The sequence below is a fragment of the Streptomyces sp. NPDC016469 genome, assembly GCF_040632905.1.
Classification (GTDB): Bacteria; Actinomycetota; Actinomycetes; order Streptomycetales; family Streptomycetaceae; genus Streptomyces.
The window spans coordinates 57304-114974 of sequence record NZ_JBEYCQ010000025.1; the positions used below are offsets into that span (position 1 = coordinate 57304).

The window sequence follows — 57671 nt, forward strand, 5'->3', positions numbered from 1 at the left end:
CGCGACCCCGGCCCCAACTGGCTGTTCTTCGGTGAGCAGCACCGGGCCACCGACTTCTTCTACGAGGAGGAGCTGACGTCCTTCCTCGCCGACGGAACGCTCACCCGCCTGGACACCGCCTTCTCGCGCGACCAGCGCGCCAAGGTCTACGTGCAGGACCGGATGCGCGAGCACGGCGCCAAACTGTGGTCCTGGCTGCGCGACGGCGCCCACTTCTACGTGTGCGGCGACGCGGCCCGGATGGCGAAGGACGTCGACCGGGCGCTGCGCGACATCGCCGTCGCGCACGGGGGGCTCGACCCGGAGGCCGCCGCCCTGTACGTGAAGCAGCTCGCCGCCGACAAGCGGTACGTGCGGGACGTGTACTGACGGGGCGCCTCAGAGCGCCACGAGTGTCACCTCGGTCGCCTTCACGCTGGTCCACACCCGCGCCCCGTCCGCCAGGGACAGCTCGGCGGCGGCCTGCGGAGTGATCTCGGCGACCAGGTCCGGCGCCCGCTCCGACCCCACGAGCACCCGGAGCCGGCTCCCGCCCGCCGTGATCTCGCGCACCGTCCCCGGCCACACGTTGCGCGGGCTCCCGCTCGGCTTCTCCCGGTGTACGGAGACGGCCTCGGGCGCGATGACCGCGAGCGCGGGAGCCCCGGCGGGCAGCGGGTCGGCCGCGACGAGGTGACCGCCGCCCGCGGGCTCCAGGCCGTCGGCGGTGGCGGTGCCGGGCCAGGCGTTGCGGCCGAGCATCCGGGCGACCCAGGGGGAGCGCGGGTGGCGGGTCACCTCGGCGGGCGGTGCGTCCTGGAGCGTACGGCCCTCCTCCAGGACGAGGACCCGGTCGGCGAGCGCGACGGCCTCCACGGGGTCGTGCGTGACGATGAGGCAGACCCCGCCGAACCCGTCGAGGTGGCGGCGCAGCGTGTGCCGGACCCGGGACCGGGTCGTCTGGTCGAGCGCGGCGAGCGGTTCGTCCAGCAGCAGCAGGCGCGGACGGGCGGCCAGCGCGCGGGCCAGCGCGACGCGCTGAGCCTGGCCGCCGGAGACCTGGGCGGGGCGGCGCGAGGCCAGGTGCCCGACCCCGAGCCGGTCCAGCCACTCCTGCGCGGTGCGGCGGGCCTCGGCGCGCGGCACGCCCCGGGCGCGCAGCCCGTACGCGGTGTTGGCGAGGGTGCTCAGGTGCGGGAACAGCGCGCCGTCCTGCGGGACCCAGGCGACGCCCCGGCGGTGGGCGGGCAGGGCGGTGACGTCGGTGCCGCCCAGGACGAGCCGGGCGTGGGCGCGCGGGGTGAGGCCGAGCAGGGCACGCAGCAGGGTCGTCTTGCCGGCGCCGTTGGGGCCGACGACGGCGATGGTGGTCCCGGCCTCCGCGTCGAGGGTCAGCTCGTTGAAGCCGGTGACCTCGGCGTGCAGCGGCCAGCTCTCCCGTACGGCCTGCGGAGCGTCCCCCGAAGCGACCGTCGTCCCGGGCTCCTCGTCGATGACCTTCCGCGTCCGCGTCCGCTCAGGCGGCGCCCCCGTCCACCGCCCCCGCAGCGCGAGCAGCACCGCCATGGCGATGACGAGCAGCAGCAGGGACACCGAGGTCGCGGCCTCCGGGCTGTCCTGGAGCAGCAGGTAGACCTGGAGGGGCAGGGTCTGCGTGGTGCCGGGGAGGTTGCCCGCGAAGGTGATGGTCGCCCCGAACTCGCCGAGCGCCCGCGCCCAGGTCAGCGCCGCTCCGGCGGCAAGCCCGGGCGCCACCATCGGCAGGGTGACCGTGAAGAACACCCGTACCGGCGAAGCCCCCAGGGAGGCCGCGGTCTCCTCGTAACGCGGCCGCAGCCCGCCGAGCGCGCCCTCCAGGCTGATGACCAGGAACGGCATGGCGACGAAGGTCGCCGCGAGCACCGCGCCGGAGGTGTGGAACGGCAGCGTGATCCCGAACCAGTCCTCCAGCCACGGTCCCAGCAGCCCCCGGCGGCCGAAGCCGAGGAGCAGGGCGACCCCGCCGACCGTGGGCGGCAGCACCATCGGCAGCAGCACCAGTGAGCGGACGAAGACCTTGCCGGGGAAGTCGACCCGGGCCAGCAGCCAGGCCAGCGGCACCCCCAGGACGAGGGAGAGGGCCAGCGCCCAGCCGGAGACGATCAGCGACAGCGTCAGCGCCCGGGTGGTGGACTCGCTGGTGAGGTGAGTGCCCAGCTCGCCCCACGAGGTCCGGGCCAGGATGCCGGCCAGCGGCAGCAGCAGGAACGCGACGGCCAGGAGCGCGGGGAGGGCCAGCACGATCGGCGCGCGGCCGCGGGGTCGGTTCATCGGCGTTCCTTGCTCGGGCTACGGCTGCTGGAAGCCCGCACCGGTCAGGATCTTCCGTGCCCCGGGCGAGGACAGCCACGTGACGAACGCCTCGGCCGCGGCGCCGTGCTTGCCGGTCTTCAGGGTCGCCGCCGGGTACGAGGCGACGGCGTTCTGCCCGTCCGGGATGTCGACCGAGTCGACCTTGCCCTCGGCCGAGGCGACATCGGTCTTGTAAACCAGCCCGGCATCCGCCTCGCCCAGCTCGACCTTGCTGAGCACCGCGCGCACGTTGGGCTCCTGCGAGACCGGCTTCACGGTGATCTTCTGCGCGTCCAGGATCTGCCGGCTGTACCGGCCCACCGGCACCTCGGGCGCGGCGAGTACCACCTTCAGCCCGGGATCGGCCAGGTCCGTGAGGTTACCGACCTTCTCCGGGTTGCCCTTGCCGGTCGCGATGACGAGGCGGTTCTTCGCGATGACCGTCGGCGCGCCGGTGTCCGATTTCAGGCCGTCCATCGTCTTCGTGTCGGCCGTGACCAGCGCGTCGGCGGGGGCGCCCTGCCTGACCTGCGCGGCCAGCTCCTGCGACCCGGCGAAGGAGAACGTCACCTTCGTGCCCGGGTGCTCCTTCTCGTACGCCGCACCCGCCTCCTTGAACACATCGGTGAGCGAGGACGCGGCGAGAACGGTGAGGTCGGTGGCCGTGTCCCCGGTGCCGTCGTCCCCGCCGCACGCGGTGAGGGGCGTGAGCAGTCCCACGACGACGAGGCTTGCGGCGGCGCGCCGCTGGAGGGAAGCAGGAGTCATGGAGAACAGCATGTGCCAAAGAGTATGGGTGATCACATCGCATTTACAGCTTTCCATGGGAAAACACATGGCAGCTGCGGTGCTCCCTGGAGGAAGCTCCTAGCCGCCTCGGGGCCGCCCGCGACCGGCCAGTAGAGTGCGGGTGCGCCAGCCCCCCGAGACCCGAGGTACCGTCCGTGACCCCCGAGCACCCCCGCCCGCCCGCAGTCACCGTGGTCGGGATCGGAGCCGACGGATGGGCCGGGCTCACCGGACCGGCGCGCGCGGCCCTGACGGACGCCCAGGTCCTCATCGGCGCCGACCGGCAACTCGGCCTCCTGCCACCGCGGTGCGCGGGCACCCGCGTGCCCTGGCCCTCGCCCCTGCGCCCCGCCGTCCCCGGCCTGCTCGCCGCGCACGCGGGCCGCCGCATCGCCGTCCTGGCCAGCGGCGACCCCATGTTCTACGGGATCGGCCGGGCCCTCACCGAGGTCCTGGGCGCCGAACGGCTGCACGTCCTGCCGCACCCCTCGTCCGTCTCCTACGCCTGCGCCCGGATCGGCTGGCCGCTGGAGGACACCGAGGTCGTCACCCTCGTCGGCCGCCCCGCCGCCCGGCTGGCCGCCGCCCTGCACGAAGGGCGCCGGCTGCTCGTCCTCAGCGCCGACGCCACCACCCCGGCCACCGTCGCCGCACTGCTGCGCGACCACGGCTTCGGGCCCAGCCGCATCCGGGTCCTGGAACAGCTCGGCGGCGAGGACGAGGCGTGCGCCGAGGGCACGGCGGACACCTGGGACCACCCGGCCGGGGACCCGCTCAACGTCGTCGCCGTCGAGTGCCGGACCGCCCCGGGGGCGCTGCGCCTCGGCGCCGTACCGGGCCTGCCGGACGAGGCGTACGCGCACGACGGGCAGTTGACGAAGCGTCACGTCCGGGCCGCCACCCTGGGCGTGCTCGCCCCCGCCCCCGGCGAACTCCTCTGGGACATCGGCGGCGGCTCCGGCTCCATCGCGATCGAATGGATGCGCGTCCACCCCTCCTGCCGGGCGGTCACCGTCGAACGCGACCCCGTCCGCGCGGCGCGCATCACCGCCAACGCCGACCGGCTCGGCGTGCCCGGCCTCCGCGTCGTCACCGGCCGCGCTCCCGGCTGCCTGGACCAACTCCCCACCCCGGACGCCGTGTTCATCGGCGGCGGTCTTACCGCACCCGGCCTCCTCGACACCTGCCTCACCGCGCTCCCGGCCGGCGGCCGACTGGTCGCCAACACGGTCACCCTGGAGTCCGAGGCGCTGCTCGCCGCCCGGCACAAGGCACACGGCGGCGAGTTGGTCCGCCTCGCCGTGGCGCACGCCGTGCCCGTCGGCACGTTCACCGGCTGGCGCCAGGCCATGCCCGTCACCCAGTGGTCCGTACGCAAGCCCACGGACACCGCAACGGCCCCCGCACAACCCTCAGGAGACGACAGATGACCGTGTACTTCATCGGCGCGGGCCCCGGCGCCGCCGACCTGATCACGGTGCGCGGCGCGCGCACGCTCGCCGCCTGCCAGGTGTGCCTGTACGCGGGCAGCCTGGTGCCCCGCGAGCTCCTGGCCGAGTGCCCGGACGACGCCCGCCTGGTGGACACGGCGCAGCTCGACATCGACGCGATCACCGCCGAACTCGTCGCCGCGCACCGGGCCGGCCACGACGTGGCGCGGCTGCACTCCGGCGACCCCTCGGTGTTCAGCGCGGTCAACGAGCAGATGCGGCGCCTGGACGAGGCGGGCGTGCCGTACGAAGTGGTCCCGGGCGTGCCGGCGTTCGCGGCCGCGGCGGCCGCCCTCAAGCGAGAGCTGACCGTGCCGACCGTGGGCCAGACCGTCATCCTGACCCGGATCGCCCAGCGGGCCACCGCCATGCCCGAGGGCGAGGACCTGGCGACGCTCGGCCGCAGCGGCGCCCTGATCGTCCTGCACCTCGCGGCCCGCTACGTGGACCGCGTCGTCGAGGAGCTGCTGCCGCACTACGGGGCCGACTGCCCGGCCGCCGTGGTCGCGATGGCCTCACGCCCCGACGAGCTCGTCCTGCGCGGCACCCTGGACGACATCGCCGCACAGGTGAAGGCCGCGGGCGTCATCCGCACCGCCGTGATCATGGCCGGCCGCACCCTGGGCGCCGAGCAGTTCCACGACAGCCACCTCTACTCGCCCGCCCGCGACCGCCACACCTGCTGAATCCCCGCCCGGGCGGGTCAGCGTACGGGGCTGCGCCCCACCACGGTCCCCGCCCGGTCGACGCAGATCACGTCCACGGCCACCGGCGCTCCCCGCAGCACCGACAGCGCCTCGTCCCGCGCGGCCACGGCCACCAGATCACCCAGCGGCACCCCGTGCGCCTGGCACAACTGGAGTGCGGCCAGGCCGGTGTTGGCGACGGCGATCTCGGCGGCCAGGGCCTCGTCGGCACCGCCGCGCCGGGCCAGCCCCGCCAGGTACGCCTTGTCGACCTGGGAGCGCCCCGAGTGGAGATCCAGATGGCCGGCCGCGAGCTTCGACAGCTTGGCGAACCCGCCGCAGATCGTGAGCCGGTCCACCGGATGCCTGCGTACGTACTTGAGGACCGCGCCCGCGAAGTCGCCCATGTCCAGCAGCGCGATCTCCGGCAGTCCGTACTCGGCGACCACCGTCTTCTCCGAGGTCGACCCCGTGCACCCGGCGACATGGGTGTGCCCGGCCGCGCGCGCCACGTCCACACCGCGCCGGATCGAGTCGATCCACGCCGAGCAGGAGTACGGCACCACGACCCCCGTCGTGCCGAGGATCGAGAGCCCGCCCAGGATGCCCAGGCGCGGGTTCCAGGTGGAGCGGGCGATCTCCCCGCCGTCGTCCACACCGATCGTCACCTCGACGTCCCCGGACCCGCCGTGCGCCGCCGCGACCTCCGCGACGTGCTCCCGGATCATCCGGCGCGGCACCGGGTTCACCGCCGGTTCGCCGACCTCCAGCGGCAGCCCCGGCAGCGTCACCGTGCCCACGCCGGGGCCGGCCCGGAACACCACGCCCGAGCCCGGCGGCAGCGCCTGCACGCTGACCCGCACCAGGGCGCCGTGCGTCACGTCGGGGTCGTCGCCCGCGTCCTTCACCACGCCCGCCGTCGCCCGCCCGCCGCCCAGCTCCTCCACGGCCAGGGCGAACGCCGGGGTCTGGCCCCGGGGCAGCGTGATGGTGACCGGGTCCGGGAAGTCGCCGCTCAGCAGCGCCGTGTACGCGGCCGTCGCGGCGGCGGTCGCACAGGCACCGGTCGTCCAGCCCGGCCGCAGACCGGTGTGCTTGAGTTGGGCGCCGCGCCCGCCTTTCGCCTCACTCATGGATGGTCCCCGTGCACGTACTGATTCTGGGCGGGACGACGGAGGCCCGCCGCCTCGCCGAGCTGCTGGTGGCCGGGCTGCCCGCCGGAAGCAGGGTCACCAGCTCGCTCGCGGGCCGGGTCGCCCGGCCGAAGCTGCCGCCGGGGGAGGTCCGGACCGGGGGCTTCGGGGGGGCCGACGGGCTCGCGGACTGGCTGCGCTCGCACCGGGTGCACGCACTCATCGACGCCACCCATCCTTTCGCCGGGACGATCACCTTCAACGCGGCCGTCGCGGCCGCCGCCGCCCATGTTCCCCTGCTCATGCTGCGCCGGCCCGGCTGGGTGCCCGGTGCAGGTGACGACTGGCACCCGGTCGGCTCCCTGGCCGAGGCGGCCGGGGCGCTTCCCGCGCTGGGACGGCGAGTGTTCCTCACTACGGGCCGCATGGGGCTCGCCGCCTTCGCGGACCTGGACGGCCTGTGGTTCCTGATGCGGTCCGTGGACGCCCCGGAACCGCCGTACCCGGCCCGGATGGAGACCCTGCTCGACCGCGGCCCCTTCACCCTGGAAGGGGAGCGCGAGCTGATCCGCCGCCACCGCGTCGACGTCCTCGTCACCAAGGACAGCGGCGGCGCGGCGACGGCCCCCAAGCTGACCGCTGCCCGCGAGGCCGGCATCCCCGTGGTCGTCGTCCGCCGGCCACCGGTCCCCGAGGGGGGCGCGGTGGCCGGCAGCCCGGAAGAGGCCCTGACCTGGCTGAACCGGCTGACGGGCTAGTCCTCCGGGTAGCGGCGCGGCGTCCACACGATCGGCGTGCCGTCGCCCCGCCGCCCCCACCGGGTCTGCGACGACCCGACGATCAGGATCGTGCGCATGTCCACCTCGGCCGGATCGAGGTCGGCCAGGCGCACCGTCCGTACGCTCTCGGCCGGCCCGCCGACGTCCCGGCCGAGGACCACGGGCGTGTCCGGGGAGCGGTGTTCGAGGAGCAGGTCCCGCGCCTTGCCGACCTGCCACGTCCGGCTCCGCGAACCGGGGTTGTACAGCGCGAGCACCAGGTCCGCCGAGGCGGCGGCGGACAGCCGGCGCGCGATGACCTCCCACGGCTTGAGCCGGTCCGACAGGGAGATCGCCGCGTAGTCGTGGCCCAGCGGCGCACCCGCCCGGGCCGCCGCAGCGTTCGCCGCCGTCACCCCGGGCAGCACCCGCACCGGCACGGCCGCGTACTCCTCCTGCGACGCCGCCTCCAGGACCGCCGTCGCCATGGCGAAGACCCCGGGGTCCCCGCCGGACACCACGGCGACCCGACGCCCGCGCCGGGCCAGGTCGAGCGCGAACTCCGCCCGCTCCGACTCCACCTTGTTGTCCGAGCCGTGCCGTATCTGCCCCGGCCGGACCGGCACCCGGTCCAGGTACGTCGTGTAGCCGACCAGGTCGTCCGCCTCGGCCAGCGCCCCGCGCGTCTCGGGCGTCAGCCACAGCGGACCGGCCGGACCGGTGCCGACGACCACCACCTCACCGTCGCCCGGGGCACGCTCCGGGCGGGCGTCGATCCGGCTCGGCAGGACGGCGACCGCGAAGTACGGCACCGAACCGGCGTCCGTGTCCGCGAGTTCGCCCAGCCGTTCCCCGGCCATCGTGGCGCGCTCCACATAGCGGGCCTCGGCCAGCCGGCCCGACGCCTCGAACGCCCGGCGGACGGCGGGGAAGGTGCGGCCCAGCTTCATCACCACCGCCGCGTCGGTCGCGGCCAGCCGGGCGGTCAGCTCCTCCTCCGGCAGGGTGCCGGGCAGGATCGTCAGGACCTCCTCGCCCTCCGCGAGCGGGGTCCCGAGCCGCGCGGCGGCCGCGCTGACCGAGGTCACCCCGGGGATCACCTCGGTCGGGTAGCGGTCGGCCAGCCGCTTGTGCATGTGCATGTACGACCCGTAGAACAGCGGATCGCCCTCGGCGAGCACGGCGACCGTGCGCCCCGCGTCCAGGTGGACCGCGAGCCGGGCCGCCGCCTCGGTGTAGAAGTCCTCCATCGCGCCCCGGTAGCCGCCCGGGTGGTCCGTGGTCTCCGTGGTGACCGGGTAGACCAGGGCTTCTTCGATGTGGTCGGCGCGCAGGTGCTTCGCCGCGATGGACCGGGCGATGGACCGGCCGTGCCGGGCGCTGTGGTAGGCCACGACGTCCGCCTCGGCGATGACCTCCACCGCGCGCAGGGTCATCAGGGCGGGGTCGCCGGGGCCGAGCCCGACCCCGTAGAGCCGTCCCGTCCGCCGCTCGCCCGGCTGCCCCGTCTGCTGCTCGCTCACGGTCACTCTTCCTCGCTGGCGATGGCGTTGAGCGCGGCGGCCGCGATGGCGCTGCCGCCGCGCCGGCCGCGCACGATCAGGTGGTCGAGCCCCGACGGGTGGGCGGCCAAGGCGTCCTTGGACTCGGCGGCGCCGACGAACCCGACCGGGACACCGATGACGGCGGCGGGGCGCGGGGCCCCCGCCTCGATCATTTCGAGCAGCCGGAACAGGGCGGTCGGCGCGTTCCCGACGGCCACGACCGCCCCGTCGAGCCGGTCCCGCCACAGCTCCAGGGCGGCCGCCGAGCGGGTCGTGCCCAGCTCGGCCGCGAGCCCGGGCACCGCCGGGTCGGACAGGGTGCACACCACTTCGTTGTCCGCGGGCAGCCGCTTGCGGGTGACCCCGCTGGCGACCATGGCCACGTCGCACAGGATGGGCGCGCCGGCCCGCAGCGCCGCGCGGGCGCGGGCGACCGCGTCGGGCGTGTAGCCGAGGTCGCGTACGAGGTCGACCATCCCGCAGGCGTGGATCATCCGGACCGCGACCTGGCTCACGTCCGCGGGCAGACCCGCGAGGTCCGCCTCCGCCCGGATGGTGGCGAAGGACTGGCGATAGATGGCCGGTCCGTCCTTCTCGTACTCGTACACAGTGGTGTCGCTCTCTTCTCAGGGCGGGGGGTCGGACAGGAAAAGTGTGGGAGGGCGATCAGGTGTGAGGGGTACGGGCCGCCGCCACGGCGTCGGCCAGCGCGGCGGGGTCGTCCGCGACGCGCACCGGGGTCCCGCGCTCGCCGTCCCGTACGACGGACACCCGGTAGCCGCCGTCCGGTCCTGCGACGACGTCGACCCACGCACCGCGCGGGTGCCCGCACCGCCGCTCGCATCCGGACCAGTGGACGGGCAGGGCGCGGCCGGGCGGTCCGGCGCGCAGCGATGACGCGGCGTCACCCCGCACATCGGACAGGGACTTCGCACACCCCGGCCGCCCGACGCACGCGTTCACGCCGGACCACGGCGAGCCGGGCCCGGTGACGAGGCCCACGGCCTCCAACGCGTCGAGCGCCTCGGACGCCCGCCCCCGTCGGACCCCGGGCACGACGACTCCGCGCCACGGGGTGAGCCGCAGTTCGCCGGCGCCGTGGTCCCGGGCGAGGTCCGTCAGCGCCCGCCACCGCGCCGCGTCCGCCCGCCCGAGGGGCAGCCCGACGGACAGCGCGTCCGTGCCCCCGGGCCCCGCCACCAGCCCGAGCGCCGGGGGAGCCCCATCCGGCACCGGTACGGTCGCGCGGGCGACGGGCAGCCCGGACGCACCCAGCCTCCGTACCACCTCATCGAACAGCGGCCCGGCGCCCCCGGGCAGGTCGCTCACCCGCCACGCACCGGAACCGGAAGCGTCCGCCATGGACAGGAACACCGTCGCCGCCAGCAACGCGGCGCGCGGCGCCTCGCCACCCGGAATCCGGGCCACCGACTCCAGCGCCCCGATCCGCAGCTCCGCGTCCCCGCCCGCCCGCGCCCGCAGCGTCACATCCGCGCCCAGCGCGTCCACATCGCCGCGCCCGTCGTCCAGCGCGAACAGGAACCGGCCCGACAGCCCGACCGCCTCCTCGCTCGCGCACACCAGCGCGTCCAGCACGGACAGCCACGGGCGGACATCGCGCTCGCCGCGGCCGTCGAGCCCGGACAGCGGAGAGACCACCACGTTGCGGACCCGCTCATGCCGTTCGGAGGGCAAAAGCCCTATTTCGTACATCCGGGAGGCCAGTTCGCCCCCGCACTCCGCACCCAGCCCCCGCAGCTGCACATTGCCGCGCGAAGTGAGATACAGCTCACCATCGCCCAGCCGTCCGGCCAACTCCCGCAGCGCGTCCGCCTGGTCCGCGCCGAGCACACCGCCGGGCACCCGGACCCGCGCCAACGCCCCGTCGTCCGCCCGGTGCAGGCGCAGCGCACCGGGGCAGGCGTCGCCGCGCGACCGGAAACGGGCGTCGTCGGGCTGGGCGAAATGGGGGGCTGGGGGAGGCATGGCGGCGAGCATACCGACCATCTCATCCGATCCGTATGACCCGTCGGGCACCCAGGCCCGTACTATGCCTGCGGGGCCCGTCTTCGCGGACGGACCCCGGCGGACCTCCGGGTCCGTCGTCGCCACAGACGGCGACAGGGGAGGAAGCCCGGTGCGATTCCGGCGCGGTCCCGCCACTGTGAGTCCGGCCCCACCAGGCCGGGCGAGTCAGGAACTCCCTTCCCCGCACGTTCGGCAGGTCCGAGCAGGGGATCTCGACACCGCCCGGGGCGTGGACACCCCGAGGAAGGCCAGACGCCGCATGATCCTGCTCCTGTCGACGTCCGACACCGACCTGCTCAGCGCCCGCGCCTCCGACGGACCGGTCCGCTACCGGTACGCGAACCCCTCCCGCCTCCCGCTCCAGGACCTGCCCGCCCTCCTGGACGGCACCGACCTCGTCGTCGTACGCCTCCTCGGCGGCGTCCGCGCCTGGCAGGACGGCCTCGACCAGCTCCTCGCCACCGGCCGCCCCGTCGTCGTCCTCACCGGCGAACAGGCCCCCGACGCCCAGCTGATGGCCGCCTCCACCGTGCCCATCGGGATCGCCGCCGAGGCCCACGCCTACCTCGCGCACGGCGGCCCGGCCAACCTGGACCAGCTCGCCCGGTTCCTCTCCGACACCGTCCTGCTCACCGGCCACGGCTTCGAACCGCCCGCCGCCGCACCCTCCTGGGGCCCGCTGGAGCGTGAGCCCCGCGAGACCCCGGACGGCGCCCCCACGGTGGCGGTGCTCTACTACCGCGCCCACCACATGAGCGGCAACACCGCGTTCATCGAGACCCTGTGCCGGGCCGTCGAGGCCCAGGGCGCGAAGGCCCTCCCGCTGTACGTCGCCTCGCTGCGCACCCCCGAGCCCGCACTCATCGAGACCCTGCGCGACGCCGACGCGATCGTCACCACGGTCCTCGCGGCCGGCGGCACCCGGCCCGCCGAGGCGTCGGCCGGCGGCGACGACGAGTCGTGGGACGCGGGCGCGCTCACCGCGCTCGACGTGCCCATCCTCCAGGCGCTCTGCCTCACCGGCTCCCGCACCGACTGGGAGGGCAACGACGAGGGCGTGTCCCCGCTGGACGCCGCCAGCCAGATCGCCGTGCCCGAGTTCGACGGCCGCCTGATCACCGTCCCGTTCTCCTTCAAGGAGATCGACGAGGACGGTCTGCCGGCCTACGTCGCCGACGACGAACGCGCCGCCCGCGTGGCCGGCATCGCCGTCCGCCACGCCCGGCTGCGCCACATCCCGAACGCCGAGAAGCGCGTCGCGCTCGTCCTGTCCGCGTACCCGACCAAGCACTCCCGTATCGGCAACGCGGTCGGACTCGACACCCCCGCCAGCGCGGTCGCCCTGCTGCGCCGACTGCGCGAGGAGGGCTACGACTTCGGTACGGAGGAGGTCCCCGGCCTCGCCTCCGGCGACGGCGACGAGCTGATCTACGCCCTCATCGAGGCGGGCGGCCACGACCAGGCATGGCTCACCGAGGAACAGCTCGCCCGCAACCCGGTCCGCATCCCGGCCGCCGACTACCGCCGCTGGTACGCCACCTTGCCCGCCGAACTCCGCGAGGCCGTCGAGGAGCACTGGGGCCCGCCGCCCGGCGAGATGTTCGTGGACCGCTCGCGCAACCCGGAGGGCGACATCGTGCTCGCGGCCCTGCGCCGGGGCAACCTGCTCATCCTCATCCAGCCCCCGCGCGGCTTCGGCGAGAACCCGATCGCGATCTACCACGACCCGGACCTGCCGCCCTCGCACCACTACCTGGCCGCCTACCGCTGGATCGCCGCCCGCGCCGACGACAACGGCTTCGGCGCCGACGCGATGATCCACCTCGGCAAGCACGGCAACCTGGAGTGGCTGCCCGGCAAGAACGCGGGGCTGTCCGCCGCCTGCGGCCCCGACGCGGCGCTCGGCGACCTCCCGCTGGTCTACCCGTTCCTCGTCAACGATCCGGGCGAGGGCACCCAGGCCAAGCGCCGGGCGCACGCCACGCTCGTGGACCACCTGGTGCCGCCGATGGCCCGGGCCGACAGCTACGGGGACATCGCCCGCCTCGAACAACTCCTGGACGAGCACGCCCAGATCGCCGCCATGGACCCGGCCAAGCTGCCGGCCGTCCGCGCCCAGATCTGGACCCTGATCCAGGCCGCGAAGCTCGACCACGACCTGGGGATCGAAGGACGCCCCGAGGACGAGGGCTTCGACGACTTCATCATGCATCTCGACGGCTGGCTCTGCGAGATCAAGGACGTCCAGATCCGCGACGGCCTCCACGTCCTGGGCGCCGCGCCGACCGGGGCCGCCCGCGTCAACCTGATCCTGGCGATCCTCCGGGCCCGCCAGATCTGGGGCGGCACGACCTCCCTGCCGGGCCTGCGCGAGGCGTTGGGCCTGGACGAGTCAGCGGCGACCCGCACGGACGCGGACGCGGTGGAGGACCGGGCCCGGGCGCTGGTCCAGGCGATGGAGGACGCGGACTGGGACCCGTCGGCAATCGGCCGTGCGGATCAGGCCCCTGCGGCGATTGAGCAGCGGGGTGCGGGGCGGAGCCCCGAGTCCACGGCCCGCACACTGCTCGACGACCTGACCCCGGACGTGGCGGCGATCCTCGACTTCGCGGCCCAGGAGGTCGCCCCCCGCCTGGCCAGGACCACCGGCGAACTGGACCACTGCGTACACGCCCTCAACGGGCGCTTCGTCCCCGCAGGCCCCTCCGGCTCGCCCCTCCGCGGCCTGGTCAACGTGCTCCCGACCGGCCGCAACTTCTACTCCGTCGACCCCAAGGCCGTCCCCTCCCGCCTCGCCTGGGAGACCGGCCAGGCCCTGGCCGACTCGCTCCTGGAGCGCTACCGCACGGACAACGGCGACTGGCCGGTCTCCGTCGGCCTCTCCCTCTGGGGTACGAGCGCCATGCGCACCGCGGGCGACGACATCGCGGAGGCGTTCGCCCTGCTCGGCGTGCGCCCGGTCTGGGACGACGCCTCGCGCCGCGTCACCGGACTCGAACCGATCCCGGCCGAGGAGCTCGGCCGCCCCCGCATCGACGTCACCCTCCGCATCAGCGGCTTCTTCCGCGACGCGTTCCCGCACACCATCGGCCTCCTGGACGACGCCGTGCGCCTGGCCGCCTCCCTGGACGAACCCGCCGAGCTCAACCACGTACGGGCGCACACCCAGGCGGACCTGGCCGAGCACGGGGACGAGCGCCGGGCCACCACCCGTATCTTCGGCTCGCGCCCCGGCACGTACGGCGCCGGGCTGCTCCAGCTCATCGACTCCCGCGACTGGCGCACCGACGCCGATCTCGCCGAGGTGTACACGACCTGGGGCGGCTACGCCTACGGCCGCGACCTGGACGGCTGCCCGGCCCGGGAGGAGATGGAGACCGCGTACAAGCGCATCGCGGTCGCCGCGAAGAACACCGACACCCGCGAGCACGACATCGCGGACTCCGACGACTACTTCCAGTACCACGGGGGAATGGTCGCCGCGGTCCGCGCGCTGAAGGGGACCGCCCCGGAGGCGTACATCGGGGACTCGACCCGCCCCGAGACGGTCCGCACGCGCACGCTGACCGAGGAGACCTCCCGCGTCTTCCGCGCCCGCGTCGTCAACCCCAAGTGGATCGAGGCGATGCGCCGCCACGGCTACAAGGGAGCCTTCGAGCTGGCCGCGACCGTCGACTACCTCTTCGGTTACGACGCCACGACGGGCGTGGTCGCGGACTGGATGTACGACAAGCTGACCGAGACCTACGTCCTCGACCCGGCCAACCGTGCCTTCCTGGAACAGGCCAACCCGTGGGCCCTGCACGGCATCGCGGAACGCCTTCTGGAAGCGGAGTCGCGCGGCATGTGGGCCAAGCCCGACCCGGCAGTGCTCGAAGCGCTGCGCCAGGTGTTCCTGGAAACGGAAGGAAACCTGGAGGGCGAGGAGTAGACAGTCAGCCGGCGGTGCCGGGCTTCACACCCCACACATGGACGACGTCGTCGAGCGCGAGCAGGTCCCACAGCTTCGCCGCGTCGTCCACGGTGAGGTTGACGCAGCCCGCCGACCCGCCCCCGTCGTACAGGTCGCCCGGGTGTCCGTGCAGCGCCTGCCCGCCGTCGAAGAACTGGGAGTACGGCATGGGGGCGTCGTCGTAGATGTCGGAGACGTGGTCGCGGTCGCGCCAGTAGATGGTGTGCCGGCCCGGCCGCGTCTCCTCCGCGTCGCGGCCGGTACGAATGGGAACGGGCCCGAACACGACCTTCTTTCCTTTCTGCACCCACAGCAGCTGGCGGTCCATGTCGACGCAGGTCACCCGGCCGGTCTCGACGGGGCAGTGCCCGGCGGCGTTCGGATTCGGAGTGGCCTCGACCACCAGCATCGCGCGGTACGTGCCGAGGTCGGCGAGCCCGTCGGGATGCGGGCGGCCCCGCTCGGTCTGGAAGGACCGGATGGCCCGGCAGTCGGTGTCGGACTGGCGGCCGTCCACGGGCAGACCGAGGTGCTTCTCCAGCTGCCGCTGGTAGGGCCCGGCCGGCGCGGTGCACGCGGCGTCGCGGCCGGGGGACGCGGCGGAGGGAGCCGCGGTGCACAGCAGCGCCATGGCGGCCGTGGCGACGGCGGCACCGATGAGGCGGTGGGGACGGGACACGGCCGGACCTCCTGCGGGATCAACGGGAACGGTGTACTGCCGAGCCAATCAGCGAGAACGCCCGGCCGCCCACGCGTGGGCGGCCGGGCGGGTGACCGCGTCAGCCGCGAGCGGCCTTCTGCGTGTCGTCCTTGCAGTCCTTGCCCTTGCACGGCTCACCGCGGTCGTTGGCCAGCTCCACGGTGACGCCCTCCTCGCTGTTCTCCTCCGTCACCTCGAACGGCCCCGAGACGGGGTTCGCCGGCAGGACGTATCCCTCCGGTACGGCGATCTCGCGGAGGTAGTACTCACCGAGCGGCAGGTCGTCGAAGGTGCACTGTCCGTCCTGGTCGGTCGAGCAGCCCGCGTCCGCGAGGGTGTCGGGGTTCGCCCCGCCCGTCTGGAGGCCGGGCACGTCGTTGCTCTCGCGCCACAGCTCGAACACGGCCCCGGGCAGCGGCTCCCCGTTCTTCGCGTCCGTCTTGTCCAGCGTCAGCGAACCGGTCACGGGCGGTTCGGTCTCCGGGCTGTTGACGGCTTCTGCCTGGACGCCTTGGTCTGCGTTGTCCTCGGTGAGGACGAGGGGTCCGAAGACGTTGGGGTCGGGGAGTTCGTAGCCGTCGGGGGCTTCGGTTTCGCGCCAGTAGTAGGTGCCGGGGACGGTGGTTGCGGTGCAGATGCCGTTGGCGGGGGTGGTGCAGTCGGTGACGTGGGTGTCGGGGGCGGTGCCGTCGGTCTGGAGGCCGGGCACGTCGTTGGTCTCGCGCCAGAGTTCGAAGTCGGCGCCGGCGAGCGGGTCGCCGGTGTCGGCGTCGGTCTTGTGGACGCGGACCTCGCCGGTCACGGGCGGTACGGGTGTCTGGCTGTTCAGGGCCTCGGCCTGGACGCCCTGGTCTGCGTTGTCCTCGGTGAGGACGAGCGGTCCGAAGACGTTGGGGTCGGGGAGTTCGTAGCCGTCGGGGGCTTCGGTTTCGCGCCAGTAGTACGTGCCCGCGGTCGTCGTCTCGGAGCAGACGCCGTTCGCCGGGGTGGTGCAGTCGGTGACGTGGGTGTCGGGGTTGATGCCGATCGTCTGGAGGCCGGGCACGTCGTTGGTCTCGCGCCACAGTTCGAACTCGGCACCGGTCAGCGGGTCACCGGTCTCGGCGTCCGTCTTCAGCACGCTGACCGCGCCCGTCACGGGCGGGACGGGCTCCTTGGTGTTGACGGCTTCTGCCTGGATGCCGTCCTCTGCGTTGTCCTCGGTGAGGACGAGGGGTCCGAAGACGTTGGGGTCGGGGAGTTCGTAGCCGTCGGGGGCTTCGGTTTCGCGCCAGTAGTAGGTGCCGGGGACGGTGGTTGCGGTGCAGATGCCGTTGGCGGGGGTGGTGCAGTCGGTGACGTGGGTGTCGGGGGCGGTGCCGTCGGTCTGGAGGCCGGGCACGTCGTTGGTCTCGCGCCAGAGTTCGAAGTCGGCGCCGGCGAGCGGGTCGCCGGTGTCGGCGTCGGTCTTGTGGACGCGGACCTCGCCGGTCACGGGCGGTACGGGTGTCTGGCTGTTCAGGGCCTCGGCCTGGACGCCCTGGTCTGCGTTGTCCTCGGTGAGGACGAGCGGTCCGAAGACGTTGGGGTCGGGCAGTTCGTAGCCGTCGGGGGCTTCGGTCTCGCGCCAGTAGTACGTGCCCACGGTCGTCGTCTCGGAGCAGACGCCGTTGGCGGGGGTGGTGCAGTCGGTGACGTGGGTGTCGGGGTCGGTACCGTCGGTCTGGAGGCCGTCGACGCCGTTGGTCTCGCGCCACAGTTCGAACTCGGCACCGGCCAGCGGGTCACCGGTCTCGGCGTCCGTCTTCAGCACGCTCACCGCGCCCGTCACCGGCTGCGGACCGGCGCAGTCCGGGAGGTCGCCGTCGAACGGGTAGGCGTGGAACTCGACGCCTGCGTTCTCGCTGGTGTGGGTGAGCGAGCCGGTGGTGAAGAACCTGCCGTTCATGCCGGGCAGGCTCACGGTGGTCATGGACGCCTGCTCGCCCACCAGGACGCTGCCCTGCAACTGCCCGGACCCGATGAAGGATGCCGTGGTGGCGTCGGGCAGGTTCCACAGCAGCCGCTCGCGATACTGGCCCAGCGTGTCGTCCCCGCTGGTGGTGTTGATGACCCGGTTCTCCCCGATCACGTTGACCAGGACCGTCGCGCCGGCGGGGATGCCCGCGAACTCGATGGACTGGCTTCCGTTGGGGGAGTTCGGGTTGACCAGGTCGAAGTCGACGTTGAACACCTGGAGGCCGGACGTCCCGTCGCCGGTGAACAGCGTCCGGTAGCCCTCGTTGACCGCGGTCCCGGTCGGCGTCCGGGGCGTGCCGTCCGGCCGCGCGTAGCACTGGCTGGCCGCCGTCAGCTCGTCGCGCAGGCCCATGTACGGGGCGGTCGCGTCGTCGTCCTGGATGGTCCTCCCGGTGACGGTCCCGGTCAGCGTGCCCGCGTAGCGCACGGTGCCCAGCTCATCGACGAGGCCGCCCGTCGTGTCCAGGGTCTGGCCGGGGGCGATGGTCACATCCCCGCCGGCGGCCAGGAAGTCCGAGTCGACGGGCGGCGCGACGCGCGAGCCGACCCCGACGATCCCGAGGTTGTAGAGCCCGCCCGCTTCCGTGTTCTTGTTCTGGTCGAAGTCGTCGAGCACGACGACCCGGCCCTCGGCCTCCGCCGCACGCCCCCGGACGAGGAAGTCGTCGCCCACGAAGATGTTGATCGCGTCGTCCCGTCCGGCGATCGGCCCGTTGTTGACGTCGGGGAACGGGTCGGGGCAGTCGCCCGGGCACACACGGCCCGAGGCCGCCGGGCAGGGAGTCGGCGGCGGCCGGCGCGGCGCCCAGGCCGAGGGAGAAGGCGGGGACGACAGCCGCCAGGACGGCGCAGGCCGCCCCCGTGGCGCGGGCGCGCGAGCGCAGCGCGGCTAGGCGCTGGGGCATGGGTTTCATGCGGGCATCCTGGGCGGCCCGGGCACCCGCTCCGCGCGCGCGACACGAGGTGTTGCGCCATGCAGCGGGGCGGGGCCACCCGGACGGAGGGGACGGACGCGGCGGGGTCCGCCCCCTCGCCGCGACCGCCCCCGCCCGCCCCGGTCAGGCCGGGCCGGTCCAGAGCTGGTTGTCGCTGCCGTAGCAGGTCCAGAGCTGGAGCCGGGTGCCGTTGGCCGAGCTGGGCCCGGTCGCGTCCAGGCATTTCCCGGACGCGGGGTTCATCAGCTCGCCGGTGCTCCGGTGCTGCCAGACCTGCGCCCCTGAGCCGTTGCAGTCGTAGAGCTGCACCTTGGTGCCGTTCGCGGTCCCGGCCTCGGCGACGTCCAGGCACTTGCCGAGCGCCCTCAGCGTGCCGTCGGCCCCGGCCGTCCACCGCTGGGCCCCGGAGCCGTTGCAGTCGTAGAGCTGGACCGCCGTGCCGTTGGCGGAGCTCGCGCCCGCCACATCGACGCACGTGCCGCCGTAGCCGGTGATCCGGCCGGTGGCGCCGTCGGGCGGGGTGACCGGACCGTCGTCCTGCCCGGCGGCCCAGGCGATCTCCTGGAGCAGGAGGCGGTTCTGCTGGGCGCTGGCGAAGGTGGAGGAGAGGGCGGTGTCCGTCGCGTAGTCCATCGCGTTGTGGCCGAAGTTGTTGTAGACCATCCGGTAGTCGCGGTTCGACCACACGATCGGGTAATCCCCGCTGTACCAGGTCTGGTTGGGGTCGGTGCCGATGGGGAACGTCGAGGGCGCCATCGAGGCCAGGACGTCGATCGCGGGGTTCTTCCGCAGATCGTTCTGCCAGCTGTACCACTCGCTGACCGACGAGGTGATGGTGGCCGGGAGCCCCGCCGTCGCCGGGTGCCCCGGGCCGTCCACGCGCAGCGTCTCCTGCGTGGGGCCCCAGGTGTTGGACCGGAACGTGCCGGTGCCGAGGAAGGTGTTGTGGTACCAGGGCCAGTCGCTGGTGTCCGTGTTGAACGCGGACACGTGGAAGCCGACGAACCCGCCGCCGTTCCGCACGTACGACTGGAAGGCGGAGCGCTGCGAGGCGGTGTGCGGGTAGTCGTCGAGGAACATCACCACCTGGTAGCCGGTCAGTTCGCTGCTGTTGAGCCGGTTCCAGTCGGTCGTGGCGGTGTACGTGAAGCCATGGGCGGCGCCCTGCTGGGCGAACCAGGCGTTCGCCTCGTGATCGAAGCTGATGTGCGCCGCGTCGTACGTGCCGTCGTAGAAGGCCAGCACCCGGAACGTACTGGCGGCGGGTGCGGAGTAGGCCGGGGCGGCCTGCAGGCCGAGCACGAGCGCGGCCAGGGCGAGGAACCGGAGCAGGAGTGCGGTGCCGTGTCTGACGCGCATGGGGGACTCCCGAGGTGGGCGGTGGAGCGCAGCGGCCGAACAGAACCGGAGTCTGTGCGTGGACACGACAGCCCGTCAAGCTTTCTGTCAGGAAACCTTCCTGGCAGAAAATCGCGCACAACTCGAACGCTGCATGTCAGCACGGCTGACCTGCGAGTTCAGGAGGCGTACGAGGGTCCTGCGGTTTCGCGGAATCGCGGGCCGAGTGCCTACAGAAGGTGAAATGCCGACCCATGCAAGGGGCTTGACGGGTGGTCGACGACCCCTCTAGCTTCACGGCTTGAAATAAGGCGCCGGCCGAGCCTCTGTCATGTACCTGACCCCACACTCGCCACCACGGGAAGGCTCCCCATGCCTCATCCGCCCCACCGCCGCCACAGACGGCGAACCGCACCCCTGGCCATGGCGTTGTCCGCCTCGCTGGCCGCCGCCGGGGCCCTGGTCGCCCTCGGCTCGGGGACCGCCGGCGCCGCGACCCCCGGCGCCCTGACCAACACCGGCAACGGCAAGTGCCTGGACGTCACCGATGGTTCGACCGCCGACGGCACGCCCGCCCAGATGTGGACCTGCTATCCCGGCAGTCAGAACCAGAGCTGGACCCTGAACAGCGACGGCTCGCTGACCGCGAAGGGCAAGTGCCTGGACCTGGCCGCGAACAGCACGGTCAACGGCACCGCCGTCCACCTGTGGACCTGTTACGGGAGCGTCGCCACCCAGAAGTGGCGGCTGACTTCCGCCGGAGACCTGGTCAACACCGCCGCGAACAAGTGCCTGGACATCAAGGACAACAGCAACACGGACGGCGCCCGCCTCCAGATCTGGGACTGCGCGGGCACCGGGAACCAGAAGTGGAGTTTCTCCGGCGCCGTGGACCCCACCGACCCCACGAACCCGCCCACGGGCGACAACCCGGATCTCGGCCCGAACACGGTGGTCTTCGACCCGTCGATGTCCGCCTCGGCCATCCAGTCCAAGCTGAACAGCATCTTCAGCCGGCAGCAGTCCAACCAGTTCGGCGCCCAGCGCTACGCGGTCCTGTTCAAGCCGGGCACGTACAGCGCGGACGTCAACGTCGGCTTCTACACCCAGGTCGCCGGCCTCGGCCTGTCCCCGGACGCGGTGAACATCAACGGCGCCGTCCACGCCGAGGCCGACTGGTTCCAGGGCAACGCCACCCAGAACTTCTGGCGCGACGCCGAGAACCTCTCCGTCACGCCCAACGGCGGCAGCGACCGCTGGGCCGTCTCGCAGGCAGCCCCGTACCGGCGCATGCACGTGCGCGGGAACCTCAAGCTCGACGACGGCGGCTGGTCCAGCGGCGGCTTCATCTCCGACTCGAAGATCGACGGCCAGATCCAGTCGGGCAGCCAGCAGCAGTTCCTGACCAAGAACAGCTCGATGGGCTCCTGGTCCGGCTCCAACTGGAACATGGTCTTCGTCGGCGACCAGGGTGCCCCCGCCCAGTCCTTCCCGACCTACACCACCGTCGCCTCCGCCCCGGTCAACCGTGAGAAGCCCTTCCTGTACGTGGACGACGCGGGCGCCTGGAAGGTCTTCGTCCCCGCCGCGCAGACCAACGCCTCGGCCACCACCTGGAGCGGCAAGACCCAGGCGGGCTCCTCGCTGCCACTGGACGACTTCTACATCGCCAAGCCCGGCGCGAGCGCGGCCGACATGAACGCCGCCCTGGCCGCCGGCAAGAACCTCCTGGTCACCCCCGGCGTCTACCACCTCAACCAGACGCTCAACGTCACCCGCCCCGACACCGTCGTCCTCGGCATGGGCCTCGCCACGCTCATCCCGGACAACGGCATCACCGCGCTGACCACCGCCGACGTGGACGGCATCAAGATCGCCGGTATTCTGGTGGACGCCGGCACGGCCAACTCCCAGACCCTGATGCGGATCGGGCCCGACGGCTCGTCGGCGAACCACGCCGCCAACCCCGTCACGCTCAACGACGTGTTCTTCCGCATCGGCGGCGCGACCGTCGGCAAGGCCACCCAGTCGCTGGTCGTCAACACCAACAACACGATCATCGACCACACCTGGATCTGGCGCGCCGACCACGGCAACGGCGGCACGGTCGGCTGGAACACCAACACCGCCGACACCGGGCTCGTCGTCAATGGCCAGAACGTCACCGCGTACGGGCTGTTCGTGGAGCACTACCAGAAGACCCAGGTCATCTGGAACGGCAACGGCGGGCGCACGTACTTCTTCCAGAACGAGCTGCCCTACGACCCGCCCAACCAGAGCGCCTGGAAGAACGGCAGCACCAACGGCTACCCGGCGTACAAGGTCGGCGCGTCCGTGACCAGCCACGAGGCGTGGGGCCTCGGCAGCTACGCGTACTTCAACGTCAACCCGTCGGTGGTCGAGGACCACTCCTTCGAGGTGCCCCAGACCTCCGGCGTGAAGTTCCACGACATGGTGACCGTCGTCCTCGGCGGCGCCGGAACGATCAGCCACATCATCAACAGCACCGGGGCGGCCGTCACGCCCAGCAGCAACGTCGCGTACCTCACCACCTACCCGTAACCCGGAGGGACCCCCCATGCCCAGATCCCGCAGCAGACGGCTCACCGCCCTGCTCGGCGCGCTGCCCCTGGCCGCCGCCGGCCTGGTCGCCACGGCCGCCGCCCCGGCCTCCGCCGCCGCCAACCCCGGCCCCGGCTTCCCCGCGCACTACGCGGCCCCGTACGCGGAGATGTGGAACAGCCCGTCCAGCCTGATGAACGCGTACAACGCGACCGGCAACAAGTACTACACGCTCGCCTTCATCGTCAGCCAGGGCACCTGCAACGCCACCATCAACGGTGACACCCCGGTCACCGACTCCGGCTGGAACAACGCGATCAACAGCCTCCGCGCGGTCGGCGGCGACGTCATCGCCTCCTTCGGCGGCGCGAGCGGCAGCGAACTCACCTCCTGCGGCTCGGTGTCCGCGATGCAGGCCCAGTACAAGAAGGTCATCGACCAGTTCAACCTGACCCGCATCGACCTGGACATCGAGGGCAGCACCCTCGACAACACCGCAGCCAACGACCGCCGCAACCAGGCGCTGGCCAACCTCCAGAAGGATTACGCGGCCCAGGGCCGGAAGCTGGACGTCGACTTCACGCTCCCGGTCAGCCCCAGCGGCCTGGAGTCCAACGGCATCGCGCTCCTGAAGAACGCCAAGAGCCACAACCTGGACGTCAACCTGGTCAACATCATGACCATGGACTACGGCCCCGCCATGGACATGGGCCAGGCCGCCATCAGCGCCGCGAACGGCCTGCACGGCCAGCTCGGCCAGATCTGGACCGACAAGTCCTCCGCCCAGCTCTGGGCGATGGAGGGCAACTGCCCGATGATCGGCGTCAACGACACCGCCGCCGAGGTCTTCACCGTCCAGGACGCCCAGGAACTCGAAGCCTTCGCCGCGAGCAAGGGCATCCAGGAACTCACCTTCTGGTCCCTCGGCCGGGACAACCAGGGCGAGAGCGGCACCCCACAGAGCACCTGGCAGTTCACCCACACCTTCAAGGCCATCACGGGCGGCGGCGGCCCCGTCGACCCACCGGCCGGCACCACCGCCATCAAGGGCTACGGCGGCAAGTGCGTCGACGTCGCCGGAGCCAACAGCGCGAACGGCACCAAGGTCGACCTCTACACCTGCAACGGCACCTCGGCCCAGCAGTGGACCCGCAACGGCAACACCTTCCGCGCCCTGGGCAAGTGCCTCGACGTCACGGCGGCCGGCACGGCCAACGGTGCGAAGGTCCAGCTCTACGACTGCAACGGCTCCGGCGCCCAGTCCTGGACGATGGGCGCCAACGGCAGCCTGGTCAACACCGGTTCGGGCAAGTGCCTCGACGTCACCGACTGGAGCACCACGGACGGCAACCAGCTCCAGATCTGGACGTGCGGCGGCACGGCGAACCAGTCCTGGACGCTGGCCTGACGGCAGGCGCGTGACCGGGCCCGGCTGCCTGTACGAGGGGAGCCGGGCCCGGGCCCGGGCCGCGTCAGAGGGCGGCCAGCCGGGCGGTGAGGTCGCGGATCTCGCCGTAGGTCTCGGCCATCCTGTCGGCCAGGCCGAGCCGGTGGAACTCGTGCAGCAGCGCGGTGGCGTGCCTGGCCTCGTAGACCAGCGCACGCCATCGGGCGCTCTCCGTCCGTCCCACCGGGCCGTAGCTCTCCCAGAAGGCATCGCGCTCACCGCCCGGCTTGCGCAGCGCCAGATAGACCGGCCAGTCGGCCTCCGGGTCGCCCCACCAGAGCCTGTCGCAGTCGAACACACCCGTGATCAACGGCTCCGGCGCCGCCTCGGCCAGCATGGTGTTCCCCACCCAGAGGTCCCCGTGCAGCAGGCGCGGTTCGGTGACCTCGTCGAGCACGGCCCGCTCACGGCCGGCCAGCCGGACCAGCCTCGTGATGTCACGGGCATCGAGCCCGGCGTCGGTGAGGTCCGCGCACGCGTGATCGAACCAGGTGAACAGTGCCTCGCTCCACCGCCCATGTACCGGGCCGGCGACCCGGCCGAACCCCGGCCCGCGCACGCCGTGCACGGTGCGCGCGATGTCGCCCAGCTGACGGAAGTACGCAGCGCGCGCTGGTTCCGGGTACGCGGAGAGCGCCTCCCCGGCGGGCACACCGGCCAGTAAGGTCTGGAACATGTAGTCCCGGCCGATCACCTGGTGGGTGAAGTCGATCGCGAGGGTGTGCGGCAGCAGCCCCGCCACCGGCGCCAGATACGGGACCCCCGCGTGCTCGTTGCGCATCATCTCGGGATCCGCCTTGGCCTGGCGGCCCGGCTCCGGCGCGACGCGCAGCACGACGGGCCGGTCATCACCGGCCAGGTCGATCCTGTACGTGTTGTTGTAGTAGCCGCCCGCGAGCTCAGCCGCCGACAGCACGACCGCATCCTCGCCGAAGGCAGCCCGCGCGACGGCCTTGATCTCGGCCGCGCTCAGGGCCTGCTGGAACTCTCCGGGATCTCGGTCGATCGGTGCGTAGTCCATGACCGGTCGACCTTATCCGCCGAGGCGGCGCGGTACGGCTCCCGTACTACTTCGCCGTGGCGAGTCCGACGAACCCGGTCCGGGCGTCGCGCGACAGGTGGAGGAGGAGACCGGCCATGTCCTTGGAGTCACGGACGTGCACGGCTCCGGCGCTGGCTGCGACTTCGATGCACTGGCCGCCTTCGGCTCCGCTGCGGCTGCTCTTGAACCAGGTGAGGTGTTCGGCCGTGTCCATGTGCGTGACTCCAAGGACATGGAGGGGCCTGTCCTCCGCGTGTCGCCGGACCGGCGGCTCTCGTTCCACGAGGCGCAACAGCAGGTGGAAGTCCCGGAGCGCGCCCCGGTCCGACAGCCCGGATCGAGGTGACCGACACCCGGGCCGAACGCGTCCCGCCCCGCCCCGGCAAGCTCCCGGCCGCCGAGTGCCTGGCCCCACGTTGGGCCTGGTAGTCGAGGAGGCAGGCACCGGCGATGACGGTGTGGGCGGAGTACGAGGTCCCCGGGGCACGGACCGGGCCGGCGAACGGTGCCTGGCGGCCGGCGGCCGACTTGGCGCTATGTTCGCTGTATGCAGCAGCCTTCGCAGGACGAGCCCGCGCTCCTCGACGGACCGGACGTGGGCGTCGCCGATGCCCGGGACCTTCTCCTCGGCTATCTGGACTGGTACCGCAAGGCCCTGATGCGGAAGCTCGCCGGACTCCCCGACGAACTGCTTCGTACGCCTGTCGAACCCTTGGGCTGGTCGCCGCTGGGCCTGGTACAGCACTTGGGCTGGGTCGAACGCCGCTGGCTGCGGTGGGGGTTCGGCGCCGAGGACGTCACCGCCTATCCGTCCGGCGGAGACGACGAGGAGTGGACGGTTGCGGCCGACACCCCGACCGCGCAGGTGATCGCCGCGTACCAGGCGGAGGTGGCTGTCGCGCAGTCACTCGTGGCGGAGGCCATCCTGAGCGACAAGGCACGCCTCGGTGGCCGCTTCAAGACACCCGGCCAAGCGCCCGCGCTGAGCCGGATCCTCTTCCATCTCCTCCAGGAATACGCCCGCCACGTCGGCCACCTCGACATCGCGCGCGAGCTCATCGACGGGGAGACCGGCGAGTGAGGCCCCCAGCAGCCGGCCCCGGGACGGAGAAGGAGAACACCCCGCCGGGAGCGAGGACGCGCCGGATCTCCTGTACCGCCACAGCCGGATCATCGAGCAGATGGACGACGAACCCGGCAACGAGTGCGTCCGCCGCCCGGCGCGACGCCTTGCGGCTGACGTAACGGCAGCTTCTACGTTCATGGGACAGGGCCGGAAACGCCGGCCCGGTACGGCGAGAGCGCGGGGTGACGGGGATGGAGTGGCCGACCGCCGAGGTGGTGCGGATGTCCGGGGTGACCGCCCGGGCGCTGCGGCATTACGACGCGATCGGGTTGTTGCCGCCCGCCCGGACCGGGGCGGGCGGGCTCCGGTACTACGGGGAGCTTGAGCTCCTGCGGCTCCAGCAGATCCTGGTCCTGCGGGAACTGGGGCTCCGGCTGGAGGACATCGGCCGTGTCCTGGCCGAGCAGGTCGACGCGGTGGAGGCCCTGCGCGGCCACCACCGGCGGCTCCTGGCCGAACGGGACCGGCTCGACACGCTGGCCACCACCGTTTCGCGCACGATCGCCGAACTGGAACAGTCCAGGAAGGACGACGCACCCATGACCATCAACCGACCGGAGAACCTCTTCGAGGGCGTACAGCCGGACCAGTACGAGGACAGCCTGCGCGACTTCCCCGCCCACGCCGAGCGGGTCGCCCAGCACGTCGACGGAATGAGCCCCGAGGACATCGCGGCCGGCCAGCGCGACCGTACGGCCAGGATGATCCGCCTCGCCGAACTCCGGGCCGCCGGCCACGCGGCGGACTCCGCGCCCGTCCAGGCCGAGACCGAGGCCCACTACCGGCTGCTCTCCGCCCTGCGCCCGGTCACCGCCGACGAGCACTTGGCCATGGGCCGCTCCGTCGTGGACAACCCCGAATGGCGCGCGGCCTACGAGGCCATCGCGCCCGGCCTCGCCGCGTTCCAGCGCGACGCCATCGAGGTGTACACGGCGGACCGGCTCGGCTGAACGGACGCCCGTGCGAGGATCGCCGGCGTGACGAGCGACTTCGAACTGTCCATGGACGAGCTGAGGGCCGTAGCGCGCTACGCCACCGAGGCGGCGGAGGACGTCCTGCCGGAGTTCGAGAACGCACACCCCGGCGATGACCGGCCCCGGGCCGCCATCGAGGCGGCCCGGGAGTTCATCGACGGTGCGCCCAGGACCAGGCTCCAGCGCGTCACCTCGATGGACGCCCACCGTGCAGCCAAGGAGGCGGCCACGGAACCCGCCCGCCTCGCCGCGCAGGCGGCCGGCGACGCCGCGTCCGCCGCCTACCTGCACCCGATCGCGAAGGCCCACCAGGTCGCCCACATCCTGCGCGCGGCAGCCAACGCGGTCCGCATCGCGGAGATCGAGGACCCCACAGCAGGAGACCGGGCACTCGAAAGCGCCCGCGAACGGGCCACCCCCACCCTGATCGACATCCTCCGCCGCTACCCGCCCGCGCCCACCGGCAGGAGCCGCGCCGCGCAGTTCATGACCGCGCTGGACACCGCCCTCCGCGAGGGCGGGGGCAGCCCGCTCACCGGAAAGGAGCTGCGCGCCGGGTTCGAGGCGCTCGGCCTGCCCGTCGGCGCGACGGTCATCGTGCACGCCTCCCTGTCGGCATTCGGCCGCGTGGCCGGCGGCGTCGCGACGGTCCTCGGCGCGCTGCGCGACCACCTCGGCCCCCAGGGCACCCTGGTGGTGCCCGCGTTCACGGGCGACGCGGTACGTGACCCGCAGCCGGGAGCGGGAGCCGACGCGGACCGCTCGGGCGTGCCCCTGTTCCACGACCGGCTGCCCACCCTCATGGGCGCGATCCCCACCGCCGTGCTCGCCGACCCCGATCGGCTGCGCAGCTCCCACCCTCAGGCGTCGGTCGCGGCGCTGGGCCCCCTGGCCCGGGACATCACCGCCCGGCAGCCGCTGGCCTACGCGGTCGGGCGCGGCTCACCCTTCGACCGCCTGCACGACCTCGGCGCCCACATCCTGCTGCTGGGGGTGGGCCACAACCGCAACTCCTTCCTGCACTACGCCGAGTCCCTGATCCCCGACCACCGGCGCAAGCTGCGCCGCTTCCCGTACGTCGTCGACGGCGAACGCGTCTGGGTGGAAGTGCCGGACGTGGGCGACGACAACGGCCGGCAGTTTCCGGTGGTCGGCGCGGAGGCCGAGGAGGCGGGGCTGGTGCGCGTCGGTGTGATCGGTGCCGCCGAGTGCCGCCTGATGGAGAGCCGCGCCTTCATCGAGTTCGCCGCCCGACGCCTCCGGGAACGGCTGGCCGGGGAGGGGCGCGGCACCACCGGGTGCCCACCCGCACCCCTCAGCAGCTGACGCTGCCCCGCCGCAGCGCGTGCCCGCCGTCGTTCGCGTCGTCCGACCAGTACACCCGCTTGGCGCCCGCCACGCACTCGTCCGCCCCGGCCAGGGTGAAGCCCTCGTTGTTGTAATCGGGCATGCCGGTCGGGCGGTTGTACGCGGCGGCCGAGGCGAACGCCCCCGTCGCGTTGACGGCCAGGGTCTGGTGCCGGCCGTCGCACGTGTCGTCGCAGACCGCCCAGAGGCGGGACGCCTGGGACTCCCACTGGAGCTCCATCACGCCGGACAGACCGCTGCTGAAGGAGGCGATCCGGGTGTACGAGCCGGAGTCGGCCAGGACGTAGCCGTACACCATGCCCGTGCCCTCGACGCCGACGAAGAACACCCCGCCGGTGTGGGCGCCGTAGTGGGCCGGGTCGTACGCCGAGCCCGTCGACGCGTCCTTGAAGCCGGCCGCGGTCAGCGCGCTGTCCGGGATCCAAGTGACCGCTTCCAGACCGAGATTGGAGCCCGTCGACGGGAGGTCCGAGGTGAGGTTCCACTCCTTGGTGGCCGTCAGCGACGAGCCCGAACCGCTCACGTCGTACCGCAGCACCGACAGGCGGCTCGTGCCCGAGGCGTCCCCGTTGCGCTCGCTCGCGACGAAGAGCGCGCCGGCGGCCGCCGTGACCCCCTCACCGTCCGGGCTGCCGGAGCCGCCCGGGAAGCGCAGGGTCTTGCCGGAGGACCAGCCGTTCGCGGTGTCCGGCTTCCATCCGCCGGACCCGTCCCGCACCAGGCGCCACAGCTTGCCGCTGTTCTGCGCCGCCCACAGCACCCCGCCGTCCTGGTAGAGCCCGCTCAGGTCCTCGCCGAACACGTTCGAGCCGTCCGCGGTGGCGACCGAGCTGCCACCGGGCCACGCCACGGGGGACGTCGAGCCCCCACCCGTACCGCAGTCGTTCGCGGCGCCCAGCGTCACCGAGTCCGCCTGAGCGGAGGACCCCGTGCCGTCGGCACAGCGCGACCAGGACGGGTCCGAGTGCTGGCTCCAGGAGAAGCCGTCCACCTGCGTCTTGCCGTCCGCCAGATACAGCCGGGCCTGGTCCGCCGAGCCCAGCCCGAACGCGCCGCTGACGTCGAACGCCCGGAAACCACCCGGTGCCAGCGTGGTCCCGGAGGGGACCTTGTACGTGTGGGACGCGTCGTCGTCCTTCAGGATCCAGCCCGACACATCGACCGACGAGGTGCCCTTGTTGTACAGCTCGACCGAGTCGTTCACGTCGCCGGTGGTCACCACCTCGTTGATGCGCACGTCGTCGGCCGGGGCCGCGTGCGCCGCCGGCGCACCGGTCAGCGCACCGGCGGCCAGCAGCGGCGCGGCGACGAGGAAGCGGGCGAGAGCGCGGGGCCGCCATGGGCGGGGGAGCGGTGCAGTCACGGATTCCATCCTGAGGTGGTGAGGAGGTGGGCGGCCCCGACGGTCCCGGTCCCGGCCGAACGTCACGCCTACGTCCCGAAGGACGGCTCGCGAACGCCAGACGAATTCCGTTCCGCCCGGCGTCGCCGCCCACTCCGGTGAATGCGCTTCCATGAACCGCCACCGCATGTGGGAACATCTCTCCACCACAGCGGAAGAGAGGTGACGTGGCGCGATGAGTACTCCGACGGTGTACGACGTTGCCGAGCGGGCGGGGGTCTCCATCGCCACGGTGTCGCGGGTGTACCGCAGCCCGGAGTCGGTGCGCGGGGAGACCCGCGAACGCGTGCTGGCCAGCGCACGCGAACTCGGGTACGTGCCCAGCGGCAGCGCCCGCGGCCTCGCCAGCCGCTCCACCGGGGTCCTGGGCCTGTGCTACCCGGACTTCCACGACGCGGAGGCCGACAGCGTGCCCGCCGCCGACCCCGGCGAGGTCACCCTCTACTCCGACGAGGTCATCAGGGGCATGGAGCGGGCCGCGAGACGCCACGGCTACGCGCTGCTCATCGCCTCCTCGCACGCCGACGACGCGGGCGCCCGGCTCACCGAGGTCGCGGGCCGGGTGGACGGGCTCGCCGTCCTCGCCCAGGCGGTGCCCGACGAGACCCTGGAGATGGTGGCCCGGCGGGTTCCGGTCGTGCTGCTGGCGGGGGAGCCGTACGACGGCATCGACCACGTGAAGGTGGCCAACTTCGACGGGCAGTTGCAGATCACGAGGCACCTGCTCGGCCCGCACCGGCTGCGGCGGCTCGCGTTCGTCGGCGGGCCGGAGGACTCCCCGGACGGCGAGGCCCGGTTCCTCGGCTACCAGGCCGCCCACCTCGAAGCCGGCCTCCCGCTGCCCAACGCCCCCGACCTGCGGGGCGACCTCACGCAGGCCGCCGGACGCCAGGCGGTGGAGACCCTGTTCGGGGCGGCGGGGGAGGGGCCCCGGCCCCAGGGCCTGGTGTTCGCCAACGACCAGATGGCCGTCGGCGCGCTGCACGCCCTGGAGGCGCGCGGCATCGACGTGCCCGGGGACATCGCCGTGACCGGCTTCGACGGCATCCCGCTCAGCCGGCTCGTACGGCCGACGCTCACGACGGTCCGGCAGCCCATGGGCCTGCTGGGTGTGGAGGCCGTCGAGCTGCTGGTGGCCCGGCTCGCCGAGCGCGACAGACCCCCGCAGGAGCGGCTCCTGCCCGTCTCGGCGGTGCTGCGCCGCAGCTGCGGCTGCCCGGCGGACGCGTCGGCGTAGAGGCGGGGAACGGGCCCGTGCGCCCAGGTCAGGGGCGTACGCGGACCCCGCGCGCCCATTTTCGTACACGCGGCGCGAACCCCCTCACGTACGCCCTGGTCAACCCCCCGCGTTATCCAAGCGTTATCCCATCCCCCTTGAGCGATCCTGACCCGTATTGCAGAGTCCTGTATGCGCTTTCAGATAGCGCATACACAGCTCGAGGAGGAGCTCCATGGCACGCCCCGCCAAGACCGTCATAGGTATCTCCGTCGCAGTGGCCGCCGCGCTGTCCCTCACCGCCTGCGGCGGTGGCGGGGGCGCGCAGCAGTCCGCCGACGCCAAGCAGACCCTGACCGTCTGGGGCATGGGCGAGGAGGCCAAGCGGCTCGCCACGGTCGCCGAGGACTTCGAGAAGGCCAACCCGAACATCACCGTCAAGGTGACGCCGATCGGCTGGGACGTCGTCGGGCAGAAGATGACCGCCGCCGCGGCCGCCGGGGAGCTTCCCGACATGGCGCAGATGGGCTCCACGATGATGGGGCAGTACATCGCGCTCGACGTGCTGGAGCCGGTGAACACCAAGACCTTCAAGAAGTCCGACTTCTTCCCCGCCACCTGGAACAGCAACGTGGTGGACGGCACCGCCTACGGCGTCCCGTGGTACGCCGACGTACGCGGCCTCTACTACCGCACCGACCTCGCGGAGCAGGCCGGCATCGACAAGGCCCCCGTCACCTGGGACGACCACCACAAGCTCGCCGAGGCGTACAAGAAGGGCGGCGCCCAGTGGGGCACCGCGCTCCAGCCCGGCAACACCGGCGCCTGGCAGAGCTGGCTCCAGTTCCTGTACTCGGAGGGCGGCAGCCTGGTCGACGCGGACGGCAAGTCCGCGCTCGGCTCCCCCGAGGCCGTGAAGGCGTTCGAGACGTGGGGAAGCTACTTCAAGGACGGGCTCGCCAAGAAGAACTTCGTGCCCGGCGCGGACGTGGCCAAGACCTTCGCCAAGGGCGAGGAGCCGACGTTCATGTCCGGCCCCTGGATGGTCCAGAACCTCAACGAGCAGCAGCCCCAGCTGAAGGGCAAGTGGAAGACCGCCCCGCTGCCCGCGGGCCCGAAGGGATCCGTCTCCTGGGTCGGCGGCTCCTCGCTCGTGACCTTCAAGGACAGCGAGCACAAGGCCGCCGCGGAGAAGTTCACCCAGTACCTGACCACCCCCGAGACCCAGGCCGCCTGGTACGGCGCGACCAGGTCGCTGCCCGCGAACAAGGCCGCCTACGACCTGCCGGAGATCAAGGACAGCGCCGAGGCCGACAGCCTGAAGGTCTTCCGCCAGGCCCTGGACACCGGCAAGGAGATCCCGGCCCTGGAGAAGTGGAACGAGATCGCCGCCGCCATCGAGTCCACCCTGGAGAAGATCGCGCAGGGCGGTGACCCGGCCGCCGAGGCGAAGAAGCTCCAGGCGACCACGGAGGGGCTGATCTCCCGGTGAAGACCGCCGCCACCCGGGCCGGGGCCGGCCCGGACCGCGTCCCGGCCCAGGCCGGCGGCCCTCCCGGACCGCAGCAGGAGGAGCTCCGCCCCGACCGGCTCTCCCGGCAGAACCTCGCCGGCTGGCTCTACTCGACGCCCTTCCTGGCCCTCTTCCTGACCTTCATGGCGTTCCCGATCGTCGCCACGTTCGTCATGAGCTTCACCGACTTCGGGCTGCGCAACGTCACCCACCCGTTCGACGCCAACTTCGTCGGTCTGGACAACTACACCGCGCTGTTCGACGACCCGAAGTTCATGAAGGCGCTCTTCAACACCTGCTACTTCGTGGTGCTGGGCGTCCCGCTCACCATCGGCAGCGGCCTGGCCGCCGCCGTGCTGCTCAACTCCGGCATCGACCGCCTCCGCACCTTCTTCCGGGTCGGCTTCTACGTCCCCGTGGTCACCGCCATCGTCGCGGTGGCCGTCATCTGGCGGTTCGTACTCGACCCCTCGGAGGGCCTGATCGCCGGACTCGGCGCGCAGCTCGGCTTCTCCACGCCCGACTTCCTCGCCTCCAAGGCCCTCGCCATGCCCTCCCTGATCGTCATGGCGGTCTGGCGCAACATGGGCACCGCGATGGTCCTCTTCCTCGCCGGCCTCCAGGCCATCCCGGCCGAGGTCCGCGAGGCCGCCGAGCTGGACGGCGCCGGCGCCTTCCAGGAGTTCCGCCGGATCACTGTCCCCCTGCTGCGGCCCACCATGCTCTACGTCGCGGTGATGACCACCATCGGCTTCCTCAACGTCTTCGAGGAACCCTTCGTGATGACCGACGGCGGACCGGGCGACAGCACCCTCACCGTGTCGCTGCACATGTACAAGGAAGGGTTCAGCTTCTTCCACATGGGCTCCGCGAGCGCCATGGCCTACGTCCTGTTCACGATCGTCCTGGCCGTCACGCTGCTCCAGTTCCGCCTGCTGAAGGACAAGACCTGATGAGCGCCACCGACCTCCCCACCAAGAGCGCACCGGGCCGGGGGCGCACCGCCACCTCGCGCAGGCCGGGTACCTCGGCCCTCACGTACACCCTGCTCGCCCTGGGTCTGATCGTGATGGCCGCGCCCTTCCTGTGGATGGCGGTGTCCGCCTTCAAGACCCCGCAGGACCTGGGCGCCAGCCCGCCGGTCTGGATCCCCACCGAGTGGACCCTCGCGAACTTCCGCGAACTGCTCGACCTGATGGACATCGCGCGGAACTTCCTCAACTCCGCGGTGGTCGCCGTCGTGGTGACCCTCTGCAACCTGGTGTTCTGCTCGATGCTGGGCTACGCGCTCGCCAAGCTGAACTTCTTCGGCAAGCGGGGCGTGCTCGCGATCGTGCTGGGCGCCCTGATGGTGCCGGGCAACCTGATGCTGCTGCCCCAGTTCGTGATGATGAGCAGGATGGGCCTGCTCGACACCTACGCGGGGCTCATCCTGCCGTTCGCGGCGGGCGCGTTCGGGGTCTTCCTCATGCGGCAGTTCATGTCGGCGATCCCCGACGAACTCCTGGAAGCGGCCCGCATCGACGGAGCCGGCGAGTGGTACATCTTCTGGCGGATCGTGATCCCGCTGGTCAAGCCCGCCCTCGCCACCCTGACGATCTTCGTGTTCCTCGGCTCGTGGAACAACTTCCTGTGGCCGCTCGTCGCGACCAACGACCCGGACAAGTACACCCTGCCGGTCGCCCTCGCCACCTTCGCCACCGACCCCACCAAGGCCGCCGGGTCCAACGGTGTGCTGATGGCCGGCGCCTTCCTCGTGGTGCTCCCGGTCGTCGCCGTCTTCATCGCCCTCCAGCGGCACTTCACCCAGGGCATCGCGACCTCCGGCCTGAAGTGAACGGGCGCCCCGGCCTCGCCCCGGCGGGCGTACCGCCCGCGCACCGCACGGTCCTGCGGTCCCGGGACGGCACCGGCCATGTGCTGCTCGACTGGGCGCCGGCGCCGGGGACGGCCGGTTACCTCGTACTCCGGTCCGACCATTACGAGGGACCGTACGCACCCCTGTACCGGGGCCCGGTCCTCCCGCCCTACGCGGACACGCACGCCGAGCCGGGGCGCGGCTACTGGTACCGGATCGCGCCCCGCACGGCCGAGGGCCCCGAGCCGCCGCTGCCCGGCCCCGTGCGCGGCTGCGCGCTCGCCCCGGGCAGCGCCCCCGCCGGCGTACGGGTCCGGATCGACGCCGGGGCCCCGCACCACCCCGCGCACCTCACCGGCGACGGGGCCCGCGCCCTGGTGACCGCGACGGCCACCGCGCGCCACGGCACGGTCGAGGTGCGCGTGGTCAACGCCGCCGCCGACCGGCCCTGCGCCGTACCGGTCCCGGTGCTGGGCCGCCGCGTCACCGTGGAGGTCGCCGGGCTCGAACCGGGCGCGTGCTACCGGATGCGCGCCGCCGGCGACACGGGTCCCGAAGCCCTCGCGCACACCGGCCCGGACGGTCTCGTACGCACCACCCTCGACCTGCCCATGCCGGGCAGCCGCACGCTGCGGCTCGCCCGCGACCGGACCCGCCCCGCACCAGCCAAGGAGGACCCCGGGCCATGAGCACCACCGGCACCCAGGGGCAGCAGCGCCCCGGCCTCGTGTTCTTCATGACCGACGACCACGCCGTACCCGCGATCGGCGCCTACGGCAGCGTCATCAACAGGACGCCCGCCGTCGACCGGCTGGCCGCCGAGGGCATGCGTTTCGACAACGCCTTCTGCACCAACTCGATCTGCTCGCCCGCCCGCGCCTCGCTGCTGACCGGCACCTACAGCCACGTCAACGGCATGACGACGCTCGAACAGGAGGGCCAGAAGTTCGACGCCACCCAGCCCTCCTTCCCGAGCATGCTCCAGGAGGCCGGCTACCAGACCGCGATCATCGGCAAATGGCACCTGGGCCACGGCGGCAACTCCGACCCGGTCGGCTTCGACCACTGGGAGGTGCTGCCGGAGCACGGCGTCTACCACGACCCGACGTTCGTCACCCGCGACGGGGAGCGGCAGCACACCGGTTACGTCACCGACCTCATCACCGACCTCGCGCTCAACTGGCTCGACCGCCGGGACCGCGCCAAGCCCTTCGCGCTCTTCATCCAGCACAAGGCCCCGCACCGCGCCTTCGAACCCGCGGAACGCCACCGCCACCTGTACGAGGACGTGCACCCACCGGCCCCCAGCACCCTCCACGACGACTACAGCCACCGGGCGAGCGCGGCCGCCGAGGCGGAGATGCGGATGCGTGACCTGCTTCCGTCGGACCTCAGGGCACCCGTCCCCGAGGGTCTGGGCGAGCGCGAGGAACGCGAGTGGCGCTACCAGCGCTACATCAAGGAGTACCTACGGGTCATCGCGGCGCTGGACGAGAACGTCGGCCGGGTCCTGCACTACCTGGACCTCGCCGGCCTGGACCGGAACACGGCGGTCGCGTACACCTCCGACCACGGCTTCTACCTGGGCGAACACGGGTGGTTCGACAAGCGGTTCATGTACGAGCCGTCGCTGCGGATCCCGCTGGTGGTGCGGTGGCCGGGCGTCACCCCGCCGGGCAGCAGCTGCGACGAGCTCGTGATCAACGTCGACTACGCCCAGACGATCCTGGACCTGGCCGGGGTGGAAGCGCATCCACGCATGCAGGGCCGCAGCCTCGTTCCCCTGCTCAGGGGCGAACGGCCGGACGACTGGCGGCAGTCGGTGTACTACCGCTACTTCGAGCACCTGGACGTCTGCCACAACGTCCAGGCCTGCTGCGGCGTCCGCACCCACACCCACAAACTGATCCACTACCCGGGCCACGGCTCGGGACAGCCCGGCGCGAGGGACGAGTCCCGTGCCCCGGAGTGGGAGCTGTTCGACCTGGTCGCCGACCCGGACGAGCTGCACAACCGGTACGACGACCCGGAGTACCGGGACCTCGTCGCGGAGCTGACCGCCGAACTGGCCGCACTGCAAGCGCACTACGGGGACACCCCCGGCTGACGTACGGCTTCCGCCCCCGCCCCGGACCGGGGCGGGGGCGGAACCGGTCAGCCCGCGTCGAGCGCGAAGACCCCGAAGCCGAAGCCCTCGGCGCGGACGCGGCCCCCCGCGACGGTGACCCCGCGCGCCTCCACAGCGGTCGCCCGGCCGGCGGGCGCGGCGGTCTCGGCGGCCCCGGAGCGCGGGTTGACCACGACCAGGTAGCGCCCGCCCCGGACGTGCACCAGCGGATAGCCGGCGTGCAGCACCTCCGTGGAGCCTCCGCCGCCCAGCTCCGGGGTGGCCCTGCGGAGCGCGATCAGGCGCCTGACCAGGTGGAGGAGGGAGTCCTCGTCGGCGCGCTGGGCGGCGACCGTGGGACGGCCCGGGTCGGGGTCGAGGGGCAGGTACAGGGCGTCGGCGGGTGCGGTGGAGAAGCCGGCGTTCGGCGAGTCGTCCCACTGCATGGGCGTACGGGACCCGGCCCGGTCGTAACGCGGACCCAGCCGGCTGCCCTCGCGGGTGGGCGTGCCGGGCACGTACCGCATGCCGATCTCGTCCCCGTAGTAGATCGCGGGGAGCGTCGGCCAGGTCAGCTGGAACGCGAAGGCGGGGGGCAGCTGTTCGGCGGTACGAGGACCCGTGGCGAGGCGCGAGAAGTCGTGGTTGGACGTGGGCAGCGAGATGAACCCGGCGTCACCGATGATCTCCGTCGCCTCGCGCCAGGCGTCGAGGAAGGTGGCGAAACCGCCCTCGCCCCGCGCGCCGAAGTACGGCTCCAGGGGCTCCCACGGCTCGCTGACGGTGCCCTCCCAGTTGTTCCAGAGCGACCGGAGCGGCAGCCCGTCGCCGCGCGGACCGAACTGCAGGAAGAAGTCCGCGTGGAACCCGGCGGGGACGGATACCTGCGGGTCGCCCCACTCGGAGAGCAGCGCCGCGCCCGGGTGCGCCCGGTCGAGCCAGCCGCGCAGCTCCGTCCAGAGCTTCGCGGTCTCGGCGTGCCCCGGGTCGTCCTTGACCAGCGAGGCGGCCATGTCGACCCGGAACCCGGACAGGCCGATGGCCAGCCAGTGGTCCATGATCTCGCGCAGCGCCTGCCGGTTGGCCCGGGGCCCCTCGGCGTCGACGGGCAGCCGCCAGGGCTCCGCCGGGTCCCTGCGCGCGTGGCCGAAGTTGAGCGCCGGCTGCGACTCGAAGAAGTTCGGCAGGTAGAACCCGGACCGGCTGCCGGGCGAGGCGACGAACCCGGGCGGCGCCTGCTCGGTGCCGGCCCAGATGTACCGCTGGTCGGCCGGGTCGTTCGCGGACGCCTGGAACCAGGGGTGCTGGTCGGAGGTGTGCCCGGCGACCAGATCGAGCAGGACGCGGATGCCCCGTCGGCCGGCGGCCTCGGTGAGCCGGGCCAGGTCCTCGTTGGTGCCGTAGCGCGGGGCGACGTTGAGGTAGTCGGCCACGTCGTAGCCGGCGTCGTCGAACGGCGACACGAAGCACGGGTTGAACCACACGGTGTTCACCCCGAGCCACTGGAGATGATCGAGCCGCGCCTCGATCCCCGCGAAGTCCCCGATCCCGTCGCCGTCGGAGTCGGCGAAGGACTGCGGGTAGATCTGGTAGAGCACGGCGTCGGCGAGCCATTCGGTCGCCGGGCGGGGGGACGGCATACGGGTTCCTCCGTTAAGGGTTACGGGCGTACTACGGGGCGGTGCTCAGGCGTACGGGAGTGCCGGCTCAGCGCGCCACGGGCGCCGGCGGCAGCTGGATCCGGGCGCGCACGGGCAGGTGATCGCTCGGAGCCACGGCCTCCGGCGGCACCGCTGATGCCTCCCATACCCGCGTACCGCGCGAGGCGAGGATCCAGTCGATGCGCGGACCGTCCAGGACCGGCGCGCGGTAGTCGTGGAAGGTGCCGTACGCGGGCCCGCGCTCCTCGGCGCGGTCCCAGGTGTCCACCAGGCCGCCCTTCGCGAGCAGCGCGCCGTGCACCTCGGAGTCATCGGCCGGCGTGTTGAAATCACCGGTGAGGACGACCGGCAGACCGGGCGCGAGCGCGGCGGACCGCTCCACGAGCAGCCGGGCCGCACGGGCGCGCGCGTAAGCGCTCACATGGTCCAGGTGGGTGTTCACGGCGAGGAATTCGCCCCCGGCGGCCAGGTCCCGGAAGCGGACCCAGGTCGCCATGCGCGGGCAGGCGCCGCCCCAGGTCTCGGAGGCGGGCACATCAGGCGTGTCCGAGAGCCAGAAGTCGCCGTGTTCCAGGGCGTCCAGGCGGGTGCGGTCGTGGAAGACGGCCATGTGCTCGCCCGCCCCGTCGCCATCGCGGTCCCGGCCGGTCCTCGCGTAACCGGGCCCGAGGTCGGCGAGCGCGTCCGCGATCTGGTGCGGGCGGCCCTCCTGCGTGCCGAGCAGATGGGGCCGCTCGGCACGCAGCACCGCCGCCACCGCCTCCCGGCGCGCGGACCAGGGCCGGGGCGAACCGTCCCAGTCCACATGGAGGTTGAAGCTCATGACGCGCAGGGCCGACGCGCTGTTGGCCATGGATGTCTCCCGTGCTGACTCATCGATTCCGTCACGAGGGACCAGGATTCCTTGCCCCTGCGCCTGAATGCGCTTACATTCTGCTGCGAGCGACGTTAGCCCGCCGTTGTTCCGTCCGGCAAGGCTCCCGCAGGGAGCCCCGCTCGCCCCCGCTACCCGGTTGAGAAGGACCCGACATGCTCCGATCGCACGACGACAAGGTCAAGGAACTCCTCGGCCGGATGACGACCGAGGAGAAGCTCGGCCAGATCCAGCAGCTGACCTGGACCGGGGACACGGGGCCGGGCGGCGGCCAGACGAAGGAGATCGAGGCGCTGGCCCGGGCCGGGCGGCTCGGTTCGGTGCTGAACCTGCACGGGGCGAAGTGGACCAACGACCTCCAGCGCCTGGCCGTGGAGGAGTCCCGGCTCGGCATCCCGCTGCTCTTCGGCCTCGATGTGATCCACGGCTTCTGGACGACGTTCCCGATCCCGCTCGCGCAGGCGTCGGCCTTCGACCCGGCCGTGGCGGAGGCCGACGCCCGGGTGTCCGCCGCCGAGACCCGCTCGCAGGGCGTGCGCTGGACGTTCTCGCCGATGATGGACGTGACGAACGAGCCGCGCTGGGGCCGGATCGCCGAATCGAGCGGCGAGGACCCCCACCTCAACGCGGTGCTCGCCGTGGCGAAGGTGCGCGGATACCAGGGACCGGCCGACGGATCGGGCCTCCGGACCGGGGAACACGTCGCGGCCTGCGCCAAGCACTTCGTGGCCTACGGCGGCGCCGAGGGCGGCCGGGACTACAACACCGTGGACATCTCCGAGCAGCGCCTGCGCAACCACTACCTGCCGCCGTTCAAGGCGGCGCTGGACGCGGGCGCGGCGACGGTGATGGCCGCGTTCAACACCGTGGGCGGCGTTCCGGCGCACGCCAACAGCCACACCATGAACAGCATCCTCAAGGGCGAGTGGGACTTCGACGGCTTCGTGGTGAGTGACTACACGGGCGTGATGGAACTGGTCGCGCACGGTTACGCCGAGGACGCGGCCCACGCGGCCGAACTCGCCCTCACGCACGGCCTGGACATGGAGATGGTGTCCACGCACATCGCGGACCACGGCCCGGACCTGCTCGACGCGGGGCGCATCAGCATGGAACGCCTGGACGACGCGGTCACCCGCATCCTGCGCCTGAAGTATGCCCTCGGCCTCTTCGACGACCCGTACACCGACGAGGCGGCGGAGATCACCGGCCCCACCGCCGAGGCCCGGGCCGCCGCGCGGGAGGCCGCGGCCCGGTCGATGGTGCTCCTGAAGAACGAGGGCGGTGTCCTGCCGCTGAAGCCGGGCGGCACGATCGCCGTGGTCGGCCCGCACGCCGACTCCACGGACCAGCACGGCACCTGGGCGGGCCCCGGCCGGCTGGTGTTCGAGACGGTCAGCGTGCTCGACGCGATCCGCGCGGCCGCGCCGGACGCCGATGTCCGGCACTCCGGCGGCGACCCGGCGATGGCCGCGGCAGCCGCCTGGGCGGCCGACGTCACCGTCGTCGTGGTCGGCGAGGACTCCGCGATCAGCGGCGAGGCCGCGTCCCGCAGCGAGATCGGCCTCCCCGCCGGCCAGCAGCAGCTCATCGAGGCGGTCGCGGCCACCGGCAAGCCCTTCGTCGTCGTCCTCGTCAACGGCCGCCCGCTCACCATCGGCGGCTGGGTGGACCGGGCCCCGGCCGTCCTGGAGGCGTGGCACGCGGGCATCGAGGCGGGGAACGCGGTCGCCGACATCCTGTTCGGCGCGGTCAACCCGGGGGGCAAGCTGCCGGTCTCCTTCCCCCGGACGGTCGGCCAGATCCCGTTCTACTACAACCGCGAGTCGACGGGCCGCCCCTACGACGAGGCCGAGAAGTACGTCTCCAAGTACCTGGACCTGCCGGACGGCCCGCAGTTCGTCTTCGGCCACGGGCTGAGTTACACCACCTTCACCACCGGTGAACCGCAGCTCAGCCGAGCCGAGATCGCGGTGGACGCCCTGGAACGCGGCGAGACCGTCGAGGTCACGGTCCCCGTCGCCAACACCGGTGACCGCACCGGAGACGAGGTCGTCCAGCTGTACATCCACGACGTCGCGGCGTCCATCGTCCAGCCGGTACGCCGGCTGCGCGCCTTCGAACGCGTCACCCTGGCCCCGGGCGAGGAGCGCCGCTTGCGTTTCACGCTGGGCGCGGAGGACCTCGGCTACTGGACCAACGACCCGTCGGGCACGTATGTCCTGGAGCGCGGCCGCATCGACGTCTACACGGGCACGAGCTCGGCGGCGACGGCGCGGGGGAGTCTGCGTCTGGTCTGAGCGCCCCGGAAGGCGGCTGACGGCGGGTCCGGGGGCCTGGCTAGTCTCATGCTCATGTCATCCCAAGGACGCAACGCCGGAGCCGTCTTCTGCATCGTCATGGCGATGCTCAGCATGACCGCGGCGGTGATCCTCGCCGCGGTCGCGATGTCCGGCTCCTCGAAGGTCCCGGACAAGCCCCTGGACGAGTACGGCAGCCCGGTGTCCCTTTTCGAGGACGCCGACTGCAAGTACAGGGAGGAGGGCACCCCACCCGACCAGCTCTTCCAGAAGTGCTACTTCGAGCACGCGGCCCGGACCCAGAAGGACGCCGCCCTCTGGTCCCGCGAAGTCGCCTCCCGCCAGTCGGCCGCCCAGACCAAGGGATACCTGGCGATAGTCCTCGGCCTCTTCGGCGTCACGTTCGCGGTCTGCGCGGCGGTACCGGCCGGGGGCGGCCGCGTCGAGCCCACGCCGATGACACCGGCCTGAACCGGGATCGCCGGAACGCACCCGCGCCCGCCCCCCACCCGCAGTCGCGGACCGGGGCGGGCGCGGGGCTCACCGGGGGTCCTCAGATGTCCCGGAAGAGACCAGGGAACGCGGTGACCTGCCACGATGAGTGACTTGTGGTCGATGACCTGCGTAAATGACCTTTCGGCTGTTTCACGCTCGTGCCGCTTGATGGGACCGGAAGTCCCAGAAAAGTCCCAGGGGACTCCCACTGCTGACGGGTGTCTTTCGGCTCTGTACGGGCGTGCGGGCAGTCGAACGGCCTCGTTTCCAGCGAAGGTGGTGGAGCCTGGATGTCGAGTGACTGGCGCTCGGCCGATGCCTTGCGGGATGGTGGGGTCCTGATGATCGACGACGACTCTGCGGTCGCTGGTGGCGGTGAGCCGGCAACGTCCGCCAGCCCTCGGACGCCCTACAGTGAGAGGCCCGTTCGCGCGGGCCCGGCGGGCGAAGGCTCATGAGCTGATCGAGCGGCTCGTCGCCGAGGGCCGCGTTCGGATCACCGACCCTGATGACGACGAGGTCGCGGAGTGGCGGCGTGTCGTCAACTATGCGAAACGGCACGGCCTGGAACCAGCGGGCAAGCGCATTGAGAAGGTTCCGTATGGTGGGCCGGGGCTGGAGCTGCTCCTTGCGGATGGCCCGCATCCCAATGCGCGGAGTAAACGGCCGAAGGAGGGCGGGGATCCGGTTCCCGTTCTCTCACGGCTGGGGAACCTCCATCCGATCGTGACCGCGCTCAAAGACGATGAGCGCCGACTCGTCATGCCTTCTGTGCTCCGTCGAAGGTCGCTTCTTCTGCTGCAGGGACTGTCGGCTGAGGCGGTCCGGCGAGGGTACGAGGTGCGGAAGGCCCACTCGTTCTTCCATCCACGCGAGGGCGGGGTGGACGTTGCTGTCGACGGTTTCGCTTACACCGTCAGTGTCAGGCAGGAGTTCCCGCAGTCCTTGGATCCCGACCGCTCCTCTCGCCTCGTCGTGGAGCTCGCTCATGGCCTGACCGACCGGCCCGGCCGCTGGCGAGATCGGAAGACCCGGACGCTCGAAGAGGCCCTTGACGCGGTCCTTGGAGAGATCGAGGTACGAGCGGCACAAGACGCTCGGCGCAGGCAGGACGAGCAGCAGGCCATTGTGGAACGCGAAGTTCGCTCGCGAGCGGCCGTGGAGGTGGCGAAAGGACAGGCTGTTCGCGAACAACTTGCCCAGGCACTACGCGAAGAGGCCGGGCGCTGGCAGGAGTCTGCTGCCCTCAGCGCATACTGCACGGCATTGGAACGTCGTATTGGCGAGCTTCACGGCGTCGTGGACGGGCCGGCTCTGAGTCAGGCCCGGCGCTGGTTGGAGTGGGCAAGGGCGTACGTGAGGTCGATCGACCCCTTTAGCGAGCTTCCGAAGATGCCGGACACACGCGAACCTACGCCGGAGGAACTCAAGCCATACCTCCGGAAATGGAGCCCTGACGGGCCGGAACGGCGGGGCGGTCAGTGACGCGCGCATGAGTAGTTCGCCGATCTGCTGCCGGTGACGCATCATCTGGAGTGTGTGGCGATTTTTGAGCGTGCGGCTGAGGGGACCGCGATGATGTTCTCGAAGACCGGACGATGATAGAGGCGAACCTGTCCACGGGGCTGTCCCCGGTGGCCTCGACTACAGGGTCGGCCAGTGGGTTCTGCTGCCGGGCCCAGTTCATCCAGTCGAAGCCGGGGACCTGGTCATGACTTCGGCACGGTCAACGCATGCACGGCCGGAACGAACCGCACGAGGGTTCGTGAGCTCCCGGAGCGCCAGGCCACGATCAGCTTGGTGGCGGAGCGGCCGGGGATCCATGCACTGAGCTGTCCCGGCGGATCGTCCACTGAATCCAGGCATCTGCCCTTCCGCTGTGGCATCTGCTTCGGAGCGGGCATGGCGTCGGGAATAGCAGCGGTGCGTGCGGCTCGCTTTTGGGCACGGCTCTCGTGCACCCTGGGGCTGAGTGCATTGACACAGTCAACGCGTAGGCTTCGCTCGTCGGCTGCACCATGCCTTGGGTGCGTCGTTGCCCGCCTTATCCAGCTGGACCATCCCTGAAACGAGAGACCATGGAGCAGCATGATGAACCGGTCACGCTCAGCCTTGCGGGGATCGCGCGGCTTGCCGGAGTCGGTCGTGCCGCCGTGAGCAACTGGAGGCGGCGGCACAGCGACTTCCCCAAGCCGGTCGGCGGCACTGACGCCAGCCCCATGTTCTCCCTGGCGGATGCGGAGTTCTGGCTTCTACGGCACGGCAAGATCGACGAGTCCTCCAGTGGCTGGGACCGTCTCTGGCCGCGGATTGAGGACCTCGGCGACCGGGACAGGATGGCCCATCTACTGGCTTCGGCGGGGGAGCGCCTGGCGATCCCGGCGATGAACCCGCCGCGCGGAGCCCCGGAACCCAGTGCTGCCGACCGGAGGGTGGAGGACGAGGTCGTGCGGCTGGCCCTTCGTCAGTCGTCGAAGGAAGCCTTCGCCGTGCTGCTGGATCGTTGGCACGCTGTTCACGTACGTCAGTTGATCGTTACTCCCCGCCAACTGGCCGACACCATGGTGGCTCTGGCGGCCGAACTCCGTGACGGCAGTGAGCCGGTGCGACGGGTGCTGGATCCTGCGTGCGGAATGGGTTCGCTCCTGGCTGCGTCCGGTCGGCGATGGTCGGGGCAGGTATCTCCGCCCGTGATGGCAGGTGTTGACAACGATGCCGCTGTGGCTCGCCTGACCCGAGCCAGGCTGGCTCTGGAGTTCCCGGGCTGTGAGCGATACGTGCAGTCTGGGGACACACTGCTTGATGCCCCGCTGCAGCACGCCTCCCGTGCAGACGTGGTTCTGAGCTATCCACCGTCCAACGAGCGTTCCTGGGGACACGAGGAACTGGCGACCGATCCTCGCTGGACGTATGGCACGCCACCACGGACCGAGCCTGAGCTGGCGTGGGTGCAGCACTGTCTGTCCGTGCTGGAACCTGGGGGAGTAGCAGTGCTGGTCCTACCACCGGGTGTCGCTTCGCGCCGGGCCGGACGGCGAATTCGGGCGGGGTTGGTGCGCACCGGAGCCGTGCGAGCCGTAGTCGCGCTGCCGCCCGGGAGCGCGCCGCCGCATGGGGTGGGGTTGCACCTGTGGCTGCTGGCGACGCCCCGTGAACACTCCGCGGACGAGGTGACCTTCGTCGACGCCGCGGGCTGCCGGACGACCGCGCTCACCAGCCGCGGCATGGCCGTCGACTGGGACGGTCTGCGTGAGCGCACCGTGGCGGCCCTTCGTGGCAGTGACCTACCTGGCGTCACACGGGTGCCGACCGCGGAACTGCTCGGTGACGGGGTCGACCTGACGCCCTCTCGCCGTACCGTGACCGAGCGGTCCGTGGGGCCGGTGGAACTGCGCCGCGCCTGGACCGGCTGGGACAGGGCGCTGTTGGACATGGACGATGTGGCCAAGGCAGTTCGCGAACACGAGGCGAGTGCCGCAGCGCCGGACGACTTCGGCTACATCTTCGTGGGTGATCTGGAGCGTTCCGGCGCTCTGGACGTGATGCCCGGCAAGGTTCTCGCTGACGATCTGATCCAGCAGGGAGCGCAGGCCGAGGATGCTCTGCCCGTCGTCACCCCATGGGCCGTACGGGGTGAGGAGCCATGGGTTGCCGCGGCACAGGCCGCCAAGTTGGAGGCGGAGGGGCAGGGGATTCTGACGTCGTTCGGCGATGTCGTGGTCGTGACCGCGGCCGGCGGATTCGAGGTCTGGGTCGAGACGGCCGGACCGCGACTGCTTGGTGCCCACACCGTCCGGCTGCGTACCGATCCTGCGCTGCTCGACCCGTTCTTCCTCGCCGCGTGTCTGAGCGCGCCGGGCAACGACCAGCGGGCAGGGACGCGTGCCTCTTCTTCCTCTCGGGTCGACGTGCGCCGACTGCGCGTCCTGCGCGCGCCGGCGACGCAGCAGCGGCGGATCGGGGAGGTCCACCGCCGACTCGTCCGGTTCCGGGAGGCGGTGGCCGACCTGGGCAGGCACGGTGATGTGCTGTCTGCCATGCTGTCGGGGCTGCTGGCCCAGGGCAGGCTGACGGAGGAGTGAGGGGCGGGGCCCAGGCAGAGGCAGGGCCCCGGTTCCTCGGAGTTCGTCAAGCTGGCCCTGGCAGGCGATCCAGCAGCTTGCGGATTGCCTCCGGCAGCGCCGGGGACACTTCACCTTGCCTCGCGTCCAGAACAAGTTCCTTCACTTCGACTCCTACCTCTCGGCAGAATTCCACGGTCTGGCGGGATGGTCCTGGTCCGGGCCATGACGCGAGTTCCTCGGCCAGCTCCAGCCAGGTGTCGGCCACCGCCTGGACCGGGCTCCTTTCCGCAGTCATCACTTGGACCGCGCCGAGCCGCGCCCGTGCTCGCAGTTCACCGGTATCCGTGCCGGCCGATGCGTCCGCGAGCCGCCTGGCGACATCCCGGCAGATGCGGCCCGCGGAGGCAGTCTCTCCGCGCAGCATTTGAGCACGGGCCACGACGAGGCGAGCGCTCTGCACCTCGCGGACCGCCCCAGGGAGGCATTGCTCGGCGCGCAGCAGCATGGCGGTCAGCTCGTCGACAGCCTTGTCCGGTTCGCCGCGTTCGATTTCGATCTCGGCCTCGGCGCACAGATTTCGGAGCGCGGACCGGGTGGGACCGCCAACGGGTCGGCGATGCACCCGAGGGCGGCGTGGACCCGCCGGTGGTGCTTCCGAGAGCGGGGCCGCAGCGGTCTCCGGGGAGCGATGGGGCAGGGTCGGGTCCGGGTCGAGGGCCGGGCGTGGAGGGGGGTCGCCCGGCGAGGGCAGCAGGGGCCGCCAGGTCTCAAGCGCCAGTTCCAGAGGCGGCCGATCGGCGGGCGACTTGGCGAGCATACGGTCCGTAATGTCCACGATCTCGGACGGCAGGCCGGGGACGTCGTCGCTGAGCAGCGGCGGCCGCTCCTCGCAGTGCAGGCGGGCCAAGTCGTAGTCGGAGTGGCCGGCCTCGAAGACCAGCCGTCCGGTTACCATCTGGAACGCGATGCAGGCGACACTGTAGAGGTCGGCCTCCGGGCCCGGGTTGCGTTCGCCGCGGTGGACCTCCGGGGCCATGTAGCCGATCGTGCCGGGCGTCCGTCCGTTGGTGTACCGAGTGGCCGCCGGATCTTTCGGCAAGGCGATGCCGAAGTCGGTGAGGTATACGACGCCGTCGCGTCGGGCCAGCAGGATGTTGGCCGGCTTGACGTCCCGGTGCACCACGCCCGCGCCGTGAACCTGGCCGAGTACTTCCAGCAGCGGGACGATCACACACGCCGCAGCCGACAGGGTGGGCCTGTTCCGGGTGAGAAAAGCATGCAGGTCATCGCCGTCGACGTACTCTGTGGCGAGGTACGGGCGCGGCGGGGAGAGATCGGCGTGGACGAAGGCTGGTACGCCCCGGCCACCGAAGCGTTGGTGCATTTCGCACTCGCGGTCGAAACGCCGTAGCTCTTGTGGGGTGGGATTCCGGTACCCGCGCAGGGTGGCCTCCGGATCTCGAGGCCACAGGAACTTCACCGCGACCGGCCGCTCGGCATGCCTGTCGTCGGTCGCCCGATAGACAACCCCCATGCCACCCCAAGCGCCTTCGCCAGCGCGGCTGAATCTGCCCGCGAGCTTCTTCCCCGCCGGCCATGGCTCCACCACGCACACTCCCTGCCTCTCCTGGCGAACCGTCAGACACCAAGCTACAGGAGATTCTTGCGTGCCTTGACTTTGTTCACAGATCTCTGTCACGGTGATGCCCTCACCGTCGAGACCGCAAGGAGTCGGCACTGTGCAGCGCTGGGTCAACCCTCCCGGTACGGTCGGCGTCGGGCGCCTGGCCCGCATCCCTGTCCGCCATCTGCGCGACGAGGAGCCCGGTTGTCCGATGAACCGTGCTCTCAGTGTCCGCCGCGACGTGTTCGCTGCGGAACGGGTTCCGTCCAAGACTCCACGCGAGGAGTTCCCGTTCGCGCTTGTGCAGGAACTGCTCGACCAACTGGAGTCCGGTGCGGCGCAGAGCATCGAAGAAGCCCTGGAACGGTGTCGCCGGACCCGGTCCCGGTGCCTGCCGCAGCACGTGGCCTGGTCGGTGGTGGCCGCGGAGCGTTACCTCGACGCTCGCCGCAGGGACCAGGGAAGCCGCAACGGCGCCGACCTCCCCCGCACGTTCCGCGCCTCGGACGCATGGATCGCGTTCCGCACGCTCGAGGAACCCGACAAGCGCGGCATCACCGACTACGAGCGCACTGTCTGGGGGCGGCAGTACGTCTCGGACGACGCAATGTTGCGTGAACTCGTGATTCCCGCCAAGGGAAATGCCAAGGAGCGTCTCCCGCTGCCCGAACTCGCCGCTGTCGCCTCTGTCCTGTACTACGGGACTCCGGCCCGCATCCCTTCCTTCGAGCACCACTCCCCAGCCCTCAGGCACCCGACGCCACCGCCGCGGCCAGAACGTGTCCGGGTCTACTCCGCCGGCCTCACCGAAGGCAGGGTCCGTCTTGTGCGCACAACCGAGACCGACGTCTTCGCGGACTGGAGCGCTGAAGAGATCATGGACTTGCACGAGCAGCACGTCGTGCCTCGGCTCGGCCGTGTCCTCGACGGCCGCGAACGCATCGCCGGTACCCACTGCGCGGGTTGCAAGGTGTTACCCGAGTGCTCCGTCGTACCGCGGGTGCCCGCTCTCCTCGTGCTCCCACCTCCTGCGCGGCCTCGCAAGCGGCGCACGGTATCGGTCAGCGACCTGAGAGCACACCGCGACTGCCCCGCCCGCTATCACCTGACCCGTGTGCTCAAGCTGCCGAACTCCGTTCAGGAGAGCGAGGCCGTGCGCAGAGGCCGGGCCGTCGACAGCTGGCTCAACGGCAGGCATGCCTCGGCGGACGCTCCGCCGTGCCGCGAGGTGCCTCTGCCCGCACACCTGCCCGGCCTCACGGACGATGAGCTGGCTCCCGCCCTCGGCATGCTCCGGGCCCACCGCACCCGGTGCCCGCTCGACAATCCAGCGGCGACGGGGTTCCGCCCGCAGCATCGAGTGACGGCCCACGACCCGCAGTCCGACGTCATGGTCATCGCCTCGTGCGATCTGGTCTACGAGGAACGCGGCGGCGTGGTCGTTCGCGAGACCAAAACCAGCGCATTTCCACCGGGCGGTCGGTCCGTTCTGCTGGAGAAGCATCCGCAGCTCGCCCTCTCGGTACTGCTCCTGGAGGCTGGCATGCTTGGCGGCGACTCGCGACGGTCCCGCGTGGAACTGGAGATCCTGCGCCCGGACGGGGTGTCCCTTGAGGAGTTCGATCCGGGCGATGAGGCCACGGTCGAGCACGCCCGTACCGTCCTTGCCTCGTACACCGTGCCTTGGTCCGCCGAGACCCGCTACGACGCGGTGCCCCGGCCCGGTTACGACTGCACGGGCTGCGAGGCACTGTCCTGGTGTGCCACTGGTAAAGAGCGCGTGGCTGCCGCAGGTTGAGGGAAGTTCCCGTTGTCTCCGTCATGTCGCTCGTCGCACCACCTGGAGTGGAAACCGTGCCTGCGAGTCCCCTTGCCACCTTCGATTCGTCCGCCGAAACGCTCGATGCCTGGGCTGCCCATGACGGCGTGCCGCTGCTGGCTACGGTGGCCCGGGCCCTGTGTGTCCTGGACCACACCACTGGGTTGGATGCCTTCTGTCTTCCGTACCCTCCCGTCGTCCAACTCGCCCTGGATCGGGCGGTTGTCGCCTGGCTGCGCGGCGGACTCCGGCCACCCGCCTCACTTGCCGAACTCGTCCAGCGGTGTGCCGACATCCCGTTGGAGGACTGGCCGCTGTCACTGCCGTCGGACGCTGTCGGCCCGGACGACGTTCTGCTCGACCCGTACTCGCATCGCCCCACCCAGTTGTGCCATGAGTGGAGCGAATGGGAACGTTCGGCGTCCGACCCGGCTGTGCGGCATCGAGATCAGCAGGTAATGCGGACCGCTTTGGATCGCTGCCGCAGCCACGGAGAGGAGGACGCATACACCGAGTTCCGTAGCCTGCTGGTGCGGCGGCCGGTGCTGTCGGCTCAGGAACTCTTCGCTCTGCACGGCGACTTCACGCTGGAGCCGGTCTGGGAGCTCATCGACCTGATCTACCCGGAGGTCCCTCTTTCCTGGAGCCGGGACGGTTATTACGCGGTGTGCGGTCGCTGCGGAACACTGCTGACGCCGCTTGCGGGCGGAGAGTGGTGGTGTGAGCGGGATCGCTGCCGACGGCAGGGAGACCCGCCGGTCGGCCGTCTGATCGAGGCGGCGCACGCTGGCACTGTGTACCAGCTGGAGCGCCCGCTGCGCCGACACGTCACCGGGCCCGGACTGGCCGAGGTGGAACTGGAGGACCGGCTCACCGGTCTGGGCCTCGACGTCACCATGTGGCCCGGTTTCGACTCCTACGACCTGCTGGTGGTCTTCCCCGACGGCCACCGCTGGGCCGTCGACGTCAAAGACTGGGCGCACCCGGCCTTCCTCGGCCGAGCCGCCCGCCCCGTGCGGCCCGAGCCTCCGTACGACGAGGCGTTCTGGGTGGTGCCTGTCTACCGGGTACGCGAGCGCCCCGGCTATCAGCAGGCGTTTCAGCGAGCCCGGCCAGCGGCGGCCGCTGCCGTACGCCTGCTCACCGACGACGAATTGACTCGGGCTGCCCGGCAGCGGCTGGCCGAGTCGCGCCGTGGCACCCGCGCCGACAGCCAGGAGGGCACAGATGCGTGACGAGAAAGCCTGGTGCGAGGCGGTAGCAGGGGAGTTGAGGGACGAGTGGCCCCAGGCCGGTGCCCCGGACGGGTTTGGTCCGGTCGAGTTGTGCCGTGTCGAGCTGGGGCTGCGGCTGCTCGAACGGCTTGCCCCTACGGCGGATGCCCTGGACGCCTATGCGCTGTTCGGCGGTTATCCGTTCGCGCAACACGCCGGGCTGGCGCAACATCCGTGGCAGCGCACGGCCCTCGCCGCCGCCCGGCACCTCCTGTGGCCGCTGCGGCGGCGCGCCTGGCGGCAGGCGCTGGACGCCTACTGGTCAGTCGCCAACAGGCTGCGGGCTTACGAGCCGCCGCCGACCGGAAGCACCGGTGGTCCCCGACCCGTGGTGCCGATGGTGGCCGGGCGCCGGATGGACGTCTACGACCAAGCTCTCAGTCGGCTACCGGACCTGGTCACCCGTGCCCTGAAACCGGCCCCGGCAGGTACGAGTTCCTTCCAGGAACGCCGCCGCAACGCCTCGGTCACCATTCCCGAGGAACTCGTCTGTGCCAGCCCACCAGGCCACGACCTTGCCGCAGGACGGCCCGGGGGCGGCAAGCCACTCAGCGTGTGCCGCACCGAACTGCGCGCAACGGCCCGGTGGATGGACGAGCGCGAGCGCGAGGCGGAGGTCCCGCATCCCGGTCACTGGGAACAGCGGCTGGAGGGAGTCAGGTTCGCGCCCCGCAATGCCGCGGGAACGGACTACACCGAGGCCGACGAGGTCGAACTGGCCGGCATGGTGCACCTGGCCGGCATGGTCGGTGCCGGCAAGAGCACGTTCATGATTCTGGTGGCCGTCTGGGCCGCCCGGCGCGAGATCCCGCTGCGCACCACGCTCGTCGTCGGAGACGTCGCCGAACAGCTACGGCTGTGCGGTCTCTTCGAGGCACTCGACATCGCCGTCGCGCCGGTGCTCGGCACCACCACACGCGAGCAACATGTCCAGCGGCTGCACCGGCGGCTCTCCGCTCGAGGGTTCGACAACCTCCTCGACCACGACGACCCCGGCTTCGACATGCTGAGCACCGCCTGCGCAGTGAGCGGTCTGCGCGGCGTCGACGGCGATCCGCTGCAATACCGCGACGCACCATGCACCCGGCTGCATCCCGAGCCACAGCGCGGCCCGGCGGAACCGGAATCGGTCGTCCTGGAGCAATGGACTCCCGACCGGGGGAACACCGCACCCCGCCAGGCCCACGCCCCGGACCGCCTGCCCGGCCGCCCGCACGGTTGCCCTCTGTGGGCCGAATGTCCGCGCCACGCGACTGCCCGCGCGCAGGTCGACGCTCTGATCTGGGTGGCCAACCCGGCCAGCCTGGTACAGAGCCAGGTGCCCGCGCACCTCAACGACGAGCGGCTGCGCCAGCTGGAACTGGCCTGTCTGCGCAGCGACCTGATTTTCGTGGACGAGGCCGACAGCGTCCAGATGGCACTTGACCGCCTCTTCACCCCATCCGGCACGCTGGTTCGCCCCGACACCGACTCCTGGCTCGACCAGCTGAACCGCTACAAGATTGAGGAGCTGAGCAGGCGCGCCCGCCTGCCGCTGACTGACGGCCAGGTCGCCCAGTGGAACCGGGCACTGGGAACCGTCACCCTTGCCGTCGATCCGCTCTGCGCTCTGCTGATCAAGGACGAGAACCTCCGGGAGTGGGCTGATCCCGCCTACTTCAGCCCCTGGACCCTCCAGCAGAGCCTGCTAGACGACCTATTCCGCGATTTGACTCGGCGCCACCGCGAAGGCGAGCAGTACCAGGCGGAACGGGAGGCGTCCGCCGCGGCCGACATGGCTGAGGACAGCGCTGAACTCTACGAGGGCTATGACGACGTGGCGCACGAGCCCGGCCCCTCCCCGCACCTCGCACTCTCCCCGGCCCGCCGCCTGCTCGAGGCTGCCTGGGATGCCTTCCGCGACGATCCGTTCGGAGAAGGCGACGCCCCCGACCCGCTCACCGGCGTCCTCACCGACACGGCCGACGCCCTCCTGCACCACATGGCAGCAGGCCGCACGAGGGATCGGGTACGTGAACTGGCCGGTCAGCTCGTCGACCGGGTGACGGAGGAAGTACGGGCCGAACAGCCTGCATTCACCACGCCCCCGCCCGAGCCGACGAAGGACTGGTGGGACGTCCTATGCCTGCGGCTCTCCTTCCTCCTGCTGCTCAGCACTCTCCACCACAGGCTGGAGCGACTCACCTTCCTATGGCCGCACGTGGAGGCCGCCCTGCGACTGGACTCCAAGGGCAGGGAGCTGGCCCGGCGCGTCCCGCTGGACTACGCCCCGCTGGTGCCCGAGGCGCCCATGGGTAACATCCTCGGCTACCAGTACCTCCCGGACGGCGAGGAACGCGACGACGCCGGCCGCCGCGGCGGCACCCTGCGCTTCTTCCGGTGTGCCGGAGTCGGGCGCGAGCTGCTGCTGAATCTGAACAGCCTCGGCGCCGACCCGGCCACCGGCCGTGGTGGCCCGCACGTCGTGTTGATGTCCGGTACCAGTTGGGCCGGCGAGTCCAGCCGCGCCCACGTCCGCGTCCCGGTGAGCCTCGTCCTCAAGCCCACTGATGCGTCCTTGGCTGCCGTGGCCCGAACCTCGTTCGCCACCCGTTTCCTCTACGACCGGGACGAGCGCCCGATGAGCCTCTCCGGCACACCGCCGCGCGACCGGCTCGCCCAGGCGGTCGCGATGGCCCGGCGGCTCGGCGAACCGGGCCCGGGCGGCTCTTCGGTGCTGGGCCAGGAGATCAGTCGTATCCCTGAGACGACGCGGCGGAGAGCGCTGATCGTCGTGGGCAGTTACCGGGAAGCCGCTGCGGTGGCCGAGGCACTGCATCGGTTCGACGCCTGGCGTGGCAAGGTGAGCGCGCTGATCCCGGACGACGAGGCCCGCGGTAGCGGCGTACCAGTCGGCACCGCCCCGGGGCAGCAGGACGAGACTCCGGCGACACTACGGCGTGGCGACGTCGCCCGCTTCGCCGACGATGACACCGCAGAAGTCCTGGTCGCTCCGCTGCTGGCCGTCGAGCGTGGCCACAATATCCTCAACGAGGAGGGCAAAGCGGCCTTCGGCACGGCCCTGTTCCTGGTCCGCCCGCACCCCCGCCCCGACGACCTCGACCTGTCCGTCTTCGCCGTCAACGATTGGCTGAGCGGCTTGCTGCGCGACCAGCCGCGCCGCGACACCCTCGACGGCCCGCACACGCTCGCCGAACTCATGGAGAAAGCGGGATCGCTGGACGAGGCGGCCGGAGCCCTACGCCAACAGGGCCGCCGCGAATGGCGTCGGCTGCTCAACCGCAGATACGCCTACAGTTCACTGCCCGCCTGGGAGAAGCGCGCCTTTGCCTGGGACCAACTTGTCACGCTCTGGCAGGTCATCGGCCGTCTGGTGCGCGGCGGAGTGCCGGCCCGGGTGGTGTTCGTCGATGCCGCCTTCTCGCCTCGCCTGGCGAGACAGCTCGCACCCGGCAACACTGGCCAACCGTCCTCCGGGACTGATGTGCCGGGCACCGACGGCCTGCTCCACGCCCTCGCCGGCATCCTCGACCCCTACCTGACGGACCGGCCCGACACCGCCCCGCCCCACCCCGACCCGGCGGCTCGCTCTCTGGTCCGTCTCCTGTACCAGCCGTTCTACAACGCCCTCGGCACGATGACCCATCGCTGACCCCCCGACTCTGCTCGCGAGGAGCCGTCCCATGCCACCCGTCTACCGCTCCGCCCGCACCACGGCCTGGCGCCCGGCCGACGCCTTGGCCTCTCACACCGCGCCCTACCGTGTCCTGCCCTTCCCCGAGCAGTGGCGTGACGCCGTCCTGACTCTGTGCAACGCGCCCCGGGTGGCAGCAGGCAAGGAGCCGTGGAAGACAGCACCGACCTGGCGCCTGGAACAGGTCCTGCAGGCTTTCGCGCCTGACGTCCTCGCGCTGCCACGCCCCTTCCACGACCGCGAACCGGGCGCGTCGGCCCACTGGCTGTGTGCGCCCGCCGACCTTCCCGACCCGCTCCCCGGCCCGGTCCTGGACACCGTGCTCAAGCATTGGCTGCGTGACTTGCGGCCCGAGCCCGAGTACCGCAGCCTGCTGAAGGAGACCGTCGCAGAACTGGCCGTCCATCCGCCGCGCTGGGAGACCGTCCAGCATGAACTCATGCCGCGTGACGTCCCGACCGATGGCGGCACCGCACGTCCGTCACCGCACCAGTACAGCCTCAGCCCCGACTGGCTGGCGCGCCGTATCCTCGCGCTAGGCCCGTACCCGTACGACGGTGGGCAGCTCATCTTCCGGGCCATGCCACGTGGGCCGCGTGACCAGGGTGCCCAACTCGTGTCCGAGCCGATCCGGTTCCCCGGGCCGGACGAGAGGCAGGACTCCTGGTGGTCGGTGACGCTGTCGATCACGCTCCAGACCGTGCCGTTCGACCCGCTGCCGCGCTTCAACCTCCGCTGGTCGGTTCGCCGCTGGGCCACTCGTACCAACGCCAAGACGGGCCGCTTGCGCCTCCCGTGGGGTGCGAGCACCACCGTCCTGCTGCGTCCGCGCAGGCCGTTCCTGCCGGGCACCCCCCGCAGCGAGCGGTTCGCCGTCGCCGCTCTGGAGCGCTACTGGGACAAGGACCTGGGCGAGAAGGGCGACTTCGCCGACCGGTGGCGCGCGGGCGGCCCCGCAGCGATGCTCGCCGGGCTGCCCCTGGGCGAGCCCTTCCCGGACGCCGACGCGATCCTGACCGACCCCGCGTCCTGGCTGCGCGACGATGCCCGAGCCGGCATTCTGTACCGCACCGCTATGGGTCGGCACGACGTGGGCCCCGGTTTCATGGCACACCAGCTCTCGCAACTCACAGCCTGGGCGGAAGGCGCCCTCACGTCCGAACTGCGCCGCGCCCCGGACCTCTCGCTGATCGACCGGGGCACGCCCGCGAACATCCCCAAGGGCGACAAGGAGACGGTCGAAGCGGAACGGTGCGCTCAGCGTCGGCTGGCGACGGCCTACGCGCTGGACGCTCACGACGGAGTAGCGCGCCAGGGCGGCGCTCCCGTGCTTGAGACACGACTCCTGTGGCAGTCGCCGCGGCTGCGCGACGCCGCCTTGGCCTCCCTCGGCGAGCTTCTGGGCCTCAAGGGCGACGGCGGGTCCTTCACCGCACAGCAGTACGACGACGCCACGGCCGGCGCATCGGTCGTGCACGAGTGGTCCGCTCCGGAGCTGACCGTGCGGGTCCACTGCATGCGCCCGCTCATCGCGCTCGGTGACCGCACCGCCGACAGCCTCCTTGCCCCCCTCGACCTGCCTACCGGCACCCGTATCAAGGACGTCCAGGTGACCGCCGCGACAGCGGCCCGCCGCGACAGCGCCGCACAGTGGCTGGCCGCGGAACGCACCACCGACGCGCCAGCCCTCGCCCTTGTAGAGATCGGCCGCGCCGCGTCATATCCAAGCAAACTGCACGACCCGAAGTTCGCCATGCGACTCGGCTGTGCCAAGGCAGGCTTCGTCACACAATTCACCACGGTGCCTGAAGCAGGCGACGAGAACGGCAAGGGCGCGGAAACAGCGTCCAGCCTGCGGCACCGCACGCTAAGTGCCTGGAACGACGGCCTGCGGCAACTCGGCGCGCGCACCCTCCCCCGGCTCGCCGAGGACGACGGACTGCCCGACGGACTGCGGCATGCCGCACTGTGGATGGTCCGTAAGAACCGTACGACCCGGAATCGCTGGGCCGCGTACCTCCCGGTCGGCGTCATGATTACCCCCGATCCGGCAGGCACCGACGCGGCCCGTGTCGAAGGCTGGGACCCCGAAGCACGCTCCGGCGCAGGCGCCTGGGTCCCCTACCCCGAACTCCTGCTAAGGCTGACCACAAAAGCTGAGGTCAAGCCCGTTCTGCCCAGCCAGCGCAGCTCACAGGACGACGAGGCCGACACCTCGGAGGTGCAGACGGAAAGTGGGACCGAGCGCCCGAAACGCTACCAAGAACGCGAACGGCAGCGCCGTGAGGCCGCCGAGTGGCTTCAGGGTCTGCGTGCCTCCCTGCGCACCGCACCAACCGTCCTGTTCGCCGAGGCCCACAACGCCCGCTCGCACTGGACCTGGCTCCAGGACGGCCGGATCGAACGGGATCGCCTGCAGGACGGCCTCGCTCCCGCTCGTCGCCTCGACCCCGACCTGCGGATGGTCCGGGTCCGCGCAGGCGCCCGGAACGAGACTCCGCAGTGGTGGGGGAGAGCCCCAGAGGGCAAGGCGAACGGCATTCAGCAGGGCTTGTGGATGCCAGAGGATGCCGCTGAAGACGCCCGCGTGTTCTTCAGTACGACGGCCAAGCCCGTGCAGTTCAAGCACGCGGCGGTGACCGCCGACAAGCTCTCGCCCCGGCCGATCGCTCAGGGCAAGCGCAAGGGTGAACCCACCATCGACACCGGCCAGGCGGCCTGGATGCCGGGGCTGCTGGAGATCGCCGTCGTCGGTTGCCATCGGGACGACGGCGACGACCCGAGGTCCCTCGCGCTTCTCACTCATATTCTGCGCCAGCCCTCGGACTACGACCAGGCCCTTGCCCTGCCCCTGCCACTTCACCTAGCTGGCCTGGCACAGGAGTACGTCCTGCCGACGCCGAAGGACGACGAGGCGGAAACGGGAGAAGCAGGGGCCGCGGTCCAATCCGGTGCTTCGGACGATTGGGATGACGCGCAGGACGCATCGCCGGTGGAACAGCCTGTGCCGAACTTGGAGTTGGAGGCACTCGACGTCGACACTGAAGGGCAGCTGCAACTGTTCGAGATGTAGGTCTGGCCCGTAGTCGGCGGTGACGGGGGGTGCCCCTATCACTTTGGTCAAGGTGGAGAGGTGCTGGTTCGGGTGTCTGGAACGATGTGCCTGTGCATGCTGATGATCAGGTTGGCGAGGGTGTCTCTGCGGAGCTCGCGGCGTTTCTCCGGAACGCCGCCGACGGCCGTCCGGTGAAGATCGTTCCTTCCGTTTGCGGCGGGTGTGGAGGGCGCGTGTTCTTCGTGCTCGTCGACGATGTCGAGGGCGGAGCCGAGCGGGGGTGCGCTGGTTGCGGCGGCCGCGCGTTCATCGCGGATAGCGAGGAGTTCTGGGAGGACGCGGATCCGGGCGAGGCCGGCTGCCCGTGCGGGAGCGAGGAGTTCGAGACCGCGGTTGCGTTCTCTCTGGCCGACGACGGATCGGTCCGCTGGGTGACCGTTGGGCTGCGGTGCCAGAAGGACGGCGCCGCGGGTGTCTATGCCGACTGGAAGATCGACTACGGCCCCACGGACCACCTCCTGACCATGGCCTAGGT

The 57671-nt window shown here is 71.6% G+C and carries 42 protein-coding genes and 1 riboswitch (2 of these 43 only partly in view); of the genes, 25 read left to right on the forward strand and 17 right to left on the reverse strand.

Annotated features, from left to right (window positions below):
* Window positions 1-369 carry the 3' portion of a bifunctional nitrate reductase/sulfite reductase flavoprotein subunit alpha gene (locus ABZ565_RS25910; RefSeq protein WP_361031448.1) on the forward strand. It extends 3717 nt beyond the left edge of the window, so 369 of the gene's 4086 nt are visible here — the last part of the coding sequence; its start codon lies off the left edge, out of view; it ends in the stop codon at window positions 367-369.
* Window positions 370-378: 9 nt separating this feature from the next.
* On the opposite strand, the gene ABZ565_RS25915 is transcribed toward ABZ565_RS25910, so the two are convergent.
* Together ABZ565_RS25915 and modA are read right to left on the reverse strand one after the other, a co-directional pair.
* Window positions 379-2289 (reverse strand): ABC transporter permease, encoded by a 1911-nt coding sequence (locus ABZ565_RS25915; protein WP_361031451.1) that lies wholly within the window; start codon window positions 2287-2289, stop codon window positions 379-381.
* A gap of 18 nt (window positions 2290-2307) precedes the next feature.
* Window positions 2308-3078 carry a molybdate ABC transporter substrate-binding protein gene (gene modA, locus ABZ565_RS25920; protein WP_361031454.1) on the reverse strand — a complete coding sequence of 257 codons (771 nt, stop codon included), beginning with the start codon at window positions 3076-3078 and terminating at the stop codon, window positions 2308-2310.
* Between the two features lie 176 nt (window positions 3079-3254).
* On the opposite strand from modA, the gene cbiE reads away from it, so the two are divergent.
* Together cbiE and cobM are read left to right on the forward strand one after the other, a co-directional pair.
* On the forward strand, window positions 3255-4529 hold the full coding sequence (gene cbiE / locus ABZ565_RS25925; RefSeq protein ID WP_361031457.1) for a precorrin-6y C5,15-methyltransferase (decarboxylating) subunit CbiE: 1275 nt from the start codon (window positions 3255-3257) through the stop codon (window positions 4527-4529).
* On the forward strand, window positions 4526-5275 hold the full coding sequence (gene cobM / locus ABZ565_RS25930) for a precorrin-4 C(11)-methyltransferase (RefSeq protein ID WP_361031460.1): 750 nt from the start codon (window positions 4526-4528) through the stop codon (window positions 5273-5275). Before cbiE ends, cobM begins: the two co-directional genes overlap by 4 nt.
* A gap of 17 nt (window positions 5276-5292) precedes the next feature.
* Here the strand turns inward: cobM and ABZ565_RS25935 are convergent, their stop codons facing one another.
* On the reverse strand, window positions 5293-6408 hold the full coding sequence (locus ABZ565_RS25935; protein ID WP_361031463.1) for a cobalt-precorrin-5B (C(1))-methyltransferase: 1116 nt from the start codon (window positions 6406-6408) through the stop codon (window positions 5293-5295).
* 11 nt (window positions 6409-6419) lie between these two features.
* Between ABZ565_RS25935 and ABZ565_RS25940 the strand changes: the two genes are divergently transcribed.
* Window positions 6420-7166, forward strand: a complete 747-nt coding sequence (locus ABZ565_RS25940; RefSeq protein WP_361031466.1) for a cobalt-precorrin-6A reductase — start codon at window positions 6420-6422, stop codon at window positions 7164-7166.
* On the opposite strand, the gene ABZ565_RS25945 is transcribed toward ABZ565_RS25940, so the two are convergent.
* From ABZ565_RS25945 to cobG, 3 genes are read right to left on the reverse strand one after another with little or no spacing between them, the layout of a single operon-like run.
* Complete coding sequence (locus ABZ565_RS25945; RefSeq protein ID WP_361031469.1) at window positions 7163-8695, reverse strand: precorrin-2 C(20)-methyltransferase; 1533 nt, start codon at window positions 8693-8695, stop codon at window positions 7163-7165. The genes ABZ565_RS25940 and ABZ565_RS25945 overlap by 4 nt on opposite strands.
* Window positions 8692-9318 (reverse strand): precorrin-8X methylmutase, encoded by a 627-nt coding sequence (locus ABZ565_RS25950; RefSeq protein ID WP_361031472.1) that lies wholly within the window; start codon window positions 9316-9318, stop codon window positions 8692-8694. Before ABZ565_RS25950 ends, ABZ565_RS25945 begins: the two co-directional genes overlap by 4 nt.
* A gap of 58 nt (window positions 9319-9376) precedes the next feature.
* Entirely contained in the window at window positions 9377-10696 is a 1320-nt protein-coding gene (cobG, locus tag ABZ565_RS25955; RefSeq protein WP_361031475.1) for a precorrin-3B synthase, read from the reverse strand.
* A 140-nt stretch (window positions 10697-10836) separates the two neighbouring features.
* Window positions 10837-10913: riboswitch (cobalamin riboswitch) on the forward strand.
* 84 nt (window positions 10914-10997) lie between these two features.
* On the opposite strand from cobG, the gene cobN reads away from it, so the two are divergent.
* Window positions 10998-14669 (forward strand): cobaltochelatase subunit CobN, encoded by a 3672-nt coding sequence (gene cobN / locus ABZ565_RS25960; RefSeq protein WP_361031477.1) that lies wholly within the window; start codon window positions 10998-11000, stop codon window positions 14667-14669.
* A gap of 4 nt (window positions 14670-14673) precedes the next feature.
* On the opposite strand, the gene ABZ565_RS25965 is transcribed toward cobN, so the two are convergent.
* The 3 genes from ABZ565_RS25965 to ABZ565_RS25975 all read right to left on the reverse strand — a co-directional run bounded on the left by ABZ565_RS25965 (window position 14674) and on the right by ABZ565_RS25975 (window position 19682).
* Window positions 14674-15369: a L,D-transpeptidase gene (locus ABZ565_RS25965; RefSeq protein WP_361031480.1), complete on the reverse strand. Its 696-nt coding sequence runs from the start codon at window positions 15367-15369 to the stop codon at window positions 14674-14676.
* Between the two features lie 100 nt (window positions 15370-15469).
* Complete coding sequence (locus tag ABZ565_RS25970) at window positions 15470-18145, reverse strand: SpaA isopeptide-forming pilin-related protein (protein WP_361031483.1); 2676 nt, start codon at window positions 18143-18145, stop codon at window positions 15470-15472.
* 301 nt (window positions 18146-18446) lie between these two features.
* The gene (locus ABZ565_RS25975) at window positions 18447-19682 is read right to left on the reverse strand and encodes a ThuA domain-containing protein (protein ID WP_361031486.1); all 1236 of its coding nucleotides are present in this window, start codon (window positions 19680-19682) and stop codon (window positions 18447-18449) included.
* Between the two features lie 402 nt (window positions 19683-20084).
* On the opposite strand from ABZ565_RS25975, the gene ABZ565_RS25980 reads away from it, so the two are divergent.
* Window positions 20085-22223 carry an RICIN domain-containing protein gene (locus ABZ565_RS25980; protein WP_361031489.1) on the forward strand — a complete coding sequence of 713 codons (2139 nt, stop codon included), beginning with the start codon at window positions 20085-20087 and terminating at the stop codon, window positions 22221-22223.
* 16 nt (window positions 22224-22239) lie between these two features.
* On the forward strand, window positions 22240-23631 hold the full coding sequence (locus ABZ565_RS25985; RefSeq protein ID WP_361031492.1) for a ricin-type beta-trefoil lectin domain protein: 1392 nt from the start codon (window positions 22240-22242) through the stop codon (window positions 23629-23631).
* 64 nt (window positions 23632-23695) lie between these two features.
* Here the strand turns inward: ABZ565_RS25985 and ABZ565_RS25990 are convergent, their stop codons facing one another.
* Together ABZ565_RS25990 and ABZ565_RS25995 are read right to left on the reverse strand one after the other, a co-directional pair.
* Window positions 23696-24691, reverse strand: a complete 996-nt coding sequence (locus tag ABZ565_RS25990; RefSeq protein WP_361031495.1) for an aminoglycoside phosphotransferase family protein — start codon at window positions 24689-24691, stop codon at window positions 23696-23698.
* Between the two features lie 46 nt (window positions 24692-24737).
* Complete coding sequence (locus tag ABZ565_RS25995) at window positions 24738-24926, reverse strand: DUF397 domain-containing protein (protein ID WP_361031498.1); 189 nt, start codon at window positions 24924-24926, stop codon at window positions 24738-24740.
* Window positions 24927-25259: 333 nt separating this feature from the next.
* Here ABZ565_RS25995 and ABZ565_RS26000 point away from each other — a divergent pair, with 333 nt between their 5' ends.
* Complete coding sequence (locus tag ABZ565_RS26000) at window positions 25260-25793, forward strand: DinB family protein (protein ID WP_361031501.1); 534 nt, start codon at window positions 25260-25262, stop codon at window positions 25791-25793.
* On the opposite strand, the gene ABZ565_RS26005 is transcribed toward ABZ565_RS26000, so the two are convergent.
* Window positions 25768-26061: a methyltransferase domain-containing protein gene (locus tag ABZ565_RS26005; protein ID WP_361031573.1), complete on the reverse strand. Its 294-nt coding sequence runs from the start codon at window positions 26059-26061 to the stop codon at window positions 25768-25770. The genes ABZ565_RS26000 and ABZ565_RS26005 overlap by 26 nt on opposite strands.
* On the opposite strand from ABZ565_RS26005, the gene ABZ565_RS26010 reads away from it, so the two are divergent.
* Window positions 26030-26788, forward strand: a complete 759-nt coding sequence (locus tag ABZ565_RS26010; RefSeq protein WP_361031504.1) for a MerR family transcriptional regulator — start codon at window positions 26030-26032, stop codon at window positions 26786-26788. The two genes, ABZ565_RS26005 and ABZ565_RS26010, sit on opposite strands and share 32 nt — an antisense overlap.
* Window positions 26789-26815: 27 nt before the next feature.
* Window positions 26816-28138, forward strand: coding sequence for an AAC(3) family N-acetyltransferase (locus tag ABZ565_RS26015; RefSeq protein ID WP_361031507.1), 1323 nt, complete (start codon window positions 26816-26818; stop codon window positions 28136-28138).
* Here ABZ565_RS26015 and ABZ565_RS26020 read toward each other — a convergent pair.
* Window positions 28128-29543: a lamin tail domain-containing protein gene (locus ABZ565_RS26020; RefSeq protein ID WP_361031510.1), complete on the reverse strand. Its 1416-nt coding sequence runs from the start codon at window positions 29541-29543 to the stop codon at window positions 28128-28130. The genes ABZ565_RS26015 and ABZ565_RS26020 overlap by 11 nt on opposite strands.
* Before the next feature lie 214 nt (window positions 29544-29757).
* Between ABZ565_RS26020 and ABZ565_RS26025 the strand changes: the two genes are divergently transcribed.
* The 6 genes from ABZ565_RS26025 to ABZ565_RS26050 all read left to right on the forward strand — a co-directional run bounded on the left by ABZ565_RS26025 (window position 29758) and on the right by ABZ565_RS26050 (window position 36276).
* Complete coding sequence (locus tag ABZ565_RS26025) at window positions 29758-30819, forward strand: LacI family DNA-binding transcriptional regulator (RefSeq protein WP_361031513.1); 1062 nt, start codon at window positions 29758-29760, stop codon at window positions 30817-30819.
* A gap of 214 nt (window positions 30820-31033) precedes the next feature.
* Window positions 31034-32290 (forward strand): sugar ABC transporter substrate-binding protein, encoded by a 1257-nt coding sequence (locus ABZ565_RS26030; RefSeq protein WP_361031516.1) that lies wholly within the window; start codon window positions 31034-31036, stop codon window positions 32288-32290.
* The gene (locus ABZ565_RS26035; RefSeq protein WP_361031519.1) at window positions 32287-33264 is read left to right on the forward strand and encodes a sugar ABC transporter permease; all 978 of its coding nucleotides are present in this window, start codon (window positions 32287-32289) and stop codon (window positions 33262-33264) included. Before ABZ565_RS26030 ends, ABZ565_RS26035 begins: the two co-directional genes overlap by 4 nt.
* Window positions 33264-34148 carry a carbohydrate ABC transporter permease gene (locus ABZ565_RS26040; protein WP_361031522.1) on the forward strand — a complete coding sequence of 295 codons (885 nt, stop codon included), beginning with the start codon at window positions 33264-33266 and terminating at the stop codon, window positions 34146-34148. The genes ABZ565_RS26035 and ABZ565_RS26040 overlap by 1 nt, the downstream gene beginning before the upstream one ends.
* On the forward strand, window positions 34145-34858 hold the full coding sequence (locus tag ABZ565_RS26045) for a hypothetical protein (protein ID WP_361031525.1): 714 nt from the start codon (window positions 34145-34147) through the stop codon (window positions 34856-34858). The genes ABZ565_RS26040 and ABZ565_RS26045 overlap by 4 nt, the downstream gene beginning before the upstream one ends.
* Window positions 34855-36276 carry a sulfatase gene (locus tag ABZ565_RS26050; RefSeq protein ID WP_361031528.1) on the forward strand — a complete coding sequence of 474 codons (1422 nt, stop codon included), beginning with the start codon at window positions 34855-34857 and terminating at the stop codon, window positions 36274-36276. The genes ABZ565_RS26045 and ABZ565_RS26050 overlap by 4 nt, the downstream gene beginning before the upstream one ends.
* Before the next feature lie 47 nt (window positions 36277-36323).
* Here the strand turns inward: ABZ565_RS26050 and ABZ565_RS26055 are convergent, their stop codons facing one another.
* Window positions 36324-37916, reverse strand: coding sequence for an alpha-amylase family glycosyl hydrolase (locus ABZ565_RS26055; protein ID WP_361031531.1), 1593 nt, complete (start codon window positions 37914-37916; stop codon window positions 36324-36326).
* A gap of 67 nt (window positions 37917-37983) precedes the next feature.
* Window positions 37984-38790, reverse strand: a complete 807-nt coding sequence (locus ABZ565_RS26060) for an endonuclease/exonuclease/phosphatase family protein (RefSeq protein ID WP_361031534.1) — start codon at window positions 38788-38790, stop codon at window positions 37984-37986.
* Window positions 38791-38966: 176 nt separating this feature from the next.
* Between ABZ565_RS26060 and ABZ565_RS26065 the strand changes: the two genes are divergently transcribed.
* The 4 genes from ABZ565_RS26065 (at window position 38967) to ABZ565_RS26080 (ending at window position 45688) form a co-directional block, all read left to right on the forward strand.
* Window positions 38967-41111: a glycoside hydrolase family 3 N-terminal domain-containing protein gene (locus tag ABZ565_RS26065; RefSeq protein WP_361031537.1), complete on the forward strand. Its 2145-nt coding sequence runs from the start codon at window positions 38967-38969 to the stop codon at window positions 41109-41111.
* 54 nt (window positions 41112-41165) lie between these two features.
* Window positions 41166-41582, forward strand: coding sequence for a hypothetical protein (locus ABZ565_RS26070; RefSeq protein WP_361031540.1), 417 nt, complete (start codon window positions 41166-41168; stop codon window positions 41580-41582).
* A 438-nt stretch (window positions 41583-42020) separates the two neighbouring features.
* The gene (locus tag ABZ565_RS26075) at window positions 42021-43091 is read left to right on the forward strand and encodes a hypothetical protein (RefSeq protein WP_361031543.1); all 1071 of its coding nucleotides are present in this window, start codon (window positions 42021-42023) and stop codon (window positions 43089-43091) included.
* A 593-nt stretch (window positions 43092-43684) separates the two neighbouring features.
* A complete protein-coding gene (locus ABZ565_RS26080; RefSeq protein WP_361031546.1) occupies window positions 43685-45688 on the forward strand; it encodes an N-6 DNA methylase in 2004 nt (667 codons plus the stop codon).
* Window positions 45689-45734: 46 nt separating this feature from the next.
* Here the strand turns inward: ABZ565_RS26080 and ABZ565_RS26085 are convergent, their stop codons facing one another.
* On the reverse strand, window positions 45735-47279 hold the full coding sequence (locus tag ABZ565_RS26085) for a serine/threonine-protein kinase (protein ID WP_361031549.1): 1545 nt from the start codon (window positions 47277-47279) through the stop codon (window positions 45735-45737).
* Window positions 47280-47409: 130 nt separating this feature from the next.
* Here ABZ565_RS26085 and ABZ565_RS26090 point away from each other — a divergent pair, with 130 nt between their 5' ends.
* The 5 genes from ABZ565_RS26090 to ABZ565_RS26110 all read left to right on the forward strand — a co-directional run bounded on the left by ABZ565_RS26090 (window position 47410) and on the right by ABZ565_RS26110 (window position 57669).
* Window positions 47410-49092, forward strand: coding sequence for a PD-(D/E)XK nuclease family protein (locus tag ABZ565_RS26090; RefSeq protein WP_361031552.1), 1683 nt, complete (start codon window positions 47410-47412; stop codon window positions 49090-49092).
* Window positions 49093-49115: 23 nt separating this feature from the next.
* Window positions 49116-50348, forward strand: a complete 1233-nt coding sequence (locus tag ABZ565_RS26095) for a hypothetical protein (protein ID WP_361031555.1) — start codon at window positions 49116-49118, stop codon at window positions 50346-50348.
* A complete protein-coding gene (locus ABZ565_RS26100; protein ID WP_361031558.1) occupies window positions 50341-54039 on the forward strand; it encodes a hypothetical protein in 3699 nt (1232 codons plus the stop codon). The genes ABZ565_RS26095 and ABZ565_RS26100 overlap by 8 nt, the downstream gene beginning before the upstream one ends.
* Window positions 54040-54070: 31 nt before the next feature.
* Entirely contained in the window at window positions 54071-57154 is a 3084-nt protein-coding gene (locus ABZ565_RS26105; protein WP_361031561.1) for a DUF3962 domain-containing protein, read from the forward strand.
* Between the two features lie 92 nt (window positions 57155-57246).
* The gene (locus ABZ565_RS26110; protein ID WP_361031564.1) at window positions 57247-57669 is read left to right on the forward strand and encodes a hypothetical protein; all 423 of its coding nucleotides are present in this window, start codon (window positions 57247-57249) and stop codon (window positions 57667-57669) included.
* Here ABZ565_RS26110 and ABZ565_RS26115 read toward each other — a convergent pair.
* Window positions 57666-57671, reverse strand: the 3' portion of a protein-coding gene (locus ABZ565_RS26115; RefSeq protein ID WP_361031576.1) for an IS110 family transposase. The gene runs 1206 nt beyond the window's last position; only the last 6 of its 1212 coding nucleotides appear in the window; the start codon falls outside the window, past its right edge — the gene reads right to left on this strand; its stop codon occupies window positions 57666-57668. The two genes, ABZ565_RS26110 and ABZ565_RS26115, sit on opposite strands and share 4 nt — an antisense overlap.

Bases quoted from the DNA above. Each gene is read 5' to 3' on its own strand.
- ABZ565_RS25915 (WP_361031451.1), bottom strand. From the start codon at position 2,289: ATGAACCGACCCCGCGGCCGCGCGCCGATCGTGCTGGCCCTCCCCGCG.
- modA (WP_361031454.1), bottom strand. From the start codon at position 3,078: ATGACTCCTGCTTCCCTCCAGCGGCGCGCCGCCGCAAGCCTCGTCGTC.
- cobM (WP_361031460.1), top strand. From the start codon at position 4,526: ATGACCGTGTACTTCATCGGCGCGGGCCCCGGCGCCGCCGACCTGATC.
- ABZ565_RS25935 (WP_361031463.1), bottom strand. From the start codon at position 6,408: ATGAGTGAGGCGAAAGGCGGGCGCGGCGCCCAACTCAAGCACACCGGT.
- cobG (WP_361031475.1), bottom strand. From the start codon at position 10,696: ATGCCTCCCCCAGCCCCCCATTTCGCCCAGCCCGACGACGCCCGTTTC.
- cobN (WP_361031477.1), top strand. From the start codon at position 10,998: ATGATCCTGCTCCTGTCGACGTCCGACACCGACCTGCTCAGCGCCCGC.
- ABZ565_RS25975 (WP_361031486.1), bottom strand. From the start codon at position 19,682: ATGCGCGTCAGACACGGCACCGCACTCCTGCTCCGGTTCCTCGCCCTG.
- ABZ565_RS25980 (WP_361031489.1), top strand. From the start codon at position 20,085: ATGGCGTTGTCCGCCTCGCTGGCCGCCGCCGGGGCCCTGGTCGCCCTC.
- ABZ565_RS25985 (WP_361031492.1), top strand. From the start codon at position 22,240: ATGCCCAGATCCCGCAGCAGACGGCTCACCGCCCTGCTCGGCGCGCTG.
- ABZ565_RS25990 (WP_361031495.1), bottom strand. From the start codon at position 24,691: ATGGACTACGCACCGATCGACCGAGATCCCGGAGAGTTCCAGCAGGCC.
- ABZ565_RS25995 (WP_361031498.1), bottom strand. From the start codon at position 24,926: ATGGACACGGCCGAACACCTCACCTGGTTCAAGAGCAGCCGCAGCGGA.
- ABZ565_RS26000 (WP_361031501.1), top strand. From the start codon at position 25,260: ATGCAGCAGCCTTCGCAGGACGAGCCCGCGCTCCTCGACGGACCGGAC.
- ABZ565_RS26010 (WP_361031504.1), top strand. From the start codon at position 26,030: ATGGAGTGGCCGACCGCCGAGGTGGTGCGGATGTCCGGGGTGACCGCC.
- ABZ565_RS26025 (WP_361031513.1), top strand. From the start codon at position 29,758: ATGAGTACTCCGACGGTGTACGACGTTGCCGAGCGGGCGGGGGTCTCC.
- ABZ565_RS26030 (WP_361031516.1), top strand. From the start codon at position 31,034: ATGGCACGCCCCGCCAAGACCGTCATAGGTATCTCCGTCGCAGTGGCC.
- ABZ565_RS26040 (WP_361031522.1), top strand. From the start codon at position 33,264: ATGAGCGCCACCGACCTCCCCACCAAGAGCGCACCGGGCCGGGGGCGC.
- ABZ565_RS26050 (WP_361031528.1), top strand. From the start codon at position 34,855: ATGAGCACCACCGGCACCCAGGGGCAGCAGCGCCCCGGCCTCGTGTTC.
- ABZ565_RS26055 (WP_361031531.1), bottom strand. From the start codon at position 37,916: ATGCCGTCCCCCCGCCCGGCGACCGAATGGCTCGCCGACGCCGTGCTC.
- ABZ565_RS26060 (WP_361031534.1), bottom strand. From the start codon at position 38,790: ATGGCCAACAGCGCGTCGGCCCTGCGCGTCATGAGCTTCAACCTCCAT.
- ABZ565_RS26065 (WP_361031537.1), top strand. From the start codon at position 38,967: ATGCTCCGATCGCACGACGACAAGGTCAAGGAACTCCTCGGCCGGATG.
- ABZ565_RS26070 (WP_361031540.1), top strand. From the start codon at position 41,166: ATGTCATCCCAAGGACGCAACGCCGGAGCCGTCTTCTGCATCGTCATG.
- ABZ565_RS26080 (WP_361031546.1), top strand. From the start codon at position 43,685: ATGGAGCAGCATGATGAACCGGTCACGCTCAGCCTTGCGGGGATCGCG.
- ABZ565_RS26095 (WP_361031555.1), top strand. From the start codon at position 49,116: ATGTCGCTCGTCGCACCACCTGGAGTGGAAACCGTGCCTGCGAGTCCC.
- ABZ565_RS26100 (WP_361031558.1), top strand. From the start codon at position 50,341: ATGCGTGACGAGAAAGCCTGGTGCGAGGCGGTAGCAGGGGAGTTGAGG.
- ABZ565_RS26105 (WP_361031561.1), top strand. From the start codon at position 54,071: ATGCCACCCGTCTACCGCTCCGCCCGCACCACGGCCTGGCGCCCGGCC.